This is a genomic window from Saccharopolyspora hirsuta (assembly GCF_008630535.1).
Lineage (GTDB): Bacteria > Actinomycetota > Actinomycetes > Mycobacteriales > Pseudonocardiaceae > Saccharopolyspora > Saccharopolyspora hirsuta.
Window position 1 is genome coordinate 1 of the sequence record NZ_VWPH01000007.1, and the last position, 57,220, is coordinate 57,220.

Consider the following 57,220-nt stretch of genomic DNA (forward strand, 5'->3'; position numbering starts at 1 on the left):
GGTGGCGGAACCTCAGCGCCCGCCTGGCTGTGGGTGCCCTGACTGATGTATGCCAATACACGGCGTCAGGGCCGTCCTCGCCAGGCGAACGCTGAGAACCCGCGGCGGTGCAAGCTGCGAGGGTGGGTTATGCGCCTGGCGGCGCATGCGACACCTGCCGACCGGTGCCGGTCGCCCTTCGCGGCTGCGGTCCACGGGCAGGATGAAAAAGGCTCATTGAAATCGCGGAAGGAGTCCACGGTCGGGCGAAACTTCCCGCCGATTCGGGTCGAGGTGTATCTGCCCCGGGGGTACTCGCCTCTGTTATAGGTGTGACTCCCACCGAACTCCTGACCGAAATCACCGACACCCCCTGCAACGTCTTCCGCCGGTCCGAAGCCATCGACGCGGGCTTCACGGACTGGCAGCTGCGGAGCAGTGCCTTCCGCAGGGTCCTGCACGGCGTTTACACCACCTGCGACACCCCGCTGACGCACGAACTCAAGTGCGCGGCGGCTGCTCTCACCCTGCCCCGCGGATCCGTGATCACGGGACGCTCAGCTGCCACGCTGCGCGGTGTGCCGCTAGCCGACTTCGCATCCCCCGTCGAGGTGCTCGTGCCGCGCGAGGACGGGATGCTCCGCCGGAGCGGACTTCGCTGCACCTCGGCGCGGACCTTCGACTTCGAGCACTCGCCGTGGCAGGGCATCGGGGTGGCGGGATTTCCGCGCATCGCCTTTGACCTCCTCAAACAACGTTCGATCTCGCACGCGGTCGCATACTGCGACGCACTGCTGCACGCGGGCGCGATCACGACCGATGAGATAGCGGGGTTCTTCGTCGGCAGGAAGGACCACGGCATCACCCGAGCGCGCATGCGACTCGAGTACCTCGACGGCCGTGCGGAATCGGTACCGGAGTCGATCATGCGCGTGGAACTCGTGCTCCGCGGCCTGCAGCCGACTCCGCAGCTGGAGATCTTCGACGGCGAGACGTTCGTCGCACGAGTCGACCTCGCGTTCGAGGCCGCTCGAGTTGCTGTCGAGTACGACGGGGGTTGGCACGCGGATCCGGATCAGATCAAACGCGACGAGGCCCGGCGGAGACGGCTGGCGAATCTCGGGTGGACCGTCATCGTCGTGACGAACGACCAGCTCAGGGACAGCTTCGACCAGACCGTCGCGAAGATCGAGGCCGCGCTGGCGGGTCAGTGCGCAACTTCCAATGAGCCTTTTTCATCCTGCCCGTGGACCGCAGCTGCGAAGGGCGAACTGCACCGATCGGCGAGGGGCGCATGCGCCGCCAGGCGCATAACCCACCCTCGCAGCTTGCACCGCCGCGGGTTCTCAGCGTTCGCCTGGCGAGGACGGCCCAACTGCCGTGTATTGGCATACATAAAGTTGGGCACCCGCAGTCCAGGCGGGCGCTGAGGTTCCGCCACCGGCACCGCCACTCAGAACGAGGTTGGAAAAACCTCATTGAAATCGGACGTGCGATTTCAATGGAAGTTGCGTGACCCGTCGCACACGGAGGGTCAGCTGAGGTGCTCCGGGGAACGCTTACCCTGGCGGGGTGTTGGTTCTGCTGCCTCCTTCGGAGACCAAGTCGGCCGGTGGTTCGGGTGCGCCGCTGGACTTGGGCGGGCTCTCGCACCCGGAGTTGACCGGCACCCGGCGGCGGCTGGTCGACGCGCTGTCCACTTTGGCCGATGACGTGCCCGCCAGCCTGGACGCGCTCGGGTTGTCCGAGCGCCAGGTCGAGGAGGTCCAGCGCAACGCCGAGCTCTGGGACGCGCCCACCGCCCCGGCGCTGGAGCGCTACACCGGGGTGCTCTACGACGCCCTCGACGTGCAGTCGCTGTCCGCGGTCGAGCGCAAGCAGGCCGACGCGCGGCTGGCGGTGGCGTCGGCGCTGTTCGGCATCGTGCGCGGGACGGACGCGATTCCGGCCTACCGGCTCTCCGGGGGCAGCTCGCTGCCCGGCGTCGGCACCTTGCGCAGCGTGTGGCGACCGGTGCTGGAGCCCGTCCTGGCGGCCGCCGACGACCTCGTTGTCGACCTGCGCTCCGGCGCCTACGCCGCGCTGGCGAAGATCCCGGGCGCCGTGTCGGTCCGCGTGCTCTCCGAGGACGCGACGGGCAAGCGCAAGGTGGTCAGCCACCACAACAAGGCGCACAAGGGCAAGCTGGCGCGAGCCCTGGCCCAAGCACCGGACGAGCCGGAGTCGGTGGACGACATCCTCGCCGTGGCGGGCGAAGCCGGGCTCCAGGTGGAGCGCGAAGCCGACCGCGCGCTCTGCGTCGTCGTCCGCGCCTGACGCCGGTCGCAGGAAACCGCAGGTCAAAAACCGGTTGCTGTCGCGAGGGCGGATCGGTCAAGCTGACTGCGCGTGGAAAACCCGCCGAGGAAGGGAGGTTCGTCGTGGTGGCCGTTGTGACGGTTGTGCGCGCCGTTTTTGCGCACGGATGCACTCGAATCTCCATTCCTCCGCTGCGGTTGCGCTGAGCTCTCGGTGCTCGGGCGGAGGTCTCCGCCCTCGTTAGGAGCACCCGATCTTGTCCTCGTACGAGCAGTACGATCCCGGAATCTTCCGCAACACCAAGAAGTCCAAGGCGCGCAAGCCGAAAGGCGTGAAGCGGCAGCGCTTCGACGACGAGCCGGTCCGGCGCGGTCGGCTCACCGAGGAGGAGCGCGAGCGGCTCGCCGCGCTGCGCGACGAACCCGAACCCCAGCCGCTGCCGGGCGGTGCCGACCGGTGGTCCACCTGGGACACCGGGGAGCGCGGCCCCGAGCCGCACCCGTCCTGGTTGGTGACCGAGCTGGCAGCGGTCGACCACGAGCTGGGCGTGCTCAAGACCGGTAAGGAGGCCGACGTCCACCTGCTGCGGCGCGCGGTGCCCGGCGCCGATTCCTGCCTGCTGGCGTCCAAGCGGTACCGCGACGCCGACCACCGGATGTTCCACCGCGACGCCGGGTACCTGGAGGGCAGGCGGCTGCGCAAGTCCCGCGAGATGCGCGCGATCGAGCACCGCACGTCGTTCGGGAAGGGCATGATCGCCCAGCAGTGGGCGGTGGCCGAGTTCCGCGTGCTGTCCGCGCTGTGGACCGCGGGCGCGCCGGTGCCGTACCCGGTGCAGCGGGTCGGGACCGAGGTGCTGCTGGAGTTCATCGGCACCCCCGACGGCACGGCCGCTCCGCGGCTGGCCGCGCTGCGCCCCGACGCCGACGAGCTCGACGAGCTCTGGGCGCAGCTGGTCGAAGCCCTGGTCGTGCTCGCCCAGCACGGCTTCACGCACGGCGACCTGTCCGCGTACAACGTGCTGGTGCACGACGGGCGGCTGGTGCTGATCGACCTGCCGCAGGCGGTCGACCTGGCGGCCAACCCGCTCGGCCCGGACTACCTGCGGCGTGACGCACACAACATCGCCGGGTGGTTCCGGTCCCGCGGTGCCGACCCGACCAGGGCCGATCCGGACCTGCTCGTGGAACGCCTTGCCGCAGCGGGAAACCTGCGCTCGTGACGGTGCGCCGACCGGCCCGGACGCCCGCCCCCGGCGGCCGGGCCGGTCGGCTAGACTGCGAGAGCAACAGCCGGGATCACCGGCCCGTGTCCGCTGCGACACGCTCTGACCACCTATCGGCGCCGACGCGCCGGGCTCGTCCTCGTGATCGCCCGCGGACATCCCGCGAAGCCTCCCCGCGACGTGCCACTTCCGGGAGTTCTTCGTGCCACCAAGCTCGTCCACCACGTCCGCGCGCTCTTCCCGCCGGCCGCGCCGCCGCCGTCCGCAGGGCAAGCCGCAGCAGCAGCCGAAGCGCAGCCTGTTCGACGAGGTCGGGGTGACCGCGGTCGACCCGGCACCGTTCGCCGACCTCGGGCTGCCCGCCCGGCTGGTGCGCGCGCTGGCCGACAACGGGATGGTCGAGGCCTTCCCGATCCAGGCCGCCACCATCCCCGACGCGCTGACCGGCCGCGACGTGCTCGGGCGCGGTCAGACCGGCTCCGGCAAGACGCTGGCGTTCGGCCTGCCGCTGCTGGCGATGCAGCAGGGCAGCGCCCGGCCGCTGCACCCGCGCAGCCTCGTGCTGGTCCCGACCCGCGAACTGGCCACCCAGGTCACCGATTCGCTGAAGCCGCTGGCCAAGGCCCTCGGGCTCTACGTCCGGGAGGTCGTCGGCGGCACCTCGTTCAACCGCCAGGTGGACACGCTGCGGCGCGGCGTGGACGTCCTGGTCGCCACCCCGGGGCGGCTCGCCGACCACGTCCGGCAGGGCACCTGCGTGCTGTCCGAAGTGGAGCGGACCGCGCTCGACGAGGCCGACCAGATGGCCGACATGGGCTTCCTGCCGCAGGTCCGCGAGCTGCTCGACCTGGTCCCGGCGGACGGCCAGCGGCTGCTGTTCTCCGCCACCCTGGACGGCGACGTCGACAAGCTCGTCGACCGGTACATGACCGACCCGGTGGTGCACTCGCTGGCGCCGCCCGCGGCCAGCGTCGACAGCATGGAGCACCACCAGTTCCTGGTGTCCGCGACCGACAAGCAGGACGTGCTCGCGCGCATCGCGGCCCGCGAGGGCCGCACGATCATGTTCGTGCGCACCAAGCACCACGCCGACCGGATGGCCAAGAAGCTGCGGGCGGCCGGAGTCCCCGCGGGCGCTCTGCACGGCGGCAAGGCGCAGAACGCCCGGACCCGCATCCTCGACGAGTTCCGCAGCGGTGCGACGACGACGCTGGTGGCGACCAACGTCGCGGCCCGCGGCATCCACGTCGACGACGTGAGCCTGGTGGTGCACGTCGAGCCCCCGGCCGATCCCAAGGACTACCTGCACCGGGCCGGTCGGACGGCCCGCGCGGGCGCGACGGGCACCGTGGTCACCCTGGTCACCGACGACCAGCGGGAGGCGTTCCGCACCATGGCCGCCCAGGCCGGGGTCAAGGCCAAGACCACGGCGGTCCGCCCCGAGGACGCGGAACTGGCCCGCGTCACCGGTGCCCGCGAACCCAGCGGGGTCTCGCTCGTGGCCCCGAAGCAGCGGGAAACGCCGCGCGGTCGCGGCGCGAACCCGCGGAGCGCCAAGCGCCCCGACGAGCCCACCCGCCGACGGCGCCCCTCGGAGCGCGGGCACGACGACGGTCGTCGCGGCCAGGCGTCGTCCGGGCGTGGTGCCCGGCGCGGCAACCGCGGTGGAGCTCGACAGGCGTAACGGGACCAGGAGGGAGAACCCGATGGGCCGCAGGCTGGCCGACGTGAGCGAGGAGTTCCTGCAGTTCTGGCGGGAACGCCACCTGAGCACGTTGACGACGGTGCGCCCCGACGGCACGCCGCACGTGGTGCCGGTCGGGGTGACCCTCGACGTCGAGACGGCGACCGCGCGGGTGATCTCCTCGGGCACCTCGCACAAGGTGCGCCAGATCCGCGCGGCCGGGCCCGGTGGCGCGCAGGTCGCGGTCTGCCAGGTCGACGGGCGGCGCTGGTCCACCCTGCAGGGGGTGGCCGTGGTGCGCGACGAGCCCGAGGTGGTGGCCGACGCCGAGCGCCGGTACGAGCAGCGCTACAAGAAGCCCCGCGAGAACCCGTCCCGCGTGGTGATCGAGATCTCCGTGACGAAGGTCCTCGGCAACGCCTGACCACGACGTGGTGAGGTGGTGCGGTGAGCGTTCTCCAGGAGAAGCCGGAGCTGGTCCACGTCGTCGGCATCGGGGCCGACGGCGCGGCGGGCCTGTCCCGGCAGGCCCGGACCGTCGTGAACTCCGCCGAGGTGCTGTTCGGCAGCTCGCGCCAGCTCGACCTGGTCCCCGAAGCGACCGGGCAGCGGGTGGCCTGGCCCACCCCGCTGCTGCCCGCGCTGCCCGGCCTGCTCGCCGAGCACGCCGACCGGTCGATCTGCGTGCTGGCCAGCGGGGACCCGATGTTCTACGGGATCGGCGGCACGCTGGTGAAGCTGCTGGGCCGGGATCGCGTGCGGATCATCGCGCACCCGTCGTCGCTGTCGCTGGCCTGCGCGCGGATGGGCTGGCCGGTGCAGGAGGCGGCGGTGGTGAGCCTGGTAGGCCGACCGGTGGAGCTGCTGCACCCCCGCGTGCAGCCGGGAAACCGGCTGCTGGTGCTCAGCGCTGACGGCACCACCCCGTACGAGGTCGCGGCGCTGCTGCGGGCGCGCGGTTACGGGCCGAGCAGCATGACCGTGCTGTCCGATCTCGGGAGCGAGCGCGAGGGGTGCATCACCTCGACCGCCGACGAGTGGCACCAGTCCACAGTGGATCCGCTGAACGTGGTCGCGATCGAGTGCCGCGCAGCCCCCGACGCGCGGACGTTGCCGATCACGCCGGGGCTGCCGGACGACGCATTCGAGCACGACGGGCAGCTGACCAAGCGCGACGTGCGGGCGATCACGCTCGCACGGCTCGCCCCATTGCCCGGGCAGTTGTTGTGGGACGTCGGTGCGGGCGCCGGTAGCATCGCGATCGAGTGGATGCGCAGCGATCCGTCCTGCCGGGCGATCGCGATCGAGCAGCGCGACGACCGGGCGCAGCGCATCGCCGCGAACGCGAGCGCGCTGGGCGTTCCCGGGCTCCAGGTGGTCACCGGAGCCGTGCCGCGCGCGCTGGACGGGTTGGCCGAGCCGGATGCGATCTTCGTCGGCGGCGGCGGGACCGCGCCGGGAGCGCTGGAGGCGTGCTGGGCCGCGTTGCGCCCGGGTGGTCGGCTGGTGGTCAACGCGGTCACGTTGGAATTGGAGGCGTTGGTGGCCGACTGGTACCGCCGGTGCGGCGGGGAACTGGTCCGGATCTCGGTGGAGCGCGCGGCGCCGATCGGTGGTTTCACCGGCTGGCGGCCCGCGATGCCGGTGACGCAGTGGGTGGTGAGCAAGCGATGACAGTTCGTTTCGTGGGTGCCGGACCGGGTGCCGCGGACCTGATCACGGTGCGGGGTCGCGACGTCGTCGCCGCGTCGCCGGTGTGCCTGTACGCGGGCAGCCTGGTGCCGGAGGAGCTGCTCCGGCACTGCCCGCCCGGCGCGAAGCTGGTGGACACGGCCAACCTGACCTTGGACGACATCCTCGCCGAGATGCTGGCCGCGCACGAAGCCGGGCTCGACGTGGCGCGGCTGCACTCCGGGGACCCGTCGGTGTTCAGCGCGGTCGCCGAGCAGATGCGCCGCCTCGACGCCGCCGGAGTCCCGTACGAGGTGGTCCCGGGCGTCCCGGCGTTCGCCGCGGCGGCGGCAGCCCTGAACCGCGAGTTCACCGTCCCGGGCGTCGGCCAGACCGTGGTGCTGACCCGCACCTCCGCCCGCGCAACGCCGATGCCGGAGCACGAGAACCTGACCACGCTCGGCCAAAGCCGCGCGACGATGGTCCTGCACCTGGCGGTCAACCGCATCGAGCAGCTCGTCGAGGAGCTCGTCCCCAACTACGGCGAGGACTGCCCGGTCGCGGTGGTGGCGAACGCGAGCCGCCCGGACGAAATCGTCCTCCGCGCAACGCTTTCCGACATCGCGGACCAAGTCCGAGCAGCGGGCATCACCCGAACCGCGGTGGTCGTGGTGGGCGAAGTCCTGACGGCATCGGAGTTCCCGGACAGCCACCTCTACTCCCCGAACCGCTGCCGCAGCTGACGCGAACCGCGCCGCACGCCCCGGAACCGCAGTTTCAATTGAAACTGCGGTCCCCACCCACGGCGATTCACAGTTTCAATTGAAACTGCACCCCCTGCGGGACGCGCGGCGTCGCGGAACGGAGCGCCGCGACGAGCCCCGGCAAGTCCAGCCGAGCTGGAGCGAGGTGCCGGTGTTACCTGAAACTGGCACCGCAAACGCCGTCGGCCGGATCACCCGGGGCGCGCGGCGTGGAGGAGGTTGTTGGGCAAAGGGCTCGTGGCTTGGCGGTGGGGTCGCGAGCCCGACTCGTGCTCAGGAGCCTCGGTTCCCGCGCGGAGGCGGATGCCCCGGTGGTCGTTCTGGCAAGCAGGGCGCGTTTTCTCACGAAATCGGCACCGTAGGCAACGAAACCCCCAGTTGGCGACGCCCCAGTTGGCACTGCAGCGGGATTTCGAGAGAGGTCTCCGACCTCACCACCAGGACCACGGCCACGCGAAGCGTGGCCCGGCTCCGCCGACCGCCATCACGGCCATCCGAGGGGTGGTGACGTCCGCAATTTCGATTGAAATTGCCTCACCGCCCCACCGCAGGTTCCGTCGAGAACGCTGGCAATTTCGATTGAAATTGCAACACCACGCAAATCAAACCACCCACCGCTTCGAACCCAAACCCAACCACGCACGCAACGACACCCCTCCTCCCCAACCCACTCCGCTACCACCACCGATCCCCAAGCAGCGATACCCCTAGCTCAGCCCAGAACTCCCCAAGCCGCCAACCCACGCACCGCCCGGGGGAAAGAGCCGCGCACTCACCTAGGCCCCGGCCCGCCCGACGATGGTCCCTGCTCGGTCGATGACCACGACGTCGACCGCGATCGGCGCTCCGCGGAGGGTTTCGAGGCAGAACTGCCGCGCGCGATCCGCGATGAGATCGCCGAGCGGAAGATTCGCCGCGGTGCAGACCTGGAGCGCCTCAAGCGCCGTGTTGGCCCCGCGGATCCTCGTGGTCAGGTCGGGGTCCGCGCCCGCGTCGCGGGCGATCGCCGCGAGCAGGGCGAAGTTGACCTGGGACCGCTTGGAGTGCAGGTCGAGGTGGCCGTCGGCGAGCTTGGAGATCTTGCCGATGCCACCGGCCACCGTGAGCCGCGGGACCGGGTGCCTGCGCAGGTACTTCAGCACCGCACCGGCGAAGTCGCCCATGTCCAGCAGGGCTTCGCCGGGCAGGTCGTGCAGCTCGGTGACCACCTTCTCCGAGGTGCTCCCGGTGCACCCGGCGACGTGCTCGATACCCGCCGCGCGGGCCACGTCGACCCCGCGGCGGATGCTGTCGATCCACGCCGAGCACGAGTACGGCACCACGACCCCGGTGGTGCCCAGGATGGACAGTCCACCGAGGATGCCCAGCCGCGGGTTCCAGGTGCGGCGGGCCAGTTCCTCGCCACCGTCGACCGACACCTCGACGACGACGTCACCGCTGCCGCCGTGCTCCGCGGCGACCTTCGCGACCACGTCGCTCATCAGCTGCCGGGGCACGGGGTTGATCGCCGGTTCGCCGACCGGCAGCGGCAGGCCGGGCTTGGTGATGGTGCCCACGCCCGCCCCCGCGCGGAAGACCACCCCGGCCCCCGGCTCCGCCGGTCGGACCGTCACCGACACCAGAGCGCCGTGGGTCACGTCGGGGTCGTCCCCGGCGTCCTTGACCACGCCCGCCGTGGCGAAACCGTCGCCGAGCCGCTCGCGGGCGAGGGCGAAGGCGGGCCGGTGCCCCTTCGGCAGCAGGATCTCCACCGGGTCCGGGAACGTGCCGGTCAGCAGCGCCGTGTAGGCGGCAGCAGTGGACGCCGTGGCGCAAGCCCCCGTCGTCCAGCCGTACCGGAGGCCCGATCCCTCGCTCATCGTGCGCCTCCGAACTCCGCGCGGTCAGGTGGCGTCCAAGATAGGTGCCGCTGGCGGGGAGAATGCACCTCATGCGGTTCGGAACACGGCGGGTGCTCGTCCTCGGCGGCACCGGCGAGGCCCGGCGGCTCGCCGGGAAGCTCGCCGGGCGGCCAGATCTGCACGTCACCTCGTCCCTGGCGGGCCGGGTCCGGGAACCGCAGCTGCCGCCGGGCGAGGTGCGGATCGGCGGGTTCGGCGGAGTCGACGGGCTGGCCGACTGGCTCCGGAGCGAGGACGTCGCAGCGGTCGTGGACGCCACGCACCCGTTCGCCCGGACGATCACCGACAACGCCGTCGCCGCGGCCCGGCGCGCGGGGTGTCCGCTGCTGGTCCTGCGCCGTCCCGCCTGGGAACCGGTGGCCGGTGACGACTGGAGGCCGGTGCCCTCGATGGCTGCGGCCGCCGCGCTGCTGCCGGAGCTGGGGGAACGGATCTTCCTCACCACCGGCAGGCAGGGGCTCGCCCACTTCGCCGGGCTCGACCTGCAGTTCCTGGTCCGGGCCGTCGACCCGCCCGAACCGCCGCTGCCACCGCGCACGACGGTGCTGCTCGCGCGCGGACCGTTCAGCGTCGAGGACGAGCTCGCGCTGCTGCGGGAGCACCGCGTCGACGCGCTGGTCAGCAAGAACAGCGGTGGTTCGATGACGAGCGCGAAGCTCGTCGCGGCCCGCGAGCTCGGGCTGCCGGTCGTGATGGTGCAGCGCCCGCCCCGGCCCGACGCGCCGTCGGCCGGGACCGTCGAGCAGGCCGCGGCCTGGCTCGATGCCGTGCTGCGCGATCACGCCGGGTAGCGCCTCGGGGTGTACACGACCTCGCCGCCGTCGGCGCCGCCGACGATCCGCGTGGTCGACGACCCGATCAGCAGCAGGCAGCGCATGTCCACATCGGACTGGTCGAGGTCGGCGAGCCGCACCACCCTGATGCTCTCCTCCGGGCCGCCCACGTCGCGCCCGATGACCACCGGGGTGTCCGGCGAGCGGTGCTCCAGGACCGCGTCCCGGGCCGCCGCGACCTGCCAGGTCCGGCTGCGCGAGGCGGGGTTGTAGATCGCCATCACCAGGTCGGCGGCCGCCGCGGCGCGCAGGCGCTCGACGATCACCTCCCACGGCTTGAGCCGGTCGGACAGCGACAGCACGCAGAAGTCGTGGCCCAGCGGCGCGCCGACCCGGCTGGCCACCGCCTGCGCGGCCGTCATCCCGGGCAGGACCCGCACCGGCACGTCCGCGCGCTCCGCCGCGACCTCCAGCACCGCGCTGGCCATCGCGAACACCCCGGGGTCCCCGGACGAGACCACGGCGACCTTCGAGCCGCGCCGCGCCAGCTCCAGCGCGAACTCCGCGCGCTCGGCCTCGACGCGGTTGTCCGACGCGTGCTTGCGCTGCCGCGGGTTGTCCGGGACGCGGGCGAGGTAGGTGGTGTAGCCGACCAGGTCGTCGGCCTCGGCGAGCGCCGCCTGGACCTCCGGTGTCACCCACTCGCGCCCGCCCGGGCCGAGCCCGACCACGACGACCTCGCCCCGACCTGCGGCGGGTGACGACTTCGCGCTCGACCCGACAGCGGCGTTGGAGTTCGCCGGGCCGGGCAGCAGGGCGAGGGAGAAGTACGGGACGGTGCTCGGGTCCACCTCGGTCAGCGGCTGGCAGCGCTGCCGGTCGGTGGTGGCGCGCTCGACGTACCAGGCCTCGTCCGCCCGGCCCGCCTTCTCGAACGCCTCCCGCACCCCGTCGAAGGTCCGGCCCAGCTTGAGCACCGCGGCCGCGTCGGTCGCGGCGAGCCGCTCGGCGAGGACGTCCGGCGGGAGGGTGCCCGGCAGCACGGTGAAGGTCTCGTCGCGTTCGGCCAGCGGACGTCCCAGCGCCGCCGACGCACCGCTGATCGAGGTGATGCCGGGGACCACCTCGGCGCGGAAGCGGCCCGCCAGCCGCTTGTGCATGTGCATGTAGGAGCCGTAGAAGAGCGGGTCGCCCTCGGCGAGCAGGACCACGTCCCGCCCGGCTTCGAGGTGCGCGGCGAGCCGGGCCGCGCAGTCCGCGTAGAACTCGTCGATGGCGCCCTGGTAGCCGCCCGGGTGGTCGGTCGTCTCGGTGGTCACCGGGTAGACCAGGGCTTCCTCGATCTGCCCGGGTCGCAGGTACGGCTCGGCGACGGACCGCGCGATGCTCCTGCCGTGGCGGGCGCTGTGGTAGGCGATCACCTCGGCCCGCTCGATCAGCCGGGCCGCCTTGATCGTCACCAGCTCCGGGTCGCCGGGGCCGAGTCCCACGCCGTAGAGCGTGCCGTTGCTGCTCACTCTTCCTCGCTCGCGATCGCGTTGATGGCGGCAACCGCCATGGCGCTGCCGCCGCGGCGACCGCGCACCACCAGGTGTTCCAGGCCGCTCGGGTGCGCGGCCAGCGCGTCCTTGGACTCCGCCGCGCCGATGAAGCCGACGGGCAGGCCCAGCACCGCGGCGGGCTTCGGGGCGCCGTCCTCGATCATCTCCAGCAGGCGGAACAGCGCCGTCGGCGCGTTGCCGATCGCCACCACGGAACCGGCCAGCTGGTCGCGCCACAGCTCCAGGGCCGCCGCGCTGCGGGTGGTGTCCAGCTCGCGGGCCAGGCCCGGCACGCGCTCGTCGGACAGCGTGCAGATCACCGGGTTGTCCGCGGGCAGGCGGCGCCGGGTCACCCCGGCGGCGACCATCGCGGCGTCGCACAGGACCGGCGCACCGCCGCGCAGCGCTTCGCGGGCGTTGATCACCACGTCCGGGGAGTACGCGAGGTCCTCGACCAGGTCGACCATGCCGCAGGCGTGGATCATCCGCACCGCGACCCCGGCCACCTCCGGCGGCAGGCCGTCCAGCCGGGCTTCCGCGCGGATCGTGGCGAAGGAGCGGCGGTAGATCTCCGCCCCCTCCCGGACGTATTCGGGCACCCCGCGGTAGCGGGAGGCCGCGCTGTTCTCGTTCACACTTTCCTCCGTGCCGCGCCGAGCGCGGCGGATACCTGGTCGACATCGGCTGCGGAGGTCCACGTCGCTCCGTCGAGACCGACCTCGTAGCCGTCACCGGTGGCCAGCACTTCCACGACGCGCCCCGGTGGGCGGCCGCAGCGCCGCTCGCACCCCGACCAGTGCACCGGCAGGGCACCGGCGGGCACCGCGCGCCGGGCGTCTTCGCGGACGTCGGCCCGCGACTTCGCGCACCCGGGCCGACCGGCGCACGTGGTCACCCCGAGCCCGTCCGAGGCGGGGTCCACGAGCAGTCCCCGCGCGCCGAGCTCGGACAACCACCGGTCGGCTTCGCCCGGCCGCATGCCGGGCAGGACGACGGTCCGCCACGGCGTCAGGCGCAGTTCGCCCGCGGTGCCGGACGCGGCGGTGATGATATCCACCTGATCCGGCGTCAGGCGGCCCAGTGGGGCGCCCGCCACTGCGGAGATCGTCCCGTCGGGCCGGTGCGCGCGCCCGACCTGCGCATGCGTGGTCGGCGGGGCCACCGGCTCGGCGGGAACGGCTTCCGCGCCCAGCCGCTCGGCGATCCGCTGCGCGCCGCCGTCCAGCTCGGCCAGCCGCCAAGCCGGGCTGTCCTGCGCCGTCTTCTCCGCCAGGAACGCCTCAGCTGCGGCGATGGCGATCCCGACGGCCCGCTGCGGGGTGGTCCGCACGCCGGAGTCCGCTCCGGCCAGCAGCAGCGCGACGGTGTCCGCGTCCAGCGCGCGCAGGCCGACGTCGGCGCCGAGCGAGCTGACGTCTCCGCTGCCGTCGTCGATCGCGAACAGGAAGCGCCCGGGCAGCTCGGCCAGCGCCGGGGTGCCGCACAGCGCCGCGTCGAGTTCGGCCGCCACCGCGCGGACGTCCACCAGCTCGCGGCCGTCCGCGGAGGGCGAGCCGATGATGTTGCGGACCCGCTCGTGCGTGGCCGAGGGCAGCAGGCCCGCTTCGCGCAGCCGCGCGGCCAGCTCCTGCTCAGCTCCGGGCGGCAGGCCGCGGACCTGCAGGTTCGCCCGCGACGTGAGCTCCCACCCGCCGTCGCCCAGCGCCGCCACCTCGGCGAGCGCGCGGACTTGGGCCGGGGTCAGCGCACCGCCCGGGACGCGGATCCGGGCCAGTCCCCCGTCGGCGGCCTGGTGCACCCGCAGCGCGCCTGGGCACCCGTCGCGCTCTGGTCTGGCTCTTCGCAACACCCGGCAGATACTACGGACCCGAGTAGTTGCGGACGCAAACCAAGCTGGGTGCGACGCGCATCATGCCCGCGCGCCTTGACACAAGCGAACTGTCGGCGAAGCCGCTTGCATCCACCCATGCAGGGTGACCACCGGCGGGTTCTGAGAGCTTTCCTGGCGAGGACGGCCCCTCCGCCGCGTATTGGGCATACATCAGGAGGGGCACCCGCAGTCCGGGGAAGCTCTCAGGTTCCGCCAAGCGACCACCTATGCAAAGCAACCACAACAGGCTTTAAGATCGCCCCGTTGCGGAGAGTGGTCGCAACACCCAGCGGCGATGTGCGGAGGAAGCCGGTGCGAATCCGGCGCGGTCCCGCCACTGTCACCGGGGAGCGGACTCCACCACGCCACTGTCCTCATCGGACGGGAAGGCGGAGCGAGCGCTGATCCGGGAGCCAGGAGACTCCGGTCGCCGTGACCTGCGAACCGGGGCGAGGACCCCGAGAGAGGTGCCGTCATGCGCTGCGCACGCGCGTCCTGGCCCAGCGACGTCCGCCGAGCCGAGGAGCGATCCGCATGATCCTGCTGCTGTCCACTTCGGACACCGACCTGCTCAGCGCGCGGGCCGCCGACGCCGACTTCCGGCTCGGCAACCCGGCCCGGCTGGGCGTGGACGACCTGCCGCCGCTGCTGGAGGACGTCGACCTGGTCGTGGTGCGGCTGCTCGGCGGTCGCCGGGCCTGGGAGGAGGGCCTGGACGCGCTGCTGGCCGGGCCGCGCCCGGTGGTCGTGCTCGGCGGCGAGCAGGCCCCGGACGCCGAGCTGATGGAGTGCTCGACCGTCCCGGCCGGGGTGTGCGCCGAGGCGCACCGCTACCTCGCGCACGGCGGCCCGGACAACCTCGCCCAGCTGCACCGGTTCCTCTCCGACACGATCCTGCTCACCGGGCACGGCTTCGAGCCGCCGAAGGAGACCCCGACCTGGGGCGTGCTGGAGCGGACCCCGCGCCGCACCGAGGGCCCGACCGTCGCGGTGCTCTACTACCGCGCGCACCACATGGCGGGCAACACCGCCTTCGCGCACGCGCTGTGCGACGCGATCGAGGACGCCGGTGGGCAGGCACTGCCGCTGTTCTGCGCCTCGCTGCGCACGCCCGACCCGGGGCTGCTGGAGCAGCTCGGCAAGGCCGACGCGCTGGTGGTCACCGTGCTGGCCGCGGGCGGCACCAAGCCCGCCACCGCTTCGGCCGGGGGCGACGACGAGGCGTGGGACGTCGGCGCGCTCGCCGAGCTGGACATCCCGATCCTGCAGGGGCTGTGCCTGACCAGCAGCCGCGCCGCCTGGGAGGACAACGACGAGGGCCTGTCACCGCTGGACATGGCCACCCAGGTGGCGGTGCCGGAGTTCGACGGCCGCCTGATCACCGTGCCGTTCTCGTTCAAGGAGAACGACGCCGAGGGCCTGCCGGTCTACGTCGCCGACCCCGAGCGGGCCGCCCGGGTGGCGGGCATCGCGGTCCGGCACGGCCGGTTGCGGCACGTCCCGCCGCAGGACAAGCGCCTGGCGCTGATGCTCTCGGCCTACCCGACCAAGCACTCCCGGATCGGCAACGCGGTCGGCCTGGACACCCCGGTCAGCGCGGTCCGCCTGCTGCGGGCGCTGCGCGAGCAGGGCTACGACATCGGCCCGGCCGACGGCCCGGACGCGCTGCCCGGCGTCGCCGACCAGGACGGCGACGCGCTGATCCACGCGCTGATCGCCGCCGGTGGCCAGGACCGCGACTGGCTGTCCGAGGAGCAGCTGAGCGGCAACCCGGTCCGCATCCCCGCCCGCCGGTACGCGGCGTGGTTCGCGACGCTGCCGGAGGACCTGCGCGGCGAGATCGAGCAGCACTGGGGCCCGCCGCCCGGCGAGCTGTTCGTGGACCGCTCCCAGGACCCGGAGGGCGAGATCGTGCTCGCCGCCATCCGCGCGGGCAACGTCGTGCTGATGGTGCAGCCGCCGCGCGGCTTCGGCGAGAACCCGATCGCCATCTACCACGACCCGGACCTGCCGCCGAGCCACCACTACCTGGCCGCCTACCGCTGGCTGATCGACGAGTTCGGCGCGCACGCCATGGTGCACCTGGGCAAGCACGGCAACCTGGAGTGGCTGCCGGGCAAGACCGCGGGCATGTCCGCCTCGTGCGCCCCGGACGCGGCGCTGGCCGACCTGCCGCTGATCTACCCGTTCCTGGTCAACGACCCCGGCGAGGGCACGCAGGCCAAGCGCCGGGTGCACGCCACGCTGGTCGACCACCTGGTGCCGCCGATGGCCCGCGCGGAGAGCTACGGCGACATCGCGCGGCTGGAGCAGCTGCTGGACGAGCACGCCAACATCTCCGCGATGGACCCGGCGAAGCTGCCCGCGATCCGCAGCCAGATCTGGACGCTGATGCAGGCCGCCAAGCTCGACCACGACCTGGGGCTGGAGGAACGGCCGCACGACGCGGAGTTCGACGACATGCTGCTGCACGTCGACGGGTGGCTGTGCGAGGTCAAGGACGCCCAGATCCGCGACGGCCTGCACGTGCTCGGCGACGCCCCGGACGGCGAGGCCCGGGTCAACCTGGTGCTGGCGATGCTGCGGGCCCGGCAGATGTGGAGCGGGCAGAGCGCCGCGCTCCCGGGCCTGCGCGAAGCGCTCGGGCTCGCCGAGGACGGCAGCGCGACCCGCGAGCAGGTCGACGACGTCGAAACCCGCGCGCACGCCCTGGTCCAGGGCATGGAGGACCGCGGCTGGGACGTCGCCGCCGCGGCGGAGGTGTGCCGGGACGTCCTCGGCGAGGCCACCGACGCGGTGGTCGAGGTGCTGGAGTTCGCCGCGACCGAGGTCGTGCCGCGGCTCGCGGCGACGACCGACGAGATGAGCGCGACGCTGCACGCCCTCGAAGGCGGTTACGTCCCCGCCGGGCCGAGCGGATCGCCGCTGCGCGGGCTGGTCAACGTGCTGCCCACCGGCCGCAACTTCTACTCGGTCGACCCCAAGGCCGTGCCCAGCCGCCTGGCGTGGGAGACCGGCTGGGCCATCGCGGAATCCCTGCTCGACCGCTACCGCGCGGACACCGGCGAGTGGCCGCGCTCGGTCGGCCTGTCGGTGTGGGGCACCAGCGCGATGCGCACCTCCGGCGACGACATCGCCGAGGTGCTGGCGCTGCTCGGCGTCCGGCCGACCTGGGACGAGGCCTCGCGCCGCGTCAACGGGCTGGAGGTGATCCCGCTCGACGAGCTGGGCCGCCCCCGCATCGACGTGACGGTCCGCATCAGCGGGTTCTTCCGCGACGCCTTCCCGCACGTGGTCGCCCTGCTCGACGACGCGGTGCGCCTGGTGGCGGCCCTCGACGAGCCGGACGAGCAGAACTTCGTGCGTGCGCACGCCCAAGCCGACCTCGCCGAGCACGGCGACGAGCGCCGCGCCACCATGCGGATCTTCGGCTCCAAGCCGGGCGCGTACGGCGCCGGGATCCTGCCGCTGATCGACAGCCGGAACTGGCGCGACGACGCCGACCTGGCCGAGGTGTACGCGGTGTGGGGCGGTTTCGCCTACGGGCGCGAGCTGGACGGCGCACCGGCGCGCGCGGACATGGAGAGCGCCTACAAGCGGATCTCGGTGGCGGCGAAGAACACCGACACCCGCGAGCACGACATCGCCGACTCCGACGACTACTTCCAGTACCACGGCGGCATGATCGCCACGGTCCGCGCGCTGACCGGCAAGGCCCCGGCGGCCTACATCGGCGACAGCACCCGCCCGGACTCGATCCGCACCCGGTCGCTGACCGAGGAGACCTCGCGGGTGTTCCGCGCCCGCGTGGTGAACCCGCGGTGGCTGGCGGCGATGCGCCGCCACGGCTACAAGGGCGCTTTCGAGCTCGCGGCCACAGTGGACTACCTGTTCGGCTACGACGCGACGACCGGCGTGGTGGCCGACTGGATGTACGAGAAGCTGGCCGAGACCTACGTGCTCGACGAGGAGAACCAGCAGTTCCTCACCGAGTCCAACCCGTGGGCGCTGCACGGCATCACCGAGCGCCTGCTGGAGGCGGCCAACCGCCAGATGTGGCAGGAGCCGGACCCGAGCACCCTGCAGGCCCTCCAGGAGGTCTACCTGCAGACCGAGGGCGACCTGGAGGACGGTCCCCAGCGCTGAACCTCGCGCGCTGCACGGAACCCCGGGAGGGCTTCGTGCAGCGCGCGGAAGGATTTCCGGCTCCGGTCGCTCGTGCGTCACCCGGTGTTCGCATCGCGGAACAACACTCGCACCGGCCGTTGCCCGGTGTCGCGTTGCTCGGATGGCGAGTCCTCAGCGGCCCCTCACCTCAAGGAGCCGCAGCCCCATGTCCAACGCCCGCTCTCGACTGGCCACCGCGATCTCCGCAGGCCTCGTCCTGATCTCGGCACCACCCGCCGCGGCGGACGCTGCCGAACCCGTCCCGGTGCAGCTGCTGTCCATCACCGACCTCCACGGCTACTTCGGCGACTACACCACGACGGTGCCGGGCGCTCACGCCGGTGACGCGCCGGAAACCGTCGGCGGCGGCGCCTACCTGGCCGCCCACCTGGACCGGCTCCGCGACCGGGCCGCCCTGCCCGCGGCGAACTCGATCCTGTTCTCGGCCGGGGACGACTTCTCCGGCTGGCCCGCCGAGACCGCGTACTTCTGGAACGAGCCGACGATCGAGTACCTCAACCACATCGGACTGCGGTTCTCGACGATCGGGAACCACGAGCTGGACCGCAACCTCGACTACCTGCGCCACATGGTGGACGGCACCTGCGAGGGGCGCCCGGACGGCGACCTCTGCTTCACCGACTCCACCGGCGAGGAGTTCGCCGGAGCCGACTTCGACTACTACTCCGCGAACGTCGTCGACGGCGCGACCGGCGAGCTGATCGCGGAGCCGTACCACGTCGAGCAGGTCGACGACGGGCGCGGCGGAACGCTGCCCGTGGGCTTCATCCACGCGACCACGAGCGGCACGCCCGACGAGGGGCTCTCGTACTGGCCGTCCGACCAGCTGCGCTTCGAGCCGGAAGCCGCGGCGATCAACCGCTATGCCGCCGAGCTCCAAGACCAAGGCGTGCAGGCCATCGTCGCCACCGTCCACGAGGGGTTCTCGCAGGCTGGCGACTTCTACGGCGACTGCACGAACCCCACCGGGCCGATGGTCGCGATGAACGAGCAGATCTCGCCCGCCGTCGACGCCATCATCACCGGGCACTGGCACGCCCTCGGCAACTGCACGCTGCCCGACCCGGCGGGCAACCCCCGCCCCATCGTCGAGGCCGCCAACCACGGCCGCCTCATCAACGAGATCACCCTGCAGCTGGACCGCAGGACCGGCGAGGTGCTGCGCGACCGGACCACCTCCACCAACCACGCCAACACCCGCACCGTGCCGCCGGACCCCGAGGTCCTCCGGATGTCCCAGCACTGGCGAGACCGCTTGGCGCAGCGCAAGAACGAGCCCGTCACCGACATCGCCGGTGACCTCACCCGCACGTCCGCCGACGCCGAGGAGTCGAGCCTCGGCAACGCCACCGCCGACGCGTTCCGGTGGGCGGCGCAGCAGGACGGCGGTGCCGACGTCGGGATCGTGCTGCCGAAGACACTGCTGCGCGACATCACCCATGCGCCGAGCGCGGGCAACCCGGCCGACGCTCCCGGCCGCGTGCTGTTCGACGAGCTGATGTTCGGCGTGATCCACGAGCGCGGCGGCTTCGGGGCAGCGCTGACGAGCGGTGAGCTGACCGGCCGCGAACTCGCCCAGCTGCTGGAGAGCCAGTGGCAGCAGGCCGCCGACGGCTCCACCACCTTCCAGCCGCTGGCGGTCTCGAGCAACGTCGAGTACCGCTACGACCCCGCGGCACCGGTCGGCGAGCGCATCGCGTTCGGGCAGGTCCGCATCGACGGCGAGCCGCTCAACCCCAACGCCACCTACCGCATCGCGACGCTGTCCAAGGACTTCGTGCCCCAGCGTGCCGTCCCCGGGTTCACCGCCCTGTTCAACGCCCGCGACCAGCACCGGACGGCCTACTCCGGGCCCGACGCGCTGGCCGGATACCTGCGCTCGCAGGCGCCGCTCGCCCCTCCGGCGCTCGACCGGGTCCAGGCGAAGCCGTAGCTCGCTCGCGGCCGCGCGGAAGGGGACTACCGGCGCGATTCGGGGGCCAGGTCGGCGACCGGGCCGACGACGATCACCGCGGGCGGCTTGATGTCCGCTTCGCGGATCGCCTCGGCGACCTCGCCCAGCGTCGTGCGGAGCGTCTGCTGGTTGCGGGTGGTGCCTTCCTGGACCACCGCGACCGGGGACTTCGGGTCGCGGCCGTGCTCGACGAGGACCGCCGCGAACTCCGCGATCCGCTTGACGCCCATCATCAGCACCAGGGTTCCGCGCAGCCGCCCCAGCGCGGGCCAGTCCACCAGGGACTGCTCGTCGTGCGGTCCGACGTGGCCGGACACCACCACGACCTCGTGCGCGACACCGCGGTGGGTCACCGGGACGTCGGCCGCCGACGGGGCGGCGAAAGCGCTGGTGATCCCGGGAACGGCGGTCACCGCGACCCCGGCCTCGACGCAGGCCAGCAGCTCCTCGAACCCGCGCCCGAACAGGTACGGGTCGCCGCCCTTGAGCCGCACCACGAACTTGCCCGCCCTGGCGTGCTCGATCAGCAGCGAGTTGATGACGTCCTGGTTCGCCGCGCGGCCGTAGGGGATCTTCGAGGCGTCCACCACCTCCACGTGCGGGCCGAGCTCCTCGAGCAGCTCGCGCGGCGCCAGCCGGTCGGTGATCACCACGTCCGCGCGCCCCAGGAGCTGGCGGCCGCGAACCGTGATCAGGTCCGGATCGCCCGGGCCGCCGCCCACCAGGGCCACGCCCGGTGCCGGTGGTTCGGAGCGCTCGTCCACCACGCCGGTCCGCAGCGCCTCGACGAGCGCGTCGCGGACGGCGGCGGAACGCCGGTGCTCACCGCCCGCCAGCACGCCGAGCAGCAGCCCGCCGTGCTGCGCCACGGCAGGGGTGACCGCAGTGCCCTGAGACGCGTCGTCCGCGCGCACGCAGAAGATTCGGCGCTCCTCGGCCTCGGCCGCGACCGCCGCGTTCACCTCGCTGCCGGTCGCGCACGCCACCACGTACCAAGCGCCCTCCAGGTCACCGGCGGCGTAGGGGCGCCGGTGCCAGGTCAGCTCGCCCGCGTCGGCCATCGCCTCGACCGCCGGGGTCGCCTCCGGCGCGATGACCTCGACCCGCGCACCGGAGTTGATCAGCCGCGGCACCCGGCGCTGCGCGACGGTGCCCGCGCCGACGACCACCACCCGCTTCCCGGTGAGGTCCAGACCTGCGAAGTAGTGGTGCTCAAGGTGCTTGGTCATGCAGCCCGCCTCTCCGCGATCTTCAGTGGTGGTTGCGTCCGGGATCGAACTCGCGTTTCGCGGTTTCTGGTGGCTGGGTTGCATCACGGTCCCCTTAGGTGCAGTTGAGCAGGACCCGGTTTGACATGAGGGGGTCATGTCCGTGGTCCGTGTCGGGCTTCGAGGTGCGTGGTCGGCCACATCGTCGTGGCTCACGATCACCGGCCTGACCGCACGGCGCCACCTGGCACAGGCCGTGGCCGCCGGTCACTCGCGCTCCGTCCCGTCGCGGTGGGAGGCGAACCTCCACCAGAGCGCGGCGCCGCCCCATACTGCCATGAAAGCCGCCAGGGTCAGATAGCCGAGCAGTTCGAAGTGGTCACCGATGGCCGCGATCGGCGCCGCGCGGGGCACGCCGAGCTCCTGCAGCAACCCGGCGAGGACCACCAGCGCGACCACCGCGGCCAGCACGACCGTCAGCGCGGTGGTGGTCACGTTCACCCGCAACCGCCGCAGCGGCCGGGCCAGCGACCAGGTGTAGGCGCGGGACATCAGCATGCCGTCCACGCTGTCCACAGTGCACATCCCGGCGGCGAACAGCAGCGGCAGGCTCAGCACCGCGATCGCGGACAGCCGGTCCACCGGCGACACCATGGCCAGCACGGTGATCTCCGTCGCGGTCTGCATGCCGAGCCCGAACAGCAGCCCGATGCCGAACAGGTGCCAGGAGCGGGCGACACCGCTCATCCGCCCACGCAGCAACCGGGCGAACAGGCCGCGACGCCCGAGCACCAGCTCGACCTCGGCTTCGTCCACGGCCCCGCGCCGGGCCCGCCGCAGCAGGCGCACCGCGTCGCGCAGGACCAGTGCGTTCAGCACCGCCAACGCGCTCAGCACCGCGACCACGACCAGATCCACGGCGGCCGAGACCTGCACCCCGGTCTCCTCGGCCCACCGCTGCGCGGCGGGTCCGGCGACGAACGCGATCGCGAACGCGAGGAGCAGCACGACGCTGGCGTGTCCCAGCGCGAACCACATGCCGGTCGAGACCGGCCGCCGCCCGCGCTGCATCAGCAGCCGGGTCGCGTCGTCGATCACGGCGACGTGGTCGGCGTCGAAGCCGTGGCGCAGACCGAGCAGGTACGCCGTGGTGCCCGCCGCGGCCAGCCCGCCCGCCGCGCCCGGGTGGTCCTGCTGCAGCAGGTAGGCACCCCAGCCCACCAGGTGCAACACCCCGACCGCGGCCAGCACGACCGCTGCCTTGCGCCGCTCCGGCGCTCCCCAACCGGCGCTGCGCCGCTCCGTTCCGGATTCCCCGCTCATGGGATCTCCGACCTCCTGGGTTTCCCGCCCTGGGGCTCGGTGTCCGCGCGCCGCGGTGCGGTGCGGGGCCGACGCGCAGTCTCCTGACTCCCGGATCGGCGCGGCGCCCCGGCCTTCCAGCTGCTCGGCAGCCGTGGCATCGGGTGGGGGCCGCTCCCCGGTCACAGTGGCGGGACCGTCCCGGATTCGCACCGGGTTCCTGCACCGTCGGCGTCGAGATCCTTCCCCGACCCGCGGCGCCGGGTCAAACCTCCGGTGACCGCGATCACGGGTGCGCCCGGACCGCGAATCCAGTCCTCCGAACGGATGAACATCGGCCTTTCGCCCGGTGGGCAGCGCGCGCATGCTGGGGCTACGGCGACCTGAAGGGCCTGCAGCCGCGGGCCGACGGGGACCAGGAGGCGATCATGAACGAGACCCACACCATCACGCTGAACCTGCAGGTCGTGGAGGCGGGCGCGAAGACCACCGCCGATGTCGGTTTCACCACTCCGTCCGGTCAGGCGCTGCACGGCCACGGCACCGCGCGACGCCACCCGGACGACCCGGAGGTACCGCAGATCGGCGATGAGATCGCGATCGCCCGCGCCCTGTTCGAACTGGCGCACAAGCTGCTGGACAACGCCGCCAAGGACATCGGCGAGCGCCTGCACCGCCGCGTGCACCTGCCCGCCTGACGCCGCACCCGCGACTCGTGAGCGGTGGTGGCCGCTCCCACGGCCACCGCCGCTCACGAGTGCGCTTCGAGCGCCTCCCGGACCGCTCGCGCGGCCAGTTCCGCGACGTCGTCACCCAGGCCCGGGCGGGCTCGGACGCGCAGCGGGGCCGGGCCGAGGCGCGGGAGGTCGTCGCGGACGACCAGTCCTTCCAGGCGCGGCTTCACCGACGGCAGCAGCGCCACCCCCAAGCCGGAACGCGCCGCCGCGAGCACCCCGGCCAGGTCGGCGGCCTCGCACACCAGGTCCGGCTGCCTGCCGAGCCCGGTCACCGCGCCGACCGCGAGCCGCCGCGTCACGCACGGCTCGTCGAAGACGACCATCGGCAGCGGCTCCTCCGGCGCCGGGGGCTCCCAGTCCGGCGCGGCGTACCACTCCAGCCGGAACTGCCCGGCCTCGCGGTTGTGCCCGCTGTCCAGGTAGTCGATCAGCAGCGCGATGTCGATGGTGCCGCGGTCGACCGCGTCCGCCAGCCGGGCCGTCCGGTCGAGCCGGAACCGCACCTCCCACGTCGGGAAAGCCACGCGCAGCCGGGTGGCCAGCTCGGGCAGCAGCCGGTCGGCCGCGTGCTCGGTGGAGCCGAAGACGAGCGTGCGCGGTTCATCGGCGCCGAGGCGGCGCAGCGCCGAGTCGTGCACGTCGAGGATGCGCCGCGCCTCGGTCAGAAGCAGCTCCCCGGCCGGCGTGAACCTCGCCTGCCGCCCTTCCCGGGCCACCAGCTTCCGGTCGACCACCCGCTCCAGCTTGCGCACGTGCTGGCTGACCGCGGACTGCGTCAGCGACAGCGCGGCGGCGGCCCGGTGGAACCCGCCGCAGTCGGCCACCGCGACCAGGCTCCGCAGCGCGACGACGTCCAGCACAGCGCTCATGCCCTTCACCATAACCGATCAGCATCCGCGATCGATCGCGATCACTTATCGTCGTTGGACGTGGCCGGGTGCCAGCGGCGAGCCTGGGATCATGAAGCGCACGCACTCGATCCCGCTGTCGCTGGCAGCGCCGATCGTGTTCATCTGGGCCAGCGGATTCCCCACCGGAAAGCTGGGGGTCGCCGCCGCTCCCCCGTTCCTGCTGACCAGCGTGCGCCTGGTGGCGGCCGCCGCGCTGCTCGCGGTGATCGCCGTCGTCTCCCGCTCCACCTGGCCCCGCGGCAGGCGGCTGGGGCACACGGCGGTGGCGGGCGTCCTCACCTACGGAGCGCAGTTCGGCGGCTGCTACGGCGCGATGAGCATCGGCGTCCCGGCGTCGGTGACCGCGCTGGTGATCGCGATGAACCCGGTGCTCACCGCAGCGCTGGCGGCCGTGCTGCTGCGGGAGCGGTTGAGCCGGACCCGCATCGCGGGCCTCGTCCTCGGCGTGATCGCGGTGACCCTCACCCTCGGCGGCCAGGTGCTCGCCGAGGGCACGCTGAACCCGGGACTGCTGCTCGTCCTGGTCGGGCTCCTCGGGTTCTCCGCGGGCGGGCTCTACCAGCAGCGGTTCTGCGGCCCGATCGACCCGCGGGCCGGTGGCGCGGTGCAGTCCGCGGCCGCGGCAGCCGCCGTCGGCGTGATCGCGCTCTTCGAGCACGGCCAGGTCTCGGACTGGCCGCAGGCCGCCGCCGTGCTGGCGTGGCTGGTGCTGGTGGGGTCGGTGCTCGGCATCACCTGCTACCTGCGGGCGGTCGCCGTCGGCGGGGCGAGCCGGGCGAGCTCGCTGTTCAGCGCCGTCCCGCCGGTCGCCGCGCTGCTGGCCTGGCCGCTGCTCGGCGAAACCCCGACGATCGCGGCGGTGCTCGGCATCGCCCTCGGCGCCGCGTCCTGCATGCTCGGCACCCGCCCGGACCGGCGAGCACCGGACGTCGAGGCCCGTCCGCGCGAGCTCACGGCTTGAGGCCCGGAGTCCACTCCGGCGGCCTCCCCAGGAATGCCGCGAACCGGTCCACGACCGGCGCGTCCTCGGCCACCGGCCGGGCTTCGCCGAACCGGTCCGCGCGGGGCGCGGCGTCGAGCCGTCCGCGCACGAACACCAGCGCCTGCTCGACCACGTCCTCCGGGAAGCCCACCTCCTGGCCGGTGGCTCGTGCCAGGTCCCAGCCGTGCGCCAGCAGGTCCGCGAGCCGCAGCTGCACCCGCTCCGCGCCGGTCGAGACGCCGAGCGGGCCCGGGGCCGCCTGCGCGTTCCCCGATCGGTCGAGCGAGCCGACCAGCTCCGCTGCGGACCGCCGGTAGGCGCCGACCGGGTCGTCGCCCAGCAGGTCGGCGTCCGGCCCGGGCGGGGTCCGGTCGTGCAGCTGGGCGCTGAAGCTCTCGTTCACCTGGACCAGGTGGTTGATCAGGTCTCGCACGGTCCAGTCGGCGCACGGGGTCTGGTCGGACCACTGGTCGTCGCGCACACCGTCGACCAGGGCACCGACCGCGCTCAGCGCCTGCGCCAACTGCTCGGTGGTGACGGGCGCGGAAGCCCGCTGTTCAGGACGTGGCGTCATCCGGCGATCGTGCCAGCTCCGCGGTCGGGCGCGCCGGGAATCGGACGAGCCCACGGCTTGAGGTACTCGACCACGGCTGGCCGCCCTCGGCGACGTCGCGACCGGCATCGCGCTGACGCGCTGGTCGCGGGCAGGTCAGCCGATCGCCTCCTGGATGCGCTTCCACGCGGCGAGCACGTGCCGACGCTCGGTCTGCGGTGATCCGACCGCGAACCGCAGCACCGTCCGACCGTCCACTCTGGTGTGCGTCAGGTACAGCTCGCCGGATTCGTTCAGCGATTCCATGAGCTGGTAGGTGCGCTCGTCGGCCTGCTCCGCGGCGAGCTCCGGGAACCGGGGCCGGAAGCACACCAGGCCGAGCGGGTGCGGCTCCAGCAGCTCGAAGCGCGGATCGTCGCGCACCCACCCGGCGAACTCCTGGGCGAGCGCCACCCCGGAGCGGATGTGCTCGCGCAGCCCGGCGGCCCCGTACCAGCGCAGCACCGACCACAGCTTCAGCGCCCGGAACCGCCTGCCCAGCGGCACCTGCCAGTCCCGGTAGTCGATCACCTCGCCGGACGCGGTGGCCGGGTTGCGCAGGTACTCCGGCAGGATCGACAGCGCGTCGATCATCGGCCCGCGGTCGGCCAGCCACAGCAGGCTGCAGTCGAAGTTGGTCAGCAACCACTTGTGCGCGTTGGTGCAGTAGGAGTCGGCGAACTCGGCGACCCCGTCGTTGATCCAGCGCAGCTCCGGGCACACCGCCGCCACGCCCGCGTAAGCCGCGTCGACGTGCAGCCAGACCCCGCGCGCCCGGCACACCTCGCCGACGGCGCGGACCGGGTCGATCGCGGTGGTCGAGGTGGTGCCGATGGTCGCGCACACCAGGGTGGGCACGGCCCCGGCGGCGAGGTCCTCGGCGATCAGGGCGTCCAGGTGCGCCGGGTCCATGCCGAGGGTGCCCGGGTCGACGTCGACGATCCGGACGTTGTCGGCGCCGATGCCGACCATGCGCGCGGCCCGGGCCAAGGACGAGTGGGTGTGCTCGGAGACGTAGAGGGTGTGCCGCCGCGTGATGCCCCGGCTCGCGACCTCACCGCCGCTGACCCGCTGCAGCGCGGCCAGGCACGCCACCAGCGCGGCGCTCGACGCCGAGTCCTGGATGACGCCGCCGCCGACCGCGTCGGTCCGGAAGTGCTCGGGCAGCCCGAGCAGCTCGGCCATCCAGTCGACCACGACGGTCTCCAGCTCGGTGCAGGCCGGGCTGGTCGCCCACACCATGCCCTGCACGCCGAGCCCGCTGGAGAGCAGGTCCCCGAGGATCGCCGGTCCGCTGGCGTTGGCCGGGAAGTAGGCGAAGAAGTTGGGGTGCTGCCAGTGCGTGACCCCGGGCATCAGCACGGCGTCGAGATCCCGCAGCACCGCCTCGAACGGCTCCCCCTCCTCCGGAGGGTGCGCGGGCAGCTGCGCCCGGACCTCCCCGGGCCGCACCTGCGACCGAACCGGGTGCGACTCGACCCCGGCGTAGTAGTCGGCAACCCAGTCGACGACCTGCCTGCCAAAAGCCCGGAACTCCTCCGGGGACATGTGCCCAACCACCCGGCCAGCCTCCCACCAAGAGCCCCGGGAAACCACCGCTCCCGCGAGCCGGGTCAGGGGGTGCCGGTGGCCATCCAGCGGTAGGTGCGCGGGGTGACCATGCGGTGGCCGACCACTGTGGACTGGGAGGAGCCGACGACGACCGTGGTGGACATGCCCACCTGGCTCGGGTCGAACTCGCTGATCGGGGCGCACCAGATCCGCTGGCCGGTGCGGGTCGCCTGGTGGACCGCGCCCACCGGGGTCGTCGCCGGGCGGTGCTCGGCCAGGATCTCCAGCGCTCGGGCCAGCTGCCGGTTCCGCTGGTCGGAGCTCGGGTTGTGGAAGCAGACCACCAGGTCGCCCTCGGCCGCCGCGCGCACTCGGCGTTCGATGACCTCCCACGGGGTGCGCAGGTCGGACAGGCCGATCAGCGCGTGGTCGTGGCCGAGCGGCGCGCCCAGCAGGGCCGAGGCCGCCAGCACCGCGGTCACCCCCGGGACCCCGACGACCTCGATGTCGACGTCCGCCCGCTCCAGCGCCGGGCTCGCCATCGCGTGCACCCCGGTGTCGCCCGAACCGATCAGCGCCACCGCGCGGCCCTCGCGGGCCAGTTCGACCGCCTCGACCGCGCGGGCCTCCTCGTCACCGGCACCGGTCGCCCGCACCTCGGTGCCGGGCCGCAGCAGGTGTCGCACCTGGTCGACGTACCGGTCCTGGCCGACCACGACCGAGGCGCGGCGCAGTTCCGCGTCGGCGCGCGGCACCCGCAGGTCCGCCGCCCCGGGGCCCAAGCCGATGAGGGCGAGCCTGCCCCTGGGGTGGATGCGGGCCGCGGCCACCGTCACGCCGTCGCCCTTGATCTTGGTCGCGACCAGCTCGACCGGGGCCCCGTAGCCGAGCTCCGCGCCCGCGTGCAGCGCCGAAGCCTCCGCCACGCTGGGCGTGCCGGTCTCGGCGCGCACCGCCGCGCTCGGGTTGGGCACCTCGACGTCGGCCAGCACCTCGGCCGGGTAGGTCAGCAGCGACAGCTCGTCCCCGCCGTCCGCGGAGTGCCAGAACCCGAGGTCCTGCACCGCTTCCAGGATCCCGGCCTCGTCGGCCTTGCCGTCCACGCTGGCGATCGCGCGGATCGCGCGCGGGTCCAGGCCGTGCTCGCTGTCCAGGCGGGCGATGGCCTCGGTCACCGCGGTGCGCGAGACCCCGCGCGCCGAGCCGACGCCCACCACCAGCGTGCGCGGGATCAACCGCAGCGTCCGCTCCTCCGCCTCGGTCGGTCGGCGGTCGTCGATCACCACCGTCCACAGCGGCGCCTCGACCCCCGGGGACACGTTCGGCGGCAGAGCGGGCAGCGGGAAGCCGTGCGGGTTGACCAGGCGCACCGGCAGGCCGTCGAGCACCGCCGACCCGCACCGCACCAGGTCGCCGTCCACAGTGGCGTCGAGCTGGTCGACCAGCTCGTCCAGCGGGGCGGTGCCGGTGCCGTCGGTGGCCGTGGTGACCACCGGCTGGCAGTCGAGCACGTCGGCGACCTGCTCGGCGAGCGCGTTGGCACCACCGGCCTGCGCCCCGGCCAGCGCGATCGCGAAGCGCCGCTCCTCGTCGACGCAGACCACGCCCGGATCGGTCCGCTCGTCGCGCAGCAGCGGCCCGACCAACCGCACGGTGGCCCCGCTGGCCAGGAAGAACACCGCCGCGTCGAGGTGGTCCCAGAGGCGCCGCACGGCGGACCCGATCGGCCCGTCGGCGACGACCGCGTCCGGCCCCAGCCGTCCGGCGAGGTCGGCGGCCGCCCGCCGTCCCGCCGCGGTCACCGCGAACAGACCGATCACTGCTTCTCCCCTACCCGGTCGACTGCGCTCCTCGCATGGTCCCACCCGCATGCTTCCAGCCGCCCCAACGCCACCACGACGTCCCGCCCACCTGGAGTTGCAGTTTCAGTTGAAACTGTGGTCCGCCGTGGGCGGGGATCGCATTTTCAATTGAGCCTTTTTCATCCTGCCCGTGGACCGCAGCTGCGAAGGGCGACCGGCACCGGTCGGCGAGGGGCGCATGCGCCGCAGGCGCATAACCCACCCTCGCAACTCGCACCGCCGCGGGTTCACGGTGCCCACCCCTCCGGGGTTCCTTCCGGCGAGGACAGCCCTGACGCCGTGTATCGGCTCATACATCAGTCAGGGCACCCACAGCCAGGCGGGCGCTGAGGTTCCGCTACCCGCACCGCCACGCAGAACGAGGCTGGAAAAACCTCACTGAAACTGCGGTCCTGACCGAGGTCTGGGCGTCGGCTCGCAGCGGCGGGGCCGGGGGTTACGGCTTCTTGCGGCCGGAGATCAGGACCACCGGGTCCGCCGCCTCCAGGCGGGACGTCCCGTCGGGGAGCTCGGCGAGGCGGGCCGCCGAGAGCTGGACGCCCTCGACCTCGTAGCCCGCCGTGCGGAGCGCCTCGCGGGTCTGGGCGACCCGGTCCAGCGCCGCCAGCGCCACCACCACGCGGGCCGCTCCGGCGTGCGCGCACGCCGTGACCACGTCGCTGCCGCCGGAGCCGACGAAGATCGCGTCCGGGCGGGGCAGGTCGCGCAGGACCTGCGGGGCTTCGCCCTCCTCCACCCGCACGTCCACGCCGTGGCTGGCCGCGTTGGTGATCAGCCGCACCGCGTGCGCCTCGTCGGACTCCACCGCGATCGCCGCCGCGCCCAGCCGGGCGCACTCCACGGCCACCGAGCCGGAGCCCGCGCCGACGTCCCACACCAGGGTTCCCGGCCGCGGCGCGAGCTTGGCCAGCGCCACCGCCCGCACCTCGGCCTTGGTGATCACGCCGTCGCGGTGCGAGAACTCCTCCTCCGGCAGCGCCCAGCCGGTGGCCGGGGGAACCGGCTCACCACCGGCGATCCAGCCGCGGTGCGGCACGTCGTCGAGATCGGCCAGGGACAGCACGATGTTCGGCTCGCGCCAGGTCCGCTTGGCCGCCTCCGCCGGGTCCACGGTGACCACCGACTCGTTCGGCCCGCCCAGGTCCTCGGCGACCACCATGGTGCGCCGCCACCCGGTCAGACCGGACCCGATCTGCGCCGGACCTGCCTTCGGCGCGGTCGTCAGCACCACCACGGCCGGGCGGGCGCGGCAGACGTTGATCGCCCGGGCGAGGTCCTGACCGGTCGCGCTGACCACCACCACGTCGTCCCACGACCGGCCGACGCGGGCCATCAGCTGCTGCACGCTGGACGTGGACGGCAGCACCGAGCACCGGATGCCGCGCTCGCGCAGCGCGCGCACCGCGCCGAAGAAGCCGGGATCGCCGGAGGCCAGCACCACGCCGTGCTCATCGCCGGACAGCGCGGACAGCGCGTTCAGCGCCGGTTCCAGCGGCCCCAGCTCAAGCTTGCGCGCGTGCTCGGGCGCGTGCGCGTCCAGGTGCCGCTTGCCGCCCACCACCAGCCGCGCCGACTCCAGCTCCTGCGCAGCGCCCTTGGGCAGGGCGCCGCCATCGATCCCGATCACCGTGACTGCCACGTCACCCACCTCGCCTCGGCGGCCACGACCGCGCGCTCGACCGGCGCGCGCGACCGACGGCCGCATTCCTCGCTGAACTGCTCCAATACTGCTGCCACCGACCCCCGGAACCGGAGCGCACACGCCGACGGACGCCGCGACCGGGGACGGCTCCGCCGCGGCACGTCCACATCGGACGTCAGTCGTCCGGCTGCTCCGCCTTCGCCGGGGACTTCCGCTTCGCCGCGGGCTTCGGCTTGGCCGCGGTCGCGGACTTCGTCCGCTTCGCCGCGGTCGTCTTGGTCCCGGTGGTCTTCGCGGTCTTGGTCGTCCGCTTGGCGGGGGTGGCCTTCGCGGTGGCCCTGGTCGTCGTGGTGCTGGCCGCGGAGGTCCGCCGCGACTTCGGCGCGGCTTCCGCGTGCACGGCCACCTCACCCGCTGGCACGGCATCGGCTGGCCCCGCAGGCACGGCGTCGGCAGCCGGTTCCGGCGATGCGGGGACGGGCGGCTCGGTCACGGCGACGGGCTCAGCCGTCACCGCAGCGGGCTCCTCGGCGGCGAAGAGCTGCGACTGCGCCGCGTCCACGCGCCGGGCCGGGGCCGAGCGGGTCGCCGCGACCCGCGCCGCTCCGCGGGCGCTCTCCTGCCAGTCGCGCACCGCCCACCAGGCCACGTCCGAGGCCTTGACGCCGTTGGTCTCGCGCGGCTCCGCCGCACCGGGCTCGGCTCCGCGCGGCCCTCCGGGCTCGACGCCGCGGCGCGCACCGGGGTCGGTGCTGCGGCGGCGCGGGGTGCTGGGGCGCATCGTGCGCCGGGGCGACGGCTCCGCGCGGCGGTAGGTGTGGAAGTGGTACGGGTGCGAGCGGGGGCCGCTGCCGCTGAGGCTCTTGCCGACGATGAACAGCGTGTTCCGCCAGAGCTTGCGCTGCTTGACGGTCTTCTCCAGCTCGCCGATCGTGGTGCGCACCAGCATCTCGTCGGGCCAGGTGACCTTGTAGGCGACCAGCACCGGGGTGTCGTCCGGGTAGCCACCGGCGCGCAGCTCCTCGACCAGCTGGGCGGTGCGGGAGGCGGAGAGGAACAGCGCCATCGTGGTGCCGTGCTTGGCGAGCTCGCGCACCTCCTCGCCCGCGGGCGTCGGCGTCCGGCCGCCCTCCAGGCGCGTCACCACCAGCGACTGGGCGACCTCCGGCGCGGTCAGCTCGCGGCCGATCGCGGCGGCCGCCGCGGAGAACGGCTGGACGCCGGGCACGATCTCGACCTCCAGGTGCATCCGGGCGCACGCGTCGTGCTGCTCCTGGACGGAGCTCCACATCGACGGGTCGCCGGAGTGCACCCGGACCACCTTGAGCTTGTCCCGCTCGGCGCGGCGGTAGATCTCCAGCGCCTGCTCGTGGGTCAGGCGGGAGGAGTCGATCAGCTCGGCGTCGCCGCGGGCGTGCTCCTGGATGCACTCCGGCGCGACCAGGCTCGCGGACCACACCACGACGTCGGCTTCGGCGATCCGCCGCGCGCCGCGGACCGTGATCAGGTCGGCCGCGCCCGGACCGGCACCGATGAACGAGATCCGGCCAGTCACCATTGCTCTCCTCTTCCGCCTCGGGGTGGAAGCACCAACACAGCGGACAGCTGCGGCGCGCCGTCCACTTCGGACACCTCAGGCGGGCGGGGCGCCCGCGGCGCGCAACTCACCGAGCCGCCGCCCGCCTTCGCAGGCACTGACCGTACCGCGTGCCCGCACCCCGCCCCGCAGCGCGGTCACGTCCCGCACAACGCCTGTCACCGGCCGTGATAACGCTTCCGAAACGGGCACCCGGCGCACGGCGTGGCGGAGCCCACGCCGCCGTCCTGATCACGCGAAACCCGTTCTCCTGCCGCGCAACGAGCCTCACCGCGCGCACCTCGCCACGAACCGCTCGACCGATCCGGGCTGCCCGGCGGGATGGGTGTGCAAGTAGGAGGCGTGCACCCCGCGGTCGACGAAACCCTCGCGCTGCGCGGCTCCGCTCCGCCAGAACCACGCGGCCTGCGCGCCGTGGGCGGGCTCCAGGACGGTGCGGTGGAACTCGTGCCCGCTCACCCGCGCCCCTTCGGGGAACAGCGCGGAATCCGCGGCGGCCACCGCATCCCGGTAACCGAGCGTCAGGCGCGGCGACATCCGCGCCCGCGCGTCGAGCACCCCGCACAACGGGTGCCCGTCCAGCTCCTGCGCCAGGTAGAGCAGTCCGCCGCACTCGGCGTGCACCGGCGCGCCGCTGGCGGCGAGCGCAGCGATCTCCCGCCGCAGCGCGGTGTTCGCGGACAGCTCGGCGGCGTGCTGCTCCGGGAAACCGCCCGGCAGCACCAAACCCGCAGTGCGCTCGGGAAGTCGTTCGTCGTTGAGCGGGTCCACGACGGCCACCTCGGCACCAGCTGCTTCGAGCAGCTCGACGTGCTCTGCGTAGGCGAAGGTGAACGCCGGGCCACCGGCCACCGCGACCACCGGTGAACCCTGCGGAGAGACCTCGTCCTGTGGGTTCCAGACCGGCCCCAGGAGCTCCGGTGCCGACCGCGCGATCTCGGCGATCGCGTCGAGATCCACCGAGCTGGCAACGACCTCGGTCATCGCGTCCACCGCCCGGACCGCCTCCGCACCGTGCTCGACGGCGGTGACGAGCCCGAGGTGCCGGGACGGCACGGCGAGATCGGCGGCGCGCGGGACGGCGCCGAGCACCGGCAGCCCCGCGGCGTCCGCGGCGTCGCGCAGCACCTGCTCGTGGCGCGGCGAACCGACGCGGTTGAGGATCACGCCCGCGACCCGGACTTCGGGCCGGTAGCTGCGGAAACCGTGCAGCAGCGCGGCGAGGCTGTGGCTCTGGCCCCGGGCGTCGACCACCAGCACGACCGGCGCGTCGAGCAGCTCCGCCACGTGCGCGGTGGATCCGACCGCCAAGCCCTCACCGGGGCCGATGCGGCCGTCGAACAGCCCCATCACGCCCTCCACCACGGACAGCTCCGCCGCGCCGTGCCGGAACAGCGGCGCGATCCGCTCCTCGCCGACCAGCACCGGGTCCAGGTTCCGCCCCGGCCGCCCAGCGGCGATCCGGTGGTACCCGGGGTCGATGTAGTCCGGGCCGACCTTGAACGGCGCGACGTCGGTGCCGCGGCGCCGCAGCGCCCCGAGCAGCCCGGTCGCCACCGTCGTCTTGCCCTGCCCGGACGCCGGGGCCGCCAGCACCACCCGGGCGTGCCGGGAAGCGGTCACCACTCGATGCCCTTCTGGCCCTTCTGCCCGGCGTCCATCGGGTGCTTGACCTTGGTCGTCTCCATCACCAGGTCGGCGGCGTCGAGCAGCGCCTGCGGGGCGTGGCGGCCGGTGATCACGACGTGCTGATGGCCCGGGCGGTCGCGCAGCGTCGCCACGACCTCCTCGACGTCGACCCACCCCCAGTGCAGCGGGTAGGTGAACTCGTCCAGCACGTACATCCCGTGCTGCTGCTCACCGATCCGCCGCGCGATCTCGCGCCAGCCCTCGAGCGCGGCGGCGGCGTGGTCCTCCTCGCTGCCCTTCTTGCGCGCCCAGGACCAGCCCTCGCCCATCTTGTGCCACTCGACCGGACCGCCCTCGCCGGTCTCCTCGTGCAGCCGACCCAGCGCGCGGAACGCGGACTCCTCGCCGACCCGCCACTTCGCGGACTTGACGAACTGGAACACCCCGATCGACCAGCCCTGGTTCCAGCCGCGCAGCGCGAGCCCGAACGCGGCGGTGGACTTGCCCTTCATCTCGCCGGTGTGCACCACGACCAGCGGTCGGTTGCGGCGCTGGCGGGTGGTGAGTCCGTCGTTCGGCACGGTGGAAGGCTGTCCCTGCGGCATGCCCGAAACCCTAACGAAGTCGATCGTGAGCCGATCACCGCAGGTCGTGAGTGCGAAAACCGGCTGGAGGCGGCTTTCGCACTCACGGCCTCAGCGCGGCCGGACGGACGCCAGCTGTTCGTCGAGGTAGCGGGCCAGGCGGGGTTTGTCCGCCGGGCTGAAGGTGTTCCAGCGCTGGCCGTCGTGGTTGCGGCGGGTGGTGACGCTGTAGCGGCCCTCCTCGGTGTCCCGCCAGCTGATCGCCGGGAGCCGGACCTGCTGGCCATCCGCGTCGACACCGGTGACCACGAAGTACCCGACGCTCCGCAGGGGCAGCGCCATGATCCGCTCCACCTTGCGCATGTCCCCGCCCCCTCGCCCGGAGGCGCTCGGCTGCGCCGCACCGAGCCACGAGTCCGGCTCCGCGTTGGGCTCCGGCTGCGGCTTCTGCTCCCCGGCGACGGCGATCGTGCCAGCGTCGAGCTTGCCAGCGGGAGCTTCCGGCAGCAGCCCGACGCAGACCCGCGCCAGCCCGCGAACGTCGATGAACTCGATCCGCAGCCCGCGCTCGTCCTGGACCGCGACCACCCCGGCGCGCCCGGCGGCGACCACGCGGGCCCGGTAGACCGCGTCCGACTTCCCGTCGTAGGAGGTCACCGCCACCGCGACCTCCGGCCGGTGCAGCAGCTGCAGAGCCTGCTCCAGCTCCGGTTCGGCCCTGCCGCGATCGGCGAGGCGGCGCCGCTCCAGCTCGGACCAGACGTCCTTGCGAAGCCGGGCGCGCTCGTCGAGGGTGGCGCAGAAGTGCGGGATCTCGAACGGGAACTGCCGCAGGTCCAGTTGCAGGTCCTCGCCGAGGATGTCCACCGATTCGGCGGACAGAGTGAACGAATCGATCACCATTCCCCCTGGTGGGCGCGCGTCGACATCCCGGGAGAACGTCGGTTTTCCCGGGAATCGAGCAGAATTGTTGAAATTACTCGCCGAACACCGGCGGTGCGACCTTCGGCAGCCCGAGGTCTTCCCAAGCCTCGTCGGTGTCGAGCACGTACTTGTTCTCGTGCTCGTCGTCCTCTTCGGACCTGCCGCCCTGGCCGCGCCCGGCAGCACCGGCACCGGCCATCCCGGCACCACCGCGACCACCGGCCGCACCGGCAGAGCCACTTCCGCCCACCCCGGCGCTACCTGCGGCTCCGAGCCCGCCGACCCCGGCACGGCCACCGGCTCCGAGCTGGTTGCCCGCGCCGCCAGCGCCGAGACCGCCGAGCCGACCGACACCGCCGCCGAGCCCACCGGGACGCCCGATGCCCCCAGCACCGCCAAGCCGACCCGTGCCACCTCCAGGGCCGCCCGGACGTCCCATGCCACCAGGACCGGGACGCTGCTGGTTGGGCGGAAGCGGAGCCCAGTTCCCGTTGTAGGGATTGCGCCGCTCCCACCTGCCGGTCTGCGGGTTCCACCGCGTGTCGGGCACGCTCCCGCCCGGGGTCGTCCACACCGGGTTCGTGCTGCTCGGCGGCACCGGAGGAGTCGATCCGCCCAGGTTCGACGAAGGCACCGACGACGAACCGGACGGCGACGGCGTGGAACCCGCCCAAGCGGAGTGGGTGCCCGACGGAGTGCTGCCGGAGATGCTGGTCGACGGGTCGACCGACCCGATCGGCAGCTGGGACTCCGGCGGCCGCCCGGTGTCCTCCGGTCCCCGCGGAGCGGGCACGAAAGCAGGCGTCTGCGCGGCGGCCTGCCCGAAGTCGCCCTCCATGGTCGACATGACCTGAGCGGCCTCGGCGTGCGCGGCCTGGCTCTTCTCCTGCTTCTCGACGATCTCGTTCGCCCGGCTGACCGCGGTGAACGGATTCGGATCGGAGAAGTAGTTCTTCAGCTCCTGCTTCATGTCGAACTCGACGACCTCGGGCATCGAGTTCTTCGCCCGCTCCCCGGCCTCGGCCTGCAACCCGATCTGGTTCGCGGTCAGCTGCGCGGCGTTCCCGGAGTGCGCCATGTGGTCGGCCAGCTGCGTGACGTGGGCCCGCATGGCGTCACCGGCCTCGCCCTGCCAGGTCTGCTCGGTCTTGCGCGCGGCCTGCTTGATCTGCTCGGCGAAGTCCAGGAACTTCTCGCCGTGCCCGTGGTAGATGCGGCCGACGTCGTGCACCGCGGTCGGATCGAAGTTCTCCTTGACGAACCGATCCATCTCCTTGTGCTCGAAGGAGAGGTAGTGGGTGTTGCCGAGCTGCCCGGGCTTCTCCCGAAGCTCCTGGTCGGCGGACAGCACCTGAGCCTGCTGCTGCCCGTACTTGGCGGCCTCCTGCTTCGCGTAGGCCTGCGACATCACCTGGTTCAGCACGTCCCCGACCAGCCAGGTGTTCGAGACATCGGAGTACTTCTGCTGCCCCTGCTGGTACGCGTGCTGCTCGTAATCGGCGATGTACTCGGAACCACCACCCTGCGGCGACGTCATGACTTCCCCCAATTCCTTTTAAGTTCTCGACTAATTCTTCAGTTCTTCGGAAGCTTGGCCTCGACCAGTTCGCCAGCACGCTGCGCGAGCTGGCAAGCGGCATCGGTGTTCATGTCGTTCGAGGTGGCATCCAGCGAAACCGACGACGAATCCCCCGCTGCGAACAACAGCGAGCAGTCACCGGCCCCAAGCGCCTCGCGGTGAATCTTCGCCTCGTGCCCGGCGAACGTCGTGGACTCGACCTGGCCGCCAGAGAGGTTCTGCTGCTCCAACGAAGTGCTGTCGTAGAGCACAACCCGGATACCGCCCTCTGCCGTATCCCAGTCACATCCACGCCCACCAGCGAAGTCCTTCACCTCACCAGTGCCTTCGAGTCCCAGCTGCGAAGTCGCTTCAGCGTCGAAAACCTGGCAAGCATCCAGTTCCGCAAGGCCGGATCCGGCGTCAGCGGAACTCGTCGGCGCAGGTGCACCGGTAGGGGTTGATGTACCCGACTGCCCAGTGCCACACGCAGCAGCACTGGCCAGTAGCGTCATGAATGCTGCCAGCGCAGCGAAACGCGAAGCCCTCTTACGCACCCGAACAAACCCCGATCTCATGCCTGCACGCCGAAATTGGCGTTGCCCTCGTCCACGTCCTGATAAGTTTGAATGCCCTTTTTGATCGCCTCGATCACCTGGGGCACGCGTTCCCGCATTTGCCTGATCATCTCTTCGTACGAACGGCCGTCCCCGCCTGCCGCAACCTGCTTGTTGAAGTTGCTGATGGCTTGCCCAGCCGGGCTGTCCCCGAGCGGGGTTTCACGCGCGAGCTGCCTGATGTCGCGCTGCATATCGCCGAGCTCACCCTGGAAGTCCTCGAATATCCTGATCAGCTCGTCGCCCGCCTCGGGCGTGACGCGAAACGAGCCGCTGTTGGCCGCGCTGATGATGCCTTGCATCGCGTCGTTCGAAGCGGCGAGCCCTGCCACCGCGCCAGCCCCCGTCCCAACTGGCTCCGTCATCGACAGTCCTCCCCCAGGCATGTCCGGTCCGTCCCAAACGGCTAAGAAATTAGCACCGCCGCGCTCGCGCGTAGGCGAGTACGAGACGGATTCGCAAGCCTCCGGCCAGATACACCCCAACGGAGCAACCGGCCAGATCCGGCGTGGTCAACTTCACGGCGCTCGGCGGGCGGTCGTCGGTGAACATGGACGGGCGTCCCAGAAGAGGAGCTGCCCGATGCCGTCCGCCAGGCCACCGCTGGTGCTGTCCGCCGCCACGCTGATCTCCAACTTCGACCGGTTCGCGGTCACGCCGATGCTGGTGCTGATCGCGCTCGGGATGGAGGTTCCACTGGCCTCCGCGGTGGCCGCCGCCAGCGGGTACTTCCTCGCCTACGGGCTGATGCAGCCGGTGTGGGGGATGCTGTCGGACCGGTTCGGGCGCATCGTCGTCATGCGCGGCACGCTCTTCGCCGCGGCGGTCACCGGAATCGCGTCCGCGCTGGCCCCGAACCTGGCCGCGCTGGTCGTCGCGCGGGTGATCACGGGCGCGTGCGTGGGCGCCATCGTTCCGGCGTCGCTGACCTACGTCGGCGACACGGTTTCCCCGGAGCGGCGGCAGGGCGCCCTTTCCGACCTCATGGCGGCGTCGGCGCTGGGGACCGCGCTGGCCACCGCGATCGGCGGTGTGCTGGCGAGTTTTCTGGACTGGCGCGTGGTTTTCGCGCTCCCGGCGCTGTGCGCGGCGGTGTGCGCCGTGCTGCTGGGCCGACTGCCGGAGCCGGAACGCGCTCACGTCGCCGGGATGCGCAAGCACCTGGCGGTGGTGCTGACGAACCGCTGGGCGCTGCTGGTGTTCGGGCTGGTCTTCGTGGAAGGCGCGGTGCTGCTGGGCATCCTGACCTTCCTGCCGTCCGCGCTGGTGCACCGCGGGGTCGACGTCGCGGTGGCGGGCTTGGCCACCGCCACCTACGGCGTCGGGGTGTGGCTGTTCTCCCGGCTGGTCAAGGCGTTGGGGCGGCGGCTCGCGGTGTGGCAGCTGATCGCGATCGGCGGCGCCTCGATGGCGGTCGGCTACCTGGTCGTGGTGCTGCGGACGGACATCCCGTCGGTGGTGATCACGGCCCTGCTGCTCGGCGGCGGCTGGTCGTTCATGCACTCGTCGCTGCAGACCTGGGCCACCTCGGTGGTCCCCGAAGCCCGCGGCCTGACGGTGTCGCTGTTCGCCTCGGCCCTGTTCCTCGGCAGCGCAGCCGCATCGGCGGCGGCCGGTCACCTCGCCGACCGCGGCGCGTACGCGCTGCTCTTCGGCGTCGCCGCAGCGACCGCGATCCCGCTGCTGATCATCGCGGCCGCGTGCCGCTACCGCTACCAGACCCGCACCGCACCCGTGTGAACGTCGTGAGCGGCGATGGCCGCGCTTACGACCATCGCCGCTCACGACCTACTCGGGACGCGGCGCGTCGCGGTAGCCGTCCCTGCCGTGCTCACCGGTGTACTGACCGCTGCCGTTGTAGCCGTCGTAGTACGAACCGGAATCGCCGTCGTAGTTCTGCTCGTGGTACTGCTCGGCCCCGAGCGCCCCGCGGGTCATCGCGCTCTCCGGCTTCACCACGTTCGTCCACTGGTTGATGTCGTCGGCGTAACGCCCCTGGTAGCCGGTGCCCTGGACCCAGTCCTGGGCCCTCCTGCCCACTCCCTCGGCGACCGACCGGCCAGCGTCGTCCGCGCCGTTCATCCACCGCAGCCCGGTACCCGCCAGGTTCTCCGAACCCCGGGTCAGGCCGGTCGCGGCGTCCGCGGTGCGACCGGCCGCGCTGGTGAGCCCGTCCGCGGCGCGCGTCACGCCCGGCGCCACGGCCTCCATGCCGTTCGCACCCGCCGTGGCCATGCGCCCCGCCGCGTGCGTGGCCCCGCCCAGCGCCGGGGACGCCGGGAACACCTTCGCCCCCGAGGTGACCAGGTCCGCGCCGATCTTCGAACCGACCTTGGCCATGTCGTCCAGCGCCCGCGCCATCAGCGCGCCCGCCTTGCCGAGCTTGGCCAGCAGCGCGCTGATCTTGCTGGTGATCTTGGCGATGGTCATACCGATCCGCCCGGCCGCGTAGGCCAGGTACCCGGCCACCGTCGCGCCGAAGCTGACCACGGAACCGGCCAGCGCCGCGAGCGCGCCCTTGATCAGCTCCGCGACGATCGCGGCGATGATGTCGCGGATGATGCCGCGCGTCGTGGCCACCATCGTGCCCGCGGTGGCGATCGTCGCCGAGGCGCTTCCGGCGCTGATCGACAGCGCCTGCAGACCGTCGGTGTACTCCTTGACCTGCCGCGAGTACGCGTCCTTGGCCTGACCGGACCACTCGGCGGTCTGCTGCTCGGCCTGCCCGGGCAGCTCGTCGGCGAGCTGCTGCAGGTCCTCCTTGATGGCCAGCCAGGTGTCCGCGCCCTCCTTGATCGCGTTCGGATCACCGGCGACGAAGTCGAGCAGCTCGCGCAGCGGCGCGAGGTGCTCCATCAGCCAGCCGACGCCCGCGGCCAGCGCGGAGCCGACCGGGTCGATCGCCAGCAGCAGCCCGTCGAGGGCGAGCACACCGCCGCTGGCGGCGAGGTCGCCCCAGTCGCCGCTCTGCACGGCGTTGGCGGTGGCGCGGGCCGAGTCCACGATTCCCGCTCCGGCGCTCCAGGTCCCGGACTCCAGGGACGGCGCCTCGGTGTCGACGAACATCGACGACATCAGCTCACACCTCGATCTTTCCGATGGAATCAGCGTTGCGCTGGTCGTCGCCCTCGTAGTCGGCCGCGCACGCGCTGACGGCCTCGCCGAGCAGGTCGGTGTTCTGCGAGAAGGTGCGGATCTGCTCGGCGGCCTGCTGCGAGGTCTCCCGGGCCTGGGTGGCGAACATCTGCCCCACCAGGCCGAAGGAGTCCACGCCGAAGCTGACCCCGCTGGCCTTGTCCGCGGCGGCCGAGACCTTGCCCGCGAGTTCCGACAGGTACTCCGAGTGCGACCGCAGCGCGGCGGGTTTCACGGCGAATTGCGACATCGTGGCTGCTCCTGGTCAGCGGAGGAAGGTCTGCGGCGGTTCGTCGTCGTGGTCGTCCGGATCGGGGCGCCGGTTCGCCGCCCCCTCGGGCTCCGGCTCGGCCGGGAGCTGGGAGCGCAGGAAGTCCATCCCGGCAGCGCCCGCCACCGGCTCGACCGCGCTGACCACCCGACCGGCCACCGCGGCCTGCGCCTGCCCGGCGAGCTGCAGGATCGTCGCCTGCAGGTCCGCCGCGCTCCGGCGCATCGCCCGCTGGTCGATCCGCAGGTCCTTCAGCGCACCGTTGGCACCGACCGTGACCGACACCGCGCCGTCGGGATCGCTCGCCGTCTCGGCCATCTCCTGCATCTGCTGCTGGATCTGCTCGGACTGGCGCACCATCTCGTCAGCCCGCTCCTGCATCATCGCCAACCACTGCTCCGGCGACTGTTCCACGCCATTCCTCCCGATCGCTACGCAGTTGTCCGGTTGGACGCGGTTTCCACCGAATCGGTTCCACCGAGTCGCCGGTCGGCGACGAGCTTCAACCGGACCCCCACCGCGACCGCGGCCAGCGGCACCGCCACAGCCCTGACGACGGCCAGCCAGTCCGGGATGGTGAGCACAGCGCTCAAGACCGCCGCCGCCCCGCCGAGAACCACCAACCAGCTCCCGACCTTCCCGACCCGCCGCGTCCGCTCCGGCGGCAGCGCCTTCGGCTCGACGACACCCTTCTTCCGCCGCAGCTGCGATACGAACCAACCTGCGATGAGGGCGAGGTATCCGAGCAGGATCACCAGCACCGAACTGGCCGTCGGGGCCGCGGATGCGGTGCCGAGACCACCCGCGATCACCAGGCCCCAACCGATCGGCAGCGCCAACGGCTGCCACCACTGCAGCCGCACCCGCCGACGCCGTTCCCGCTTGCGGTCGGCGGGCATCGGCGGCACACCCGGAATCCGCACGCCGTAGAAGGTCGCGAAGGTCAACGCGACGAAAAGGGAATAGCCCAGACCGGCGAAAGGACGTGGTGCGTCGACCGCGATGAAGTCCCCGCCCCTCGCCGCCTTGCGGTAGACCACGGGCGCAGGCCGGGTCTGGTTCTCCGGCGTCAGTTCCGAGTTCCGGAACACCTTCCGCGTCACCTCGCCGTCGGACCAGGTGATCTGCGCATCGCACGACCAGTACCAGCCCAAACCGGAGCGGCTGACCGGCCCGACCCGCTCGCAGTGCGCGGCCAGCGCAGTTCCGCTCCTCGCCACAGCACCGTCGGCGTTCAGCACACCCATGTTGACGCCAACGGTGAACAGCACCAGCGCCAGCAACGCCCGCACCAGCACCTGCGAGACCACGTAGGTGACCCGCCAGAACCGCTCCACCCCCGGCAGGTCCGCCCACCGCCCGACGCCGGGCAGGCTCGTCCACGGCTCCCGCCACGGCGGGGTGCGCGGGTTCCGCGCTGGTTCCCCATCCCGGTCCGGGGCGTCGGCGTCCGGTTTCGAGCGCCCACCACCCGCGATGCCGAACTCGTCGGGACCGGTCATACGTCGGTCGCCTCCCGAACATCCGCACGCTCCGGAACTACCGGGAAAACCGCCCAGCACTTCCCTTTCCGGCACACTTCACCACAACCAGAGCACATCGTGGTCAGGCCGCCCCGGAGACACCGGTGCACCTGCGGGATTCGTCACAACGACCGCCGACAACTCCGGCGCAGAGCGCAAAAAGAGCCCCCGCACTCAACCAGCCTGGGGGTCGCCGGGAGCGCGGGGGCACTTCGCAAGTCCACCCCTGGGGGTCAGGTGGACGGCAGCCACCGTACCAATCCGACCAGTGGGTCGGTACTCGCTATCGAGAATCTCGTAACCAAAACGAGATCAAGCGGCTCGCGGGCGTTCATCCCGCACGGCACGGACCACACCTGCGACGTTCTCCGCGGACAGCTCCTCGAGCCGCAGGCACGGACCACCCAGGGCAGCGGCCAACCGCGCGGGCAGACCCAGCCGGACCATCCCGTTCTCGCAGTCCACCACGATCGACGCCGCTCCCGTCTCGGCCACCAGCCCGGCGGCGCGCAGCGCGTCGTCGACGGCGCGCTGCGCGCGATCCCGCCCGCTCAGCCCGGAGTTCACCGCCACGGTGGCCCGCCCGTCGGTCAGCAGCACGACCAGCGCCCGGCGCTGCGGATCGCGCGTCCGCTCCCGCTGCACCACCCGCTGGACCTGCAGCAACCCGTCCGCGAGCGGAGTGCGACCACCCGTGCGCAGCCCGCGCATCCGCGCCGCCGCGATGTCCACAGAGGACGTCGGCGGCAGCGCGAGTTCGGCGGAGTCGCCCCGGAACGTGACCACACCGACCTTGTCGCGCCGCTGGTAGGCGTCGCGCAGCAGGGAAAGGACCGCACCGCTGACCGCGGACATCCGCTCCCTGGCCGCCATCGACCCGGAGGCGTCCACCGCGAACAGCACGAGGTTGCCCTCGCGCCCCTCCCGGATCTCACGCCGCAAGTCGTCGGACCGCAGCACCAGCCCCGGACCGCTGCGCCCCCGCGCGACCTGGTGCGGCGCAGCAGCCGCCAGCGTGGCGGCCACGTGGACCCCGTGCCCCTCCACAGTGGACGACCGCGTCGTCCGGCCGCTCCGCGACCGCGACCGCGAGCGCCGTCCCGGCGCCCCGTCGCCGAGCCCCGGCACCTCCAGCAACCGCGCCCGGAACGCCGGCGTCGGCGCCGCCGGCGCCTTGTCCGCCGGGGCGCGGCCGTCGCTGCGCTCCTCCGCGCCGCCTCCGCCGGTCGGCTCCGTCGGCCCGTCCGGCGCCTGCCCGCCGCCGTCGGGGCCGTCCGGCCCCTCCGGGGGTTCGTCGCCGTCGTCCTCGGCGTGCTCCGCCGCCTCGGCGAGCGCCTGTTCCAGCTGGTCCTCGGCCATCCCGGGTTCGTCGAAGGGGTCTCGGCGGCGGCGGTGCGGCAGCGCGAGGCGGGCCGCCGCTTCGACGTCCTGCTCGGCGACCGCCTCGGCTCCGCGCCAGGCCGCGTGCGCGATCGCCGTGCGGGCCAGCACGAGGTCGGCGCGCATCCCGTCGACGTCGAAGGACGCGCACAGCGCGGAGATCCGGCGGAGTTCGGCGTCCGGCAGGGCCACCTGCTCGACGCGGTCGCGGGCGGCGCGGATGTGCGCGGCGAGCTCGGCGTCGGCGTCGGCCCACTTCGCGGCGAACCCGACCGGGTCGGCCTCGAAGGCCAGTCGGCGGCGCACCACCTCGGTGCGGGTCGCGACCTCCCGCGACGCCGCGACCTGCACGGTGAGGCCGAACCGGTCGAGCAGCTGCGGCCGCAGCTCGCCCTCCTCCGGGTTCATCGTGCCGACCAGCAGGAACGACGCCGCGTGCGAGACCGAGACGCCTTCCCGCTCGACGTGCGCGCGGCCCATCGCGGCGGCGTCCAGCAGCAGGTCGACCAGGTGGTCGTGCAGCAGGTTGACCTCGTCGACGTACAGCACGCCGCGGTGCGCGGCGGCCAGCAGGCCGGGTTGGAAGGCGCGGACACCTTCGGTCAGCGCGCGCTCCAGGTCCAGCGAACCGATCAGGCGGTCCTCGGTGGCGCCCACCGGCAGTTCGACGAGCTGCGCCGGGCGCTGCGTCGAAGCCGAGTCGTGCGGACCGTCCGGGCACTGCGGGTCGGGGCTGCTCGGGGCGCACCCGAAGCGGCAGTCGGCGACCACGTCCAGCGGCGGCAGCAGCGACGCGAGCGCGCGCACCACGGTGGACTTCGCCGTGCCCTTCTCGCCGCGGACCAGCACCCCGCCGATGCGCGGGTGCACGGCGTTGAGCAGCAGTGCCAGCCGCAGATCGTCGTGGCCGACGACGGCCGAGAAGGGGAAGCGCGGAGCAGCGGTCATGCCGGGTTCCTTCCTCGGGGTGCGGACGCCCCGGTGGCGGGAACAAGGGGTCGCAGTGTCCTGACTCCCGGATCTCCGCGCCCCTCCGGCCTTCCCAGGTCTCCCCGGTGGCTCTCGGGGGAGGGCCGCTCCCCGGTCACAGTGGCGCCGACCGTGCCGGATTCGCACCGGCTTCCTGCCGCACCCCTTGCATTCGGATCACGGAGCATCGTCGCAGAACCGGGGCGGCGGACCAACCGTCCACCACCCCGGCGAGACCTGCGCCACTACGGCCGTCACCTCCGCGCGGAGTGCAGGCCGTCGGTGATGAAGCGGTGGGCGTGGCGGGCCAGGTCCTCGTTGTCGTCCCAGAGGTTCCGCCAGACCGCGAGGGTGTCCGACAGCGCCGGGTCCACCACCGCCGAGGAGAAGCTCTCGAAGGTGATCGGCCCGGTGTAGCCGATGTCCACCAGCGCGCGGAAGAACGCCGGGAAGTCGATCGTGCCCGACCCGAGGTAGCCGCGGTGGCTCTCCCCGATGTGCACGTACCCGAGCCGCTCCCCGGCTTCCTGCACCGGCCGCACGAAGTCCGGCTCTTCGATGTTCATATGGTACGTGTCGAGGTGGACGGTGACGTTGTCCGCGCCGACGTCGTCGAGGAACTCCAACGCCTGCCGGGCGGTGTTGAGCAGGTTCGTCTCGTACCGGTTGAGGATCTCCAGGCCCAGCGTGATGCCGAGGTCGGCGGCCTGCGCCGCCAGGTCGCGGATCGCGGCGACGGCGTTGGCCCGCGCCTGCGGCGTGGCCGCCGTCGGGTACTTGCCGAGCGTCGAGTACAGGGCGCCGATCAGGTACTTCGACCCGATCCGGTGCACCAGGTCGAGCGCGCCGCCGAGCTTGTCCCGGCCGCGCTGCACCACCGCCGGGTCGTCGTTGTTGACGTCGGCGTCGAAGGTCAGCCCGAGCGACGCCGACGCCGCCAGCCCGTGCTCGTCGAGCAGCTGCCGCACCAGGTCGGTGTCGATCGCCGAGAAGTCCGTGGCGGTCAGCTCGATCAGGTCGTAGCCGGTCTCCTTCGCCCTGCCCAGCGCGAGCCGGGTCTCCTCCGGGCTCCAGCCGCCGACCCACACCCCGGCGTGAATTCCGATCAGGTTCACTTCCCACTCCTCGTTTCTCCGGATTGCAATGCCTGCCGTGCGCACTTCGCGGTGCCAGAACGCCGAAAAGTGCTCACGGCCCGCCACCTGCGCGAGCGCGCATTCAGGCCCTGACCTGCTCAGCGGCCTGCGGGCTCGGCACCTTGAGCACCAGCGTGAGCAACGCCGCGACCACGTACAGCGCGGCGAAGACCCACATCACGCCGCCGACGCCGAACAGCGGCAGCGTGATCCCGACGATCGCCGGGCCGACCGCGGTGGCCAGCCCGGCACCGAGGTTCAGCGCCGCCATCGCCGCACCCCGCCGGTCCGGGGCCATGGTCGGCATCAGCGCGGACATCGGCACGAACCCGGCCAGCGTCGCGCCGTAGAGCACCGAGGTGATCAGCGCCGCGGCGTAGCTGTGCGTGGTCAGCGGCAGGTAGTGGAACAGCAGCGTGGTCACCGCGCAGCCGACACCGCCCATCCAGCGCACCACCACCGCGAACCCGAAGCGGTCCCCGAGGATGCCGCTGACCAGGTTGAAGAAGATGTTGCTGACGAACATCACCGACGAGACCGTCAGCCACTGCGACAGCGTGAACCCGAGTTCGCGGGTGTAGAAGATCGGCATGAAGACGATGAACCCGTACTGCGGGATGCTGTTGATCATCCGCACCAGCATCCCGGCGGTCATCCGCGGCCGCTGCCACAGGATCGTCAGCCCGGCGAGCAGGCTGCGCAGGGGCTTCTCGTCGACCGCGGACGTCGGCCGGTCCCCGTTCGGGTCGCGCACCAGCAGCATCAGCAGGGCGCCGAGGACGATCACCGCCAGCCCGAGCCACAGCGTGCCGAGCTGGCCGATCAGCGGGATGGCGAGGTTGGCCAGCTGCGGGCCGAGCGCGGCGAACCCGGCGCTGTAGGCGAACCAGAACCACCCGGCAGCGGTGCCCAGCCGCCGGGTCTCGGTGCTCGCCGTGATCCACACCAGGAAGGCGTAGCCGAACAGCGGGTACCCGAACCCGCGGATCGCGTAGCTGACCAGCAGCAGCGGGTAGTTGTGCGCCATGATCCCGCCCGCCACGAACAGGACGTGGAAGGCGATCCAGATCCCCGCGCCCAGGAACATCACCCGGCGCGGGCCCCAGATGTCCGACAGCGCCGCCGAGAACCAGTAGGCGGCGGCCGCGGTGATGCCGTAGATGGTGAAGATCAGGGCGACGCGGCCTTCGCTGAAGCCCTGCTCCTGGACCAGGAACGCCGACAGGTACCCGGTTTCCACGCCGTCGCCGATCATGAAGACCAGCAGGCCGACGAAACCCCACTTCAGCGTTGGTGGAATGCCGATCCGTTCCAGAAGCGGCGGTGCGGACATGGTTCTCCTCCTAGTGCACGGCGGTGTGCGCGAACCGGCGCGAACGCACGTGCAACCGGGATCGCGCCGATGATTCGGGCTGTCCCGGTGAGGTGAAAGAACGCGAGCACGTCAGGGATTGCTCGCGGGTGTGGAAGCGCGCGGTCGCGCCACCTGGGCCAGGACAGGCTCAGGCGGCGTCGGGGCCGGTCCGGGACCGGCAGAAGGGGTGCGCGCGGTTGACCCGGCCGCGGAGCGCCGGGTCCGGTGGGAGCGCGACGGAGCGCAGCGCGGCGAGAACGCCGACCGATGCGCCCATTTCCGGCTCCTCCACGTCGTTGCTGAACGCGGTGGAGCCTGACACCTCGACCGCGCGGGGTCAAGCTCGGCGTAGCGCCGGTCACGCGCGGACTTCGAGGTCCGGGCGCGAGAACCGCTGCACAGCAACGAAAACCGCTCACGGGGCGATGGTCGCCGCCACCTTCGCCGCAGCTGCCAGGTAGGCCAGCACCGCGGGCCGCTCGTCGTCCTCGCGGGCGGCCACCGCCAGGCGCGACGGGGAGATGCCGCGGACGGGTACCGCGATCACCTCGTCCCGGACGACGATCGGGGCGTTGCCCGCCGCCAGCAGCACCACTCCCTGGCCGTTGGCGACCGCCTCGTGGGTCTCCTCGGCGCTGGCCACCACCCCGCCGATCCGCGGCTCGCGACCTCCCCGGGCGTCCAGGGCCAGCCAGTAGTCCCGCAGCGGACCGGCCTCGGGCGGGAGGGCGAGGAACGGCTCGTCGAGGAGATCGGTGAAGTCCACCGCACCCGCCGCCGCCAGGGGGTGGTCGTGCCGCAGCGCCACCAGGCGCGGCTCCTGAGCCACCACCTCGTACCGGTAGCGGTCCCCGTCCGGCAGCGGCAGCCAGACGAACGCGACATCGCTCGACCCGTCCGCCAGCCCGGCGCTGGGGTCGGCCCACCCGACCTGCCGCAGGACGGGCCGCGCGTCCGGGCGCAGGGAGGCCAGCCGGGTCCGCAGAGCGGGCAGCAGCCCGCGACCGGGGCTGGTGGACATGCCGATCACCAGGGTGTGCCGTTCAGCGGCCTTGGCCTCCTCCACCGCCGCCTCGGCGGCCCGCCACGCGGCCAGCACCTCGCGGGCGCGCGGCAGCAGGGCCTCCCCCACCGCGGTCAGCCGCACGGTCCTCCGGTCCCGGCGGAACAGGGACGCGCCGAGCTGCTTCTCCAGCATCCGGATCTGCTTGCTGAGCGCGGGCTGGGAGACGTACAGGCGCTCGGCGGCCCGCGTGAAGTTCAGCTCCTCGGCGACCACGGCGAAGTAGCGCAGATCGCGCCCGTGAACGTCCATAACCCCTGGCTATCACAGCAGGTCTTGGACGTGGAAGCGGATCGCGCCCGAGGATGGGGGTCAGCGGAACGGAGAGGACGAGAAGATGACCGAGAACGGCAAGGTCTGGCTGATCACCGGCGCGAGCAGCGGCTTCGGGCGAGCCATCGCGGAGGAGGCGATCGCCGCCGGTGACACCGTGATCGGCACGGCCCGGCGGCCCGGGGCGCTGGCCGACCTGGTCGCCGCGCACCCGGACCGGGTGGAGGCGATCGGCCTCGACGTCACCGACGGCGCGCGGATCGACGCGGTGGCCGCCGACGTCCTGGCCCGCTACGGCCGGGTCGACGTGCTGGTGAACAACGCCGGGCGCACCCAGGTCGGGGCGTTCGAGGAGACCACCGACCAGGAGCTGCGCGACCTCTTCGAGCTGCACGTGTTCGGCCCGGCCCGGCTGACCCGCGCCCTGCTGCCGCAGATGCGGGAGCGCCGAGCCGGATCGATCGTGAACATCAGCAGCTTCGGCGGACAGCTGTCCTTCGCCGGGTTCTCCGCGTACAGCGCGACCAAGGCGGCGCTGGAACAGCTCTCCGAGGGCCTGGCCGACGAGGTCGCGCCGTTCGGCATCAAGGTGCTGATCGTGGAACCCGGCGCCTTCCGCACCAACCTGTTCGGCAAGGGCGCGGCCTACTTCTCCGCGGAGCACCCGGCGTACGCGGAGAAGGTCGGCGCCACCCGGAACGCGGTGCGGAGCGGAGACGGCACGCAGCCCGGGGACCCGGCGAAGGCCGCAGCGGCGATCCGGCTGGCCCTGAACGCCGAGAAGACCCCGCTGCGGCTGGCCCTCGGCGGCGATGCGGTGGACGCCCTCGTCGGACACCTGGATTCGGTGCGGGCCGAACTGGTCGAGTGGGAGGAGGTCTCCCGGGACACGGAGTTCGACACCCCGTGACTCCCGCCGGTCACGCGCGGCGGCGCGGCTCGCGGCGCATGTCGACGTGCGGGATGCCGTCCTCCAGGTACTCGTCGCCGTCCACGACGAACCCGAAGGAGGCGTAGAAGTCCTTGGCGTAGACCTGGGCGGCGAGCACCGCTGGCGCGTGCTGCACCTCCGCGACGGCGGCGCGCATCAGCTTGCGGCCCAGCCCCAGCCCGCGCGCGGACTTGGCGGTGCACACCCGGCCGATCCGGAAGGTGCCGTCGGGGTCTTCGAGCAGCCGCAGGTAGCCCAGCACGTAGCCGTCGGCCGAGTCGATCCAGAAGTGCCGGGTGGTCTCCTCCAGGTCGCGACCGTCCAGCTCCGGGTAGGGGCACTCCTGCTCGACGACGAACACGTCGACGCGCAGGCGCAGCATCCGGTAGAAGTCCTCGGCGTCCAGGTCCGCGGTGTAGGCGCGGTGGACGGCGGTCGCGAGCGGCTGGAGGGTCATCCCTACTTGGATATCACAACGGGGTCTCGAAACCCGCATTCACCTGCACCGGAGTAGCCAACAACACTCCGAGCTACCCGGTGGCCCCGAGGCGGCGGGCGATGTGCTCCGGCAGCGGGTACGGCGTCTCCTCGGGCAGCTCGGCCCGGGCGGCATCGAGGTTCCCGGCCGCGACGAGCTCCGCCGTCCGCCGCATCACCGGGGTGACGTCGGTGAGCGAGACGATCCAGTCGTCCGCGTAGCGGGGCACCGCTTCGCCGCCGAGTCCTACTTGGATGGAGCGGTGGTCCAGCGGGCGGTGGTGGAGGTCCCGCTCCGGGTCCCACTGGACGCGGACCGGGCTCGTCCGCTTCTGCTCCGCCCACTGCTCGCGGGTGCCGTGGACGTCCGGCTCGTAGTGGCTCAGGCAGGCGTGCTCGAGGGCCCACTCGAAACCGTCGCGGGTGATCTCCACGGCCAGCACCCGCTCCTGGTTCGGCTTGGTCGCCCAGCCGCACCGGTAGGCCATCCACCGGAACGACGGCTTGATCCACGTCATGCGCTCGCGCTTGAACGGGGGCACGAACGTCCCGGCCGCCAGCGCCGCCCCGGCGATCTCCGCCGAGTACGCCTGGTAGACGGTGATGGTGGTCGCCGTCTGCCGCGCCCGGACGGCGCGGTGCTCGATCTGATCTTCCACACCGCTCAGCCTGCGGCAGGCCGAGCGGTGCTTCAATCGGTTTTCCGCCCGGTCAGAGCTGTCCGGCCAGTTCGCCGGTGTAGCTGGACAGGCGGGTGTAGACGCCCGGGGTGTTCGGGCGACCGCAGCCGGTGCCGTACGAGACGACCCCGATCAGGCGGTTGTCCGCCACGATCGGGCCGCCGGAGTCCCCGGTGCACGCGTCGCGCCCACCCTCGGGCACCCCGGCGCAGAACATGCTCCGCGCGTCGTAGTTCGGGTAGGCGCCGCGGCAGGCCTCGTCCGTCGTGATCGGGACGTCCACCGCCTGCAGTGTCGTCGACGGCTGGCCGGATTCGCTGGTCTTGCCCCAGCCGTAGACGCGGCCGACGGTGCCGGGCCGGTAGTGCTCGGTGTCGCCCTGGTCGACCAGCGGGAGCCCGCCCTGGGACAGCGGCTGGCGCAGGGTCAGGACCGCGACGTCGTCGCCGCTGGTGTAGCCGCGGAACCCGGGGTGCACCCAGACCCGGTCGACCTCCGCGACCTCGCCCTCGTCGGTGCTCAGGTCGGTGCGCCCGGCGATCGCGCGCAGCTGCTCCGGGCCGCGCTGGCCGCCGGTGAGCGGCTCGACCATGCAGTGCGCGGCGGTGACCACCTTGATCGGGGTCACCAGGGTGCCGCCGCAGAACTGGCGGCCGTGGTCGTCGGTCAGCGCGACCAGCCACGGGGCCTCGTCGGTGGTGGCCGCGGAACCGCCGAGCACCCGCGCCTGCGGTTCTTCCGCCGCGCCCGCCGTCGCGGGGTGCACTCCGGCCAGCGCCGCCACCGCACCGGTGATCACGAGCCGCCGCACTGCGGCCCCGGTCCTGCCACGCGCCACGACGCGCCTCCCACTGTCGACGATCTTGCCGACGGCACACCGTAGTCACCCGGACACCGGAACATTACGAGGCGCAACTCACACGGTCGCAGGAAAAAATTTCGTTAAGATGGATTACATCGGGAAATTTTACTGAGCGCGTCACCGTCGACCGCCGCTCATCCTTCCCCCGCCGACACGGACCCGGAGCACCTCTCAGCACCGGGTCCGCGAACTGTGCCTGAACAGGTGACAGATCCAACCCGATCAAGTGATCAGTGCCGTGCGCTGTCGCGAAGGAGGAACCGTGCTCGTGGACCTGACCCCGCTGCCCGCCTTCCTGGTGGCCAGCGTGGTGGTCGTGCTGACCCCCGGCGTCGACGTCTTCCTGCTGCTGCGGACCTCGCTGAACCGCGGCCGCCGGGCGGGCCTGCTCGCGCTGGCCGGGATCCACACCGCGAGCATCCTGCAGGTGGCGCTGGTGATCTCCGGGCTCGGCGCCCTGGTCACCAGCCACCCCGCCGTGCTGTCCGCGCTGAAGTGGATCGGTGCCGCCTACCTGGTCTACCTGGCCGCCTCGATCCTGCGCGGGCTGTGGCTGACCAGGAAGAAGACCGCCGAGGGCTCGCTCAGCGGACCGCCCGTCGACAACTCCAACCCGTACCTGCGCGGCCTGTTCAGCAACCTCACCAACCCGAAGATGCTGCTGTTCAGCCTGGCGTTCCTGCCGCAGTTCGTGGGCTCGGCCGCGCAGCCCGCGCTGCAGCTGGTGATGCTGGGCGTGGTCTTCCTGGTGCTGGCGCTGATCTGGGAGGCCTCGATGGTCCTCGGTGCCGCGCGGATCGCCGACCGGCTACAGAACCCCCGCGTCGCGAAATCGCTGGACGTGATCAGCGCGGCGGCGTTCCTCACCATCTCGGTCGGGCTGGTCGCCGGCTGACACCACCGCGCAGGTGATCAGCACGAGGGCGACCAGCACCGCCAGCAGCACCGGCGCCGGGACCACCGGTGCCAGCAGGCTGATCCCGAACGGCGTGCAGAAGCCGAGGTAGGAGATGCACCAGAACACCGCGGTGAGCCGGGCCAGCTCGCCCGGCCCGGCGATCCGGCCCACCACGGTCAGGCAGAACGTCACGGTGAACCCGTAGCCGACGCCCATCAGCAGGCAGGCCACCAGCGCCGCCCAGGGCAGCACCCGCGCGGCGGAGATCGCCGCCAGCCCGAGCCCGGCCGCGAGCACCAGGAGACCGACGACCGCCGGGGCCCGCTCGCCGCGCCGGGCGATCCGGCGAGCGATCGGCTGCACGACGGCCCCGAGACCCGGCGTGACCAGCGCGGCGACCCCGGCGTAAACGATCTCGAAACCGACCAGGTCGCGGCTGACCAGGCCGGGCAACGTCCCGAACGCAACTGTCGGGCCGACGAACACCCACGGCGCAACCGGCAGCACGAGGCGCCGGAACCGCGGATCCCGCATCCCGCGGCCTCGCGCCCCGGAACCGCTCCCGTCCGTGCGCGTCTCCGGGCAGGACAGCGCGAGGGCCGACCCCGCCACGCACAGCAGCAGGTGCGGCAGGTAGGCGATGACCAGCGGGTGCGGCCCCCACTGCGCGATCAGGGCGGACACCAGCCCGCTGAGGCTGAAGCCCATCGAGAGCATCACCCCGGCCCGGCGGGCACCAACACCGTCCTCCACCGCAGTGCCGAACGGCGGGTGCGACAGCTCCCGGACCCACGCGCTGCCCGCGGCCAGCACCGCGCCGGTGCTCAGACCGGTCAGCAGCCGTCCGACCGCCAGCCAGGCCGCCGCGTCCACCCCGATCATCAGCGCCACCGTCGCCGCGGCGTTGACCACGACCGCGCCGAGGACGACCGGGCGCCGACCCCGGCGGTCGGCCAGCGGGCCGCCGAGCAGCAGACCCGGCAGCAGACCGACCACGTAGAGCGCGAGCAGACCCGTCGTCGCCTGAGCGGACAACCCCAGGTCGTGCTGGTAGGCGCCCAGCAGCGACGAGAACTGGTTCGCTCCCCAGCCCACCGCGGTCAGCAGGAACGCGGCGGGCAACCACTTGTTCTGCACGCAGTCGTTCTAAGCCGCTGACGCGCGGTACCGCACCAACCCTTCAGGATTCGTGAACGCGGCCGTGATATCCGCCTCGCGCCCACCGGTTCGTACGCTGCGGGTATGGACCTGCGTCGGTTGACGTCCTTCCTCGCGGTCGTCGAGGAAGGACACTTCGGCAAGGCCGCCGAGCGGCTGTTCCGCTCCCCCGCGTCCGTCACGGCGCACATCAAGCAGCTGGAGCACGACCTCGGCGTCCGCCTGCTGGACCGCTCGCCGGTGCGGCTCACCCCGGCCGGTGAGCGGTTCGTCGGGCACGCGCGATCGCTGCTGGCCGCGCTGGACGCGGCGGTGGCCGACGTGGCGGAGGCCCCGGCGGAGCCGACGCTGCGGGTCGGGGTCATGAGCAACGGCTCCGCCGAGCTCACCCCCGCCGTCGTGCAGGCGTTCCAGCGGGCCTGCCCGGAGGTCGCGGTGGAGTTCCTCGCGCTGGACTTCACCGAGCACGTCTCGGCGCTGGTGCAGCACCGGGTCGACGTGGCGTTCGTGCGGCCCGCCCCGGTGGACGAGCGGATCGCCGTGGACGTGGTGACCACCGAGCGGCGCATCGTCGTCGTGCCCGCCTCCTGGGGGCTGGCCGACGCCCCCGCCGTGCACCTGGACGACGTGCTCGACCTGCCCTACGTCAGCCTCCCCGAGCACACCCCGCGCCAGTTCAGCGACTACCTCTACTTCGCCGACGCGCGCGGCGGGCTGTCGCCGCACCGCAGCCGCTCGCACGCGGTGACCCCGCACGAGGTCCTGACGACGGCCGCCGCCGGTCGGGGCGCGGGATCGGCGCTGGAGTCCTTCCAGCGGTACTACCCGTGGCCGGGCACGGTCTGCGTGCCCGTGCTGGACGCGCCGCCCGAGCACAGCGTGCTGGCCACCCGCGCGGACGACCGCAACCCGGCGGTGCGCACCTTCCGGTCCCTGACCACCAGCCTGGCCCGCGAGCTGGGCCCGCGGCTGCGGCTGGCCTGAGCCCGGACGCGACGCGGCCGGGGCGCTCCCGCCGCGCCCCGGCCGCGTCCGTGCTGGATCAGGAATCCAGCTGCTGCTGCACGTCGTCGTGGTAGGCGGCGACGCGGGTGTAGATGCCCGGTGCGTTCGGCCGGGCGCAGCCGTTGCCGGTGGAGACGATGCCCACCAGCTTGTTCTCCACCACCAGCGGTCCGCCGGAGTCGCCCTGGCAGCTGTCCACGCCGCCCTGCGGGAGCCCGGCGCACACCATGGCGTCCGCCTTGTACTGCGGGTACGCCTTCTGGCAGTCGGCGTCGCTGGTCAGCGGGACCTCCGCCTTCTGCAGGTTCTCCGACGCCTCACCGCCTTCCGCGGTGGCGCCCCACCCGAGCACCGAGGCCTGCTTGCCCGCCTCGTAGAGCGGCGCGTCGTCCTTGGACGCGATCGCCAGCGGCTGCTGCGGCAGGTCCTGGCCGAGGGTGAGCACCGCGACGTCCGAGCCGCTGTTGGCGTCCTGGTACTGCGGGTGGACCCAGATGTTGGTCACCTTGGCCACCGTGCCGTCGTTGCTCTGCTTGCTCTCCCGACCGGCCACCACCTGGACCGCCTCCGGCTTGTCCCCGCTGACGCAGTGCGCCGCGGTGATCACCTTGTTGGCCTTGGCCACCGTGCCGCCGCAGAACTGGTTGCCCTGGGTGTCGGTCAGGTACACCACCCACGGGTGCTCGGCGATCTTGGCCGGCTCACCCCCGACGATCGGCGGCGCCGCGGTCGCGGCCCCCGCGGTCAGCACTCCCGACGACAACGCCGCCGCCGCCAGCAGCCCGGCCACCGACCACACCCGGCTCCGTGTGTTCGCCATGTCGTTGCCTCCTCCCCCGGAGCCTCCCGGCAGATCGCGTGTCGATCCGCCGTCTCCGGCTCGACCAAAGTGTCCATTAGAAAGAGGATCACGACCCGCTGTTGGATACAGATGCACCAATGAGCACAACCCGTTCGAGTGGAAATTCCCGAAAATTTCCACTCGAACGGCTTACTCGAACTGTCCAAAAAGGACTCAAATACGCAAGGTTGTTCCACCGCCGGGAAATGCGTATTCACACTCATGACGCCAGGAGTTTGTCAATACTCCGATGGGCCTTCCCATTCCGGGGGACACCGGTCCGATGTAGACATGTCGGGCGCCGCGACCGCCAGGGTCAGTAGCCCGCAGCGCGGTCCACGACGCCGAGGAGCGGTTCCCCGGCGAGTCGGCGGCGCACGTTCTCCTCGACCCGGCGGGCCAGCGCCGGGACCAGCAGCGACATCGGGTTCGCCGCGTGCGGCGAGATGATCGCCCGCGGGTGCTGGAACAGCGGGTGCCCGTCCGGCAGCGGCTCCGGGTCGGTGACGTCCAGCGCCGCACCGCCGATGCGCTCCGCGTCCAGCGCCGCGACCAGCGCCTCGGTGTCGACCAGCGATCCGCGCGCCACGTTGACCAGCCAGGCCCCGGGCTTCATCCGGGCCAGCGCACCGGCGTCGATCAGCTGCGCGGTCTCCGCCGTGGCGGGTGCGGCGACCACCACGAAGTCCGACTCGGCCAGCAGTTCCCGAACCCCCGCGGCGTCGTCGGAGCGCCAGGTCGCGGCCGCGCCGTCGACGGGTCGGCCGGACCGGTTCACCGCCAGCACCCGGACCCCGAACGGCCGCAGCAGCTCGATCAGCGCGCGGCCGATCCCGCCAGCTCCGACGATGCCGACGGTGGAGCCGAAGACGCTGACCATCCCCTCCGGCCGCGACCAGCTCGAAGCTCGCGCCATCCGGTGCATCTGGCGCGCCCCGGCCAGCATCAGCCCCAGGGTGTGCTCGGCGACGGTCTGCGCGTAGGTGCCAGCTGCCGAGGTGAAGGTCACGCCGTCCCGCAGCGCACCGGCCGACACCCACGACTCGATCCCGGCGGCGGGCAGCTGCACCCACTCCAGGCCCGGGTGGTCGAGCTCGGCGAACTGCGCCGGTGCTCCGCCGAACCAGACCAGCGCGCTGGCATCAGCGGCGGGGCTGAGCTCGGCACCGGCGGCGACCACGGCCGCCTCCAGCTCGGGCTGGGCGACCGGACCAACGTGGACCTTCACGACTTCTCCATTCCGCAGCGCTCGACGTCCCCGGCATCCTCCAACGCCGACCGGGGCGCACCCAACCCCGACCTCACCCCGCGCCGAAACTCAGCGCGCGCCAACGACCTTCGTCGAGGTCGAGCCACCGCGCCAGGTCCGCGCGGTCCGGCGACGCCGTGTGGTCCTCGGTGCTGAGCAGGCTGTGCGCGGCCAGGAGGTGGCCGAGCCGCAGGCAGCGCACGGCGTCCGCGCCGCGCAGCACACCGGAGATGAACCCGGCCGCGAAGGCGTCCCCGGCCCCCACCGGCTCGACGACCTCGACCTCCGGCGCGGGCACGGTCACCGCCTCGGCGCCGAGCGCGTGCGCGGCGTCGGCCCCGTCCTTGACCACGACCACGCTCGGCCGGTCCAGCAGTTTCCGCACGTCCTCGGGGGTTTCCACGCCCCAGAGCGCGGTCGCCTCGTCCAGCCCGACGAACACGGTGTCGGCGAGCTGGGCGAGCTCGCGCA

50 protein-coding genes and 3 riboswitches (1 of these 53 cut by a window edge) are annotated in these 57,220 nt (G+C 72.6%); of the genes, 16 read left to right on the forward strand and 34 right to left on the reverse strand.

The genetic code is table 11. The features are described from left to right. The first annotated feature begins 311 nt into the window (after nt 1–311). The 7 genes from F1721_RS15760 to cobM (F1721_RS15790) all read left to right on the forward strand — a co-directional run bounded on the left by F1721_RS15760 (nt 312) and on the right by cobM (F1721_RS15790) (nt 7,600). On the forward strand, nt 312–1,409 hold the full coding sequence (locus tag F1721_RS15760) for an endonuclease domain-containing protein (RefSeq protein ID WP_150067453.1): 1,098 nt from the start codon (nt 312–314) through the stop codon (nt 1,407–1,409). 142 nt (nt 1,410–1,551) lie between these two features. Next, the gene (gene yaaA / locus F1721_RS15765) at nt 1,552–2,295 is read left to right on the forward strand and encodes a peroxide stress protein YaaA (protein WP_150067454.1); all 744 of its coding nucleotides are present in this window, start codon (nt 1,552–1,554) and stop codon (nt 2,293–2,295) included. Between the two features lie 238 nt (nt 2,296–2,533). After that, complete coding sequence (locus F1721_RS15770; protein WP_150067455.1) at nt 2,534–3,499, forward strand: serine protein kinase RIO; 966 nt, start codon at nt 2,534–2,536, stop codon at nt 3,497–3,499. A gap of 205 nt (nt 3,500–3,704) precedes the next feature. Further along, complete coding sequence (locus F1721_RS15775; protein WP_150067456.1) at nt 3,705–5,186, forward strand: DEAD/DEAH box helicase; 1,482 nt, start codon at nt 3,705–3,707, stop codon at nt 5,184–5,186. A 22-nt stretch (nt 5,187–5,208) separates the two neighbouring features. Next, complete coding sequence (locus F1721_RS15780) at nt 5,209–5,610, forward strand: pyridoxamine 5'-phosphate oxidase family protein (protein ID WP_150067457.1); 402 nt, start codon at nt 5,209–5,211, stop codon at nt 5,608–5,610. A 23-nt stretch (nt 5,611–5,633) separates the two neighbouring features. Beyond that, a complete protein-coding gene (cbiE, locus tag F1721_RS15785; protein ID WP_150067458.1) occupies nt 5,634–6,860 on the forward strand; it encodes a precorrin-6y C5,15-methyltransferase (decarboxylating) subunit CbiE in 1,227 nt (408 codons plus the stop codon). Then, entirely contained in the window at nt 6,857–7,600 is a 744-nt protein-coding gene (gene cobM, locus F1721_RS15790) for a precorrin-4 C(11)-methyltransferase (protein ID WP_150067459.1), read from the forward strand. The genes cbiE (F1721_RS15785) and cobM (F1721_RS15790) overlap by 4 nt, the downstream gene beginning before the upstream one ends. 797 nt (nt 7,601–8,397) lie before the next feature. On the opposite strand, the gene F1721_RS15795 is transcribed toward cobM (F1721_RS15790), so the two are convergent. Then, entirely contained in the window at nt 8,398–9,480 is a 1,083-nt protein-coding gene (locus tag F1721_RS15795; protein WP_150067460.1) for a cobalt-precorrin-5B (C(1))-methyltransferase, read from the reverse strand. A 62-nt stretch (nt 9,481–9,542) separates the two neighbouring features. On the opposite strand from F1721_RS15795, the gene F1721_RS15800 reads away from it, so the two are divergent. Next, a complete protein-coding gene (locus tag F1721_RS15800; protein ID WP_387512311.1) occupies nt 9,543–10,313 on the forward strand; it encodes a cobalt-precorrin-6A reductase in 771 nt (256 codons plus the stop codon). Here the strand turns inward: F1721_RS15800 and F1721_RS15805 are convergent. The 3 genes from F1721_RS15805 to cobG are packed head-to-tail and all read right to left on the reverse strand — an operon-like array spanning nt 10,301 to nt 13,685. Next, the gene (locus F1721_RS15805) at nt 10,301–11,812 is read right to left on the reverse strand and encodes a precorrin-2 C(20)-methyltransferase (RefSeq protein WP_150067462.1); all 1,512 of its coding nucleotides are present in this window, start codon (nt 11,810–11,812) and stop codon (nt 10,301–10,303) included. The two genes, F1721_RS15800 and F1721_RS15805, sit on opposite strands and share 13 nt — an antisense overlap. Beyond that, a complete protein-coding gene (locus F1721_RS15810) occupies nt 11,809–12,471 on the reverse strand; it encodes a precorrin-8X methylmutase (protein ID WP_387512308.1) in 663 nt (220 codons plus the stop codon). The genes F1721_RS15805 and F1721_RS15810 overlap by 4 nt, the downstream gene beginning before the upstream one ends. After that, nucleotides 12,468–13,685, reverse strand: a complete 1,218-nt coding sequence (cobG, locus tag F1721_RS15815; protein ID WP_150067463.1) for a precorrin-3B synthase — start codon at nt 13,683–13,685, stop codon at nt 12,468–12,470. Before cobG ends, F1721_RS15810 begins: the two co-directional genes overlap by 4 nt. A 323-nt stretch (nt 13,686–14,008) precedes the next feature. Next, nucleotides 14,009–14,130, forward strand: a riboswitch (cobalamin riboswitch). Nucleotides 14,131–14,240: 110 nt separating this feature from the next. Here cobG and cobN point away from each other — a divergent pair. After that, on the forward strand, nt 14,241–17,852 hold the full coding sequence (gene cobN / locus F1721_RS15820) for a cobaltochelatase subunit CobN (protein ID WP_150067464.1): 3,612 nt from the start codon (nt 14,241–14,243) through the stop codon (nt 17,850–17,852). Between the two features lie 187 nt (nt 17,853–18,039). After that, entirely contained in the window at nt 18,040–19,827 is a 1,788-nt protein-coding gene (locus tag F1721_RS15825) for a bifunctional metallophosphatase/5'-nucleotidase (RefSeq protein ID WP_150067465.1), read from the forward strand. Between the two features lie 26 nt (nt 19,828–19,853). Here F1721_RS15825 and cobA read toward each other — a convergent pair whose 3' ends face one another. Then, on the reverse strand, nt 19,854–21,077 hold the full coding sequence (cobA, locus tag F1721_RS15830; RefSeq protein WP_150067466.1) for a uroporphyrinogen-III C-methyltransferase: 1,224 nt from the start codon (nt 21,075–21,077) through the stop codon (nt 19,854–19,856). A 246-nt stretch (nt 21,078–21,323) separates the two neighbouring features. Continuing rightward, nucleotides 21,324–22,379, reverse strand: coding sequence for a HoxN/HupN/NixA family nickel/cobalt transporter (locus F1721_RS15835; protein WP_150067467.1), 1,056 nt, complete (start codon nt 22,377–22,379; stop codon nt 21,324–21,326). Nucleotides 22,380–22,455: 76 nt separating this feature from the next. Then, a riboswitch (cobalamin riboswitch) is annotated at nt 22,456–22,581 on the reverse strand. Nucleotides 22,582–22,786: 205 nt separating this feature from the next. Between F1721_RS15835 and F1721_RS15840 the strand changes: the two genes are divergently transcribed. Continuing rightward, entirely contained in the window at nt 22,787–23,056 is a 270-nt protein-coding gene (locus tag F1721_RS15840; RefSeq protein ID WP_150067468.1) for a DUF1876 domain-containing protein, read from the forward strand. Nucleotides 23,057–23,109: 53 nt separating this feature from the next. Here F1721_RS15840 and F1721_RS15845 read toward each other — a convergent pair whose 3' ends face one another. Further along, complete coding sequence (locus tag F1721_RS15845; RefSeq protein ID WP_150067469.1) at nt 23,110–23,964, reverse strand: LysR family transcriptional regulator; 855 nt, start codon at nt 23,962–23,964, stop codon at nt 23,110–23,112. 91 nt (nt 23,965–24,055) lie between these two features. On the opposite strand from F1721_RS15845, the gene F1721_RS15850 reads away from it, so the two are divergent. After that, nucleotides 24,056–24,967, forward strand: coding sequence for a DMT family transporter (locus F1721_RS15850; protein ID WP_150067470.1), 912 nt, complete (start codon nt 24,056–24,058; stop codon nt 24,965–24,967). On the opposite strand, the gene F1721_RS15855 is transcribed toward F1721_RS15850, so the two are convergent. From F1721_RS15855 to F1721_RS15905, 11 genes are all read right to left on the reverse strand, one after another. Beyond that, nucleotides 24,957–25,562 carry a TIGR03086 family metal-binding protein gene (locus tag F1721_RS15855; RefSeq protein ID WP_170301504.1) on the reverse strand — a complete coding sequence of 202 codons (606 nt, stop codon included), beginning with the start codon at nt 25,560–25,562 and terminating at the stop codon, nt 24,957–24,959. The genes F1721_RS15850 and F1721_RS15855 overlap by 11 nt on opposite strands. Before the next feature lie 135 nt (nt 25,563–25,697). Next, nucleotides 25,698–27,128 (reverse strand): pyridoxal-dependent decarboxylase, encoded by a 1,431-nt coding sequence (locus tag F1721_RS15860; protein WP_150067867.1) that lies wholly within the window; start codon nt 27,126–27,128, stop codon nt 25,698–25,700. A 65-nt stretch (nt 27,129–27,193) separates the two neighbouring features. After that, a complete protein-coding gene (cobJ, locus tag F1721_RS15865; protein WP_150067472.1) occupies nt 27,194–28,951 on the reverse strand; it encodes a precorrin-3B C(17)-methyltransferase in 1,758 nt (585 codons plus the stop codon). Nucleotides 28,952–29,429: 478 nt separating this feature from the next. Beyond that, nucleotides 29,430–30,632, reverse strand: a complete 1,203-nt coding sequence (cbiE, locus tag F1721_RS15870; protein WP_150067473.1) for a precorrin-6y C5,15-methyltransferase (decarboxylating) subunit CbiE — start codon at nt 30,630–30,632, stop codon at nt 29,430–29,432. Nucleotides 30,633–30,810: 178 nt separating this feature from the next. After that, on the reverse strand, nt 30,811–32,193 hold the full coding sequence (gene cobM / locus F1721_RS15875) for a precorrin-4 C(11)-methyltransferase (RefSeq protein WP_150067474.1): 1,383 nt from the start codon (nt 32,191–32,193) through the stop codon (nt 30,811–30,813). Between the two features lie 306 nt (nt 32,194–32,499). Further along, a complete protein-coding gene (locus tag F1721_RS15880; RefSeq protein ID WP_150067475.1) occupies nt 32,500–33,858 on the reverse strand; it encodes a cobyrinic acid a,c-diamide synthase CobB in 1,359 nt (452 codons plus the stop codon). After that, on the reverse strand, nt 33,852–34,466 hold the full coding sequence (gene cobO / locus F1721_RS15885; protein WP_150067476.1) for a cob(I)yrinic acid a,c-diamide adenosyltransferase: 615 nt from the start codon (nt 34,464–34,466) through the stop codon (nt 33,852–33,854). Before cobO ends, F1721_RS15880 begins: the two co-directional genes overlap by 7 nt. A gap of 90 nt (nt 34,467–34,556) precedes the next feature. Then, the gene (locus tag F1721_RS15890; protein WP_150067477.1) at nt 34,557–35,345 is read right to left on the reverse strand and encodes an ESX secretion-associated protein EspG; all 789 of its coding nucleotides are present in this window, start codon (nt 35,343–35,345) and stop codon (nt 34,557–34,559) included. A 76-nt stretch (nt 35,346–35,421) separates the two neighbouring features. Then, nucleotides 35,422–36,906, reverse strand: a complete 1,485-nt coding sequence (locus F1721_RS15895; protein WP_150067478.1) for a PPE domain-containing protein — start codon at nt 36,904–36,906, stop codon at nt 35,422–35,424. A gap of 38 nt (nt 36,907–36,944) precedes the next feature. After that, a complete protein-coding gene (locus F1721_RS15900; protein ID WP_150067479.1) occupies nt 36,945–37,505 on the reverse strand; it encodes a DUF3558 domain-containing protein in 561 nt (186 codons plus the stop codon). Further along, nucleotides 37,502–37,909 (reverse strand): hypothetical protein, encoded by a 408-nt coding sequence (locus tag F1721_RS15905; protein ID WP_150067480.1) that lies wholly within the window; start codon nt 37,907–37,909, stop codon nt 37,502–37,504. Before F1721_RS15905 ends, F1721_RS15900 begins: the two co-directional genes overlap by 4 nt. A 217-nt stretch (nt 37,910–38,126) precedes the next feature. On the opposite strand from F1721_RS15905, the gene F1721_RS15910 reads away from it, so the two are divergent. Further along, a complete protein-coding gene (locus tag F1721_RS15910) occupies nt 38,127–39,284 on the forward strand; it encodes an MFS transporter (RefSeq protein ID WP_150067481.1) in 1,158 nt (385 codons plus the stop codon). A gap of 48 nt (nt 39,285–39,332) precedes the next feature. Here the strand turns inward: F1721_RS15910 and F1721_RS15915 are convergent, their stop codons facing one another. The 9 genes from F1721_RS15915 to F1721_RS15950 form a co-directional block, all read right to left on the reverse strand. After that, complete coding sequence (locus tag F1721_RS15915; protein WP_150067482.1) at nt 39,333–40,619, reverse strand: WXG100 family type VII secretion target; 1,287 nt, start codon at nt 40,617–40,619, stop codon at nt 39,333–39,335. A gap of 4 nt (nt 40,620–40,623) precedes the next feature. Then, complete coding sequence (locus tag F1721_RS15920; RefSeq protein WP_150067483.1) at nt 40,624–40,929, reverse strand: type VII secretion target; 306 nt, start codon at nt 40,927–40,929, stop codon at nt 40,624–40,626. A 15-nt stretch (nt 40,930–40,944) separates the two neighbouring features. Next, nucleotides 40,945–41,364 carry a YbaB/EbfC family nucleoid-associated protein gene (locus F1721_RS15925; RefSeq protein WP_150067484.1) on the reverse strand — a complete coding sequence of 140 codons (420 nt, stop codon included), beginning with the start codon at nt 41,362–41,364 and terminating at the stop codon, nt 40,945–40,947. A 17-nt stretch (nt 41,365–41,381) separates the two neighbouring features. Then, entirely contained in the window at nt 41,382–42,452 is a 1,071-nt protein-coding gene (locus tag F1721_RS15930; protein ID WP_150067485.1) for a DUF6346 domain-containing protein, read from the reverse strand. A gap of 333 nt (nt 42,453–42,785) precedes the next feature. Beyond that, nucleotides 42,786–44,801 carry a putative cobaltochelatase gene (locus F1721_RS15935; protein ID WP_150067486.1) on the reverse strand — a complete coding sequence of 672 codons (2,016 nt, stop codon included), beginning with the start codon at nt 44,799–44,801 and terminating at the stop codon, nt 42,786–42,788. Between the two features lie 53 nt (nt 44,802–44,854). Then, nucleotides 44,855–44,979: riboswitch (cobalamin riboswitch) on the reverse strand. Between the two features lie 97 nt (nt 44,980–45,076). Beyond that, nucleotides 45,077–45,937, reverse strand: coding sequence for a sugar phosphate isomerase/epimerase family protein (locus tag F1721_RS15940; RefSeq protein ID WP_150067487.1), 861 nt, complete (start codon nt 45,935–45,937; stop codon nt 45,077–45,079). A 103-nt stretch (nt 45,938–46,040) separates the two neighbouring features. Then, a complete protein-coding gene (locus F1721_RS15945) occupies nt 46,041–47,291 on the reverse strand; it encodes an MFS transporter (RefSeq protein ID WP_150067488.1) in 1,251 nt (416 codons plus the stop codon). Nucleotides 47,292–47,460: 169 nt separating this feature from the next. Further along, nucleotides 47,461–47,589 carry a hypothetical protein gene (locus F1721_RS35355; protein WP_281288766.1) on the reverse strand — a complete coding sequence of 43 codons (129 nt, stop codon included), beginning with the start codon at nt 47,587–47,589 and terminating at the stop codon, nt 47,461–47,463. Nucleotides 47,590–47,727: 138 nt separating this feature from the next. Then, nucleotides 47,728–48,627, reverse strand: coding sequence for a LysR family transcriptional regulator (locus F1721_RS15950; protein WP_150067489.1), 900 nt, complete (start codon nt 48,625–48,627; stop codon nt 47,728–47,730). Nucleotides 48,628–48,712: 85 nt separating this feature from the next. Between F1721_RS15950 and F1721_RS15955 the strand changes: the two genes are divergently transcribed. After that, complete coding sequence (locus tag F1721_RS15955) at nt 48,713–49,558, forward strand: oxidoreductase (RefSeq protein ID WP_150067490.1); 846 nt, start codon at nt 48,713–48,715, stop codon at nt 49,556–49,558. Nucleotides 49,559–49,568: 10 nt separating this feature from the next. On the opposite strand, the gene F1721_RS15960 is transcribed toward F1721_RS15955, so the two are convergent. From F1721_RS15960 to F1721_RS15970, 3 genes are all read right to left on the reverse strand, one after another. Beyond that, nucleotides 49,569–50,036: a GNAT family N-acetyltransferase gene (locus F1721_RS15960; protein WP_150067491.1), complete on the reverse strand. Its 468-nt coding sequence runs from the start codon at nt 50,034–50,036 to the stop codon at nt 49,569–49,571. A 73-nt stretch (nt 50,037–50,109) separates the two neighbouring features. Further along, nucleotides 50,110–50,715: a DUF4291 domain-containing protein gene (locus F1721_RS15965; protein WP_150067492.1), complete on the reverse strand. Its 606-nt coding sequence runs from the start codon at nt 50,713–50,715 to the stop codon at nt 50,110–50,112. 52 nt (nt 50,716–50,767) lie between these two features. Further along, on the reverse strand, nt 50,768–51,574 hold the full coding sequence (locus tag F1721_RS15970; protein ID WP_246154994.1) for a S1 family peptidase: 807 nt from the start codon (nt 51,572–51,574) through the stop codon (nt 50,768–50,770). Nucleotides 51,575–51,860: 286 nt separating this feature from the next. On the opposite strand from F1721_RS15970, the gene F1721_RS15975 reads away from it, so the two are divergent. Further along, nucleotides 51,861–52,493 carry a LysE family translocator gene (locus F1721_RS15975; RefSeq protein ID WP_150067493.1) on the forward strand — a complete coding sequence of 211 codons (633 nt, stop codon included), beginning with the start codon at nt 51,861–51,863 and terminating at the stop codon, nt 52,491–52,493. Here the strand turns inward: F1721_RS15975 and F1721_RS15980 are convergent. Beyond that, complete coding sequence (locus tag F1721_RS15980; RefSeq protein WP_246154998.1) at nt 52,407–53,633, reverse strand: MFS transporter; 1,227 nt, start codon at nt 53,631–53,633, stop codon at nt 52,407–52,409. The genes F1721_RS15975 and F1721_RS15980 overlap by 87 nt on opposite strands. Before the next feature lie 105 nt (nt 53,634–53,738). Here F1721_RS15980 and F1721_RS15985 point away from each other — a divergent pair, with 105 nt between their 5' ends. Further along, nucleotides 53,739–54,638, forward strand: coding sequence for a LysR family transcriptional regulator (locus tag F1721_RS15985; protein WP_150067494.1), 900 nt, complete (start codon nt 53,739–53,741; stop codon nt 54,636–54,638). Nucleotides 54,639–54,696: 58 nt separating this feature from the next. On the opposite strand, the gene F1721_RS15990 is transcribed toward F1721_RS15985, so the two are convergent. The 3 genes from F1721_RS15990 to F1721_RS16000 form a co-directional block, all read right to left on the reverse strand. Beyond that, complete coding sequence (locus tag F1721_RS15990) at nt 54,697–55,479, reverse strand: S1 family peptidase (RefSeq protein WP_150067495.1); 783 nt, start codon at nt 55,477–55,479, stop codon at nt 54,697–54,699. A 337-nt stretch (nt 55,480–55,816) separates the two neighbouring features. Next, entirely contained in the window at nt 55,817–56,728 is a 912-nt protein-coding gene (locus F1721_RS15995; protein ID WP_150067496.1) for an NAD(P)-dependent oxidoreductase, read from the reverse strand. A 73-nt stretch (nt 56,729–56,801) separates the two neighbouring features. Further along, on the reverse strand, nt 56,802–57,220 hold the 3' end of the coding sequence (locus F1721_RS16000; RefSeq protein ID WP_246155001.1) for a sugar kinase. Its footprint extends 547 nt past the window's final position; 419 of the gene's 966 nt are visible here — the last part of the coding sequence; its start codon lies off the right edge, out of view — the gene reads right to left on this strand; the stop codon is at nt 56,802–56,804.

Excerpts from the sequence above, each read along its gene's own strand:
- F1721_RS15780 (WP_150067457.1), top strand. The coding sequence starts at position 5,209 with ATGGGCCGCAGGCTGGCCGACGTGAGCGAGGAGTTCCTGCAGTTCTGG.
- cobM (WP_150067459.1), top strand. The coding sequence starts at position 6,857 with ATGACAGTTCGTTTCGTGGGTGCCGGACCGGGTGCCGCGGACCTGATC.
- F1721_RS15795 (WP_150067460.1), bottom strand. The coding sequence starts at position 9,480 with ATGAGCGAGGGATCGGGCCTCCGGTACGGCTGGACGACGGGGGCTTGC.
- F1721_RS15800 (WP_387512311.1), top strand. The coding sequence starts at position 9,543 with ATGCACCTCATGCGGTTCGGAACACGGCGGGTGCTCGTCCTCGGCGGC.
- cobN (WP_150067464.1), top strand. The coding sequence starts at position 14,241 with ATGATCCTGCTGCTGTCCACTTCGGACACCGACCTGCTCAGCGCGCGG.
- F1721_RS15825 (WP_150067465.1), top strand. The coding sequence starts at position 18,040 with ATGTCCAACGCCCGCTCTCGACTGGCCACCGCGATCTCCGCAGGCCTC.
- cobA (WP_150067466.1), bottom strand. The coding sequence starts at position 21,077 with ATGACCAAGCACCTTGAGCACCACTACTTCGCAGGTCTGGACCTCACC.
- F1721_RS15835 (WP_150067467.1), bottom strand. The coding sequence starts at position 22,379 with ATGAGCGGGGAATCCGGAACGGAGCGGCGCAGCGCCGGTTGGGGAGCG.
- F1721_RS15840 (WP_150067468.1), top strand. The coding sequence starts at position 22,787 with ATGAACGAGACCCACACCATCACGCTGAACCTGCAGGTCGTGGAGGCG.
- F1721_RS15845 (WP_150067469.1), bottom strand. The coding sequence starts at position 23,964 with ATGAGCGCTGTGCTGGACGTCGTCGCGCTGCGGAGCCTGGTCGCGGTG.
- F1721_RS15850 (WP_150067470.1), top strand. The coding sequence starts at position 24,056 with ATGAAGCGCACGCACTCGATCCCGCTGTCGCTGGCAGCGCCGATCGTG.
- F1721_RS15855 (WP_170301504.1), bottom strand. The coding sequence starts at position 25,562 with ATGACGCCACGTCCTGAACAGCGGGCTTCCGCGCCCGTCACCACCGAG.
- F1721_RS15860 (WP_150067867.1), bottom strand. The coding sequence starts at position 27,128 with ATGTCCCCGGAGGAGTTCCGGGCTTTTGGCAGGCAGGTCGTCGACTGG.
- cobM (WP_150067474.1), bottom strand. The coding sequence starts at position 32,193 with ATGGTGACTGGCCGGATCTCGTTCATCGGTGCCGGTCCGGGCGCGGCC.
- cobO (WP_150067476.1), bottom strand. The coding sequence starts at position 34,466 with ATGCCGCAGGGACAGCCTTCCACCGTGCCGAACGACGGACTCACCACC.
- F1721_RS15895 (WP_150067478.1), bottom strand. The coding sequence starts at position 36,906 with ATGACGTCGCCGCAGGGTGGTGGTTCCGAGTACATCGCCGATTACGAG.
- F1721_RS15900 (WP_150067479.1), bottom strand. The coding sequence starts at position 37,505 with ATGAGATCGGGGTTTGTTCGGGTGCGTAAGAGGGCTTCGCGTTTCGCT.
- F1721_RS15905 (WP_150067480.1), bottom strand. The coding sequence starts at position 37,909 with ATGACGGAGCCAGTTGGGACGGGGGCTGGCGCGGTGGCAGGGCTCGCC.
- F1721_RS15910 (WP_150067481.1), top strand. The coding sequence starts at position 38,127 with ATGCCGTCCGCCAGGCCACCGCTGGTGCTGTCCGCCGCCACGCTGATC.
- F1721_RS15915 (WP_150067482.1), bottom strand. The coding sequence starts at position 40,619 with ATGTCGTCGATGTTCGTCGACACCGAGGCGCCGTCCCTGGAGTCCGGG.
- F1721_RS15920 (WP_150067483.1), bottom strand. The coding sequence starts at position 40,929 with ATGTCGCAATTCGCCGTGAAACCCGCCGCGCTGCGGTCGCACTCGGAG.
- F1721_RS15930 (WP_150067485.1), bottom strand. The coding sequence starts at position 42,452 with ATGACCGGTCCCGACGAGTTCGGCATCGCGGGTGGTGGGCGCTCGAAA.
- F1721_RS15935 (WP_150067486.1), bottom strand. The coding sequence starts at position 44,801 with ATGACCGCTGCTCCGCGCTTCCCCTTCTCGGCCGTCGTCGGCCACGAC.
- F1721_RS15945 (WP_150067488.1), bottom strand. The coding sequence starts at position 47,291 with ATGTCCGCACCGCCGCTTCTGGAACGGATCGGCATTCCACCAACGCTG.
- F1721_RS35355 (WP_281288766.1), bottom strand. The coding sequence starts at position 47,589 with ATGGGCGCATCGGTCGGCGTTCTCGCCGCGCTGCGCTCCGTCGCGCTC.
- F1721_RS15950 (WP_150067489.1), bottom strand. The coding sequence starts at position 48,627 with ATGGACGTTCACGGGCGCGATCTGCGCTACTTCGCCGTGGTCGCCGAG.
- F1721_RS15955 (WP_150067490.1), top strand. The coding sequence starts at position 48,713 with ATGACCGAGAACGGCAAGGTCTGGCTGATCACCGGCGCGAGCAGCGGC.
- F1721_RS15960 (WP_150067491.1), bottom strand. The coding sequence starts at position 50,036 with ATGACCCTCCAGCCGCTCGCGACCGCCGTCCACCGCGCCTACACCGCG.
- F1721_RS15985 (WP_150067494.1), top strand. The coding sequence starts at position 53,739 with ATGGACCTGCGTCGGTTGACGTCCTTCCTCGCGGTCGTCGAGGAAGGA.
- F1721_RS15990 (WP_150067495.1), bottom strand. The coding sequence starts at position 55,479 with ATGGCGAACACACGGAGCCGGGTGTGGTCGGTGGCCGGGCTGCTGGCG.